This is a genomic window from Pseudomonas citronellolis, from assembly GCF_029335315.1.
GTDB lineage: Bacteria > Pseudomonadota > Gammaproteobacteria > Pseudomonadales > Pseudomonadaceae > Pseudomonas > Pseudomonas citronellolis_A.
This window is the reverse complement of sequence record NZ_JARJLT010000407.1, coordinates 1-40644: the sequence shown is the minus strand read 5'-3', so window position 1 is coordinate 40644 and position 40644 is coordinate 1. Positions and strand designations below refer to the sequence as shown.

Sequence of the window (40644 nt, the reverse complement as noted above, 5' to 3'; positions counted from 1 at the left end):
TTGGGTGCGACGCTGAGGCCGAAGTACTTGTTCGACAGCGCCTTGTAGTCGTCGCTGGCCACCAGCTTGGCGATGGCCACGTCCAGCTTGGCCTTGAGCGCGGTGTCGTCCTTGCGCAGGCCGGCGCCGACGCCACGGCCGAACAGCGGGTCGTAGGGCACCTCGCCCTTGCTGACGATGCCCGCCGCCTTGGCGTCCGGCGAGTCGAGGAAGGACTTCACGGCGACGCCGTCGGCCATCATCAGGTCGATGCGCCCGGCCACCAGGTCGGCGTTCACCGAATCCTGGGTGTCGTAGTAGCGCACGTCGGCGATCTTCTCGTAGTACTTCTTCAGGTAGTTGGAGCTGACGGTGGAGATCTGCACGCCGATCACCTTGCCCTTGAGGCCCTCGGGGCTGATGTTGACCTCGGTGCCGGACGGCGCCGCCACGGCCACCGGAGTGTCGTAGTAGGGCACGCTGAAGGCGATCTGCTTCTCACGCTCGTCGGTGATGGACAGGGAGTTGAAGATCACGTCGACCTTCTTCGCCAGCAGCGCCGGGATGATGCCGTCCCAGGCCACCTCGTCGATCTCGCACTGCGCCTTCATCTCGGCGCAGACCTTGTGGATCAGGTCCGGCTCGAAGCCGGTCCATTGGCCGTCCGGCTGCTTCACCGAGAACGGCGGGTAGGGCTCCGCCGCCATCGCGAAGCGCAATGTCTCCGCCTGCGCGCTGGCCACGCCCGCCACCAGCAATGCCGCACCCGTCAACCAACCGCAAAGACCCTTGTTGTTCATGATGACCCTCTGCTTTCTTGTCGTTTGTTGTGCATCGAGACCCGCGAAACGGCCGCGCTGCGGACCGCTCAGCGATTCTGGTGGGCGTTGACGAACTGCCGGCAGCGCTCGCTGCGCGGCCGCGCGAAGACCTCATCGGGAGTGCCCTCCTCCTCGATCAGGCCCTGGTGCAGGAATGCCACGTGGCTGGAGACGTCGCGGGCGAAGGCCATCTCGTGGGTCACCAGGATCATGGTGCGGCCCTCCTCGGCCAGCGAGCGGATCACCCGCAACACCTCGCCGACCAGCTCGGGGTCGAGCGCCGAGGTGGGCTCGTCGAACAGCATCACCTTCGGCCGCACGGCCAGCGCGCGGGCGATGGCCACGCGCTGCTGCTGGCCGCCGGAAAGGAACGCCGGGTATTCGTTGCGCTTCTCCGCCAGGCCCACCCGCGCCAGTAGCGCCTCGGCGCGCTCGCGGGCCTCAGCCTTGGTTTCGTGGAGGACGAAGGTCGGCGCCTCCATCAGGTTTTCCAGCACCGTGCGGTGCGGCCACAGGTTGAAGTTCTGGAACACCATGCCCAGCCGCGAACGAATCCGCGTGAGTTGCTTCTGGTCGGCCACCCGCGGCTCGCCGTGGCGGTCCTGGTCGAGGCGGATGATCTCGCCGTCGACACTGACGCTGCCGGCATTGGGCACTTCGAGCATGTTGATGCAGCGCAGCAGCGTACTCTTGCCGGATCCGCTGGCGCCGATCAGCGACACCACGCCGCCTTCGCGGGCCGACAGCGAGACGCCCTTGAGCACCTCGAACTGGCCAAAGCGCTTGTGCAGGTCGAGGACTTCGATCACCGGCTTTCCGGCGGGCTTGTCCTGTGGCTGCGGGACCTGCACGCGATTCGCGTGATCGCGGGCATGGCCCGCTCCTGCGCGGGCGGGTTCAGGCAGGGCTTCGGCGAAGGCCAGCAGGCGTTCGCAGGCCTCGGCCAGGGTCTCGTCGGCAAGGGTGAAGGACAGCCGCACGAAGCCGTCGGCCTGGGGCCCGAAGGCGGCGGCGTCGAGCACCGACACGCCGCGCGCGCGGAACAGTTGCCAGGCGAAGTCCAGGGAGCTCAGGCCAGTGCCGCGCACGTCGACCATCACGAACATGCCGGCTTCGGGGCTCAGGACTTTCAGCCGCGTGCTGCGCGCCAGGCGCTGCAGCACCAGGTCGCGGCGACGGCGGTAGACCTCGCGCATGCCGGCGGCCACCTCGTCGTGCCGGCGCACCGCCACCAGCGCGGCCTCCTGCACGAAGCCGGGCAGGCCGTAGAGCATGTTCAGCGCGAGGTTCTCGATGTGCGTCACCAGGGTCAGATCGGCGACGATCCAGCCGGCGCGCCAGCCGGTCATGGCGTGGGACTTGGACAGGCTGCCCAGGCTCAGGGTGCGCGCGGCCATGCCCGGCAGCGCGGCGAAGCTCTGGTGCGGCTGCTCGAAGGTCAGCGCCTCGTAGACCTCGTCGACCACCACCCAGAGGTCGTGGCGCTCGGCGATGGCGGCGATGGCGCGCAGCTCGTCGGGGCGCATGACCACGCCGGTGGGGTTGTTCGGGTTGGCGAAGAAGATCGCCCGGGTGCGCGGGGTGATGGCCGCTTCCAGGGCCGCCGGGTCGAGGCGGAAGCCGTTGTCGGCGGGGGTCGGCACCGCCACCAGCCTGGCCCCGGTGGCCTTCAGGGTGGCCTCGTAGGTGACGTAGACCGGGTCGAAGACGATGACCTCGTCGCCGGCCTCCAGCAGGCACAGCGCGGCGGCGAACAGGGCGTTCTGCGCGCCGGCCAGGACGATCACGTTGTCCGCGCCCACCGCCAGGTCGAAGCGGCGTCGGTACAGGTCGGCGATCGCCTGGCGCAACTCGGGGCGCCCGGCCACGTCGCTGTAATGGGTGTCGCCGGCCTGCAGCGAAGCCACCGCCGCGTCGGTGATGAAGCCCGGCGTGGCGAAGTCCGGGTCGCCGACGCTGAGGACGATCACGTCCTCGCCCGCGCGCTGCGCAGCCACGGCGGCGTAGTGGATATCCCAGGCGGCTGCGCCTGGCCCGACCATCCTGTCCACAAGCGACGAATAACGCATGCACGGACCTCACCCGAATGACGGAGAACCCGAGGGTCGGAACGGGGTCCGGCCGGCGGGGCGTGGCATCACCATAACCACGAATGAACGAGTGTTCAACAGTGTTTTCCGGCCATTTCGAGCGATCGTTCAATTCGCCCCGGAATAGAGCGGCCGCGCCCCGCGAGCCCCGTTTCGGCGCCCTTCGCGCAAGGCTCCGGCGAGCCTGCCGGAGCGTCGGGGCGGGAGCCCTTTCGGGCGCTTATATCGCCTCGTGACGGTGCACACCACCGATCCAACATTTTCCGAACATGCTCATAACGGGTTCTTAACGATTGCTCGGCGAGCATTGGCTATCCCAATCGCCACCGACTCGTGAAGTGCATGGATAACGCATTCCTCCCCTTCTCCCGGCCCAGCATCGGCGCCGAGGAAATCCAGGCCGTCACCGAAGTGCTCGGTTCCGGCTGGATCACCACCGGCCCGAAGAACCAGGCCCTGGAACAGCGCTTCGCCGAATACGTGGGTTGCAAGCACGCGGTGGCCGTGGCCTCCGCCACCGGCGGCATGCACATCGCCCTGCTCGCGCTGGGCATCGGCCCGGGCGACGAGGTGATCACCCCGTCGCAGACCTGGGTGTCCACCGCCAACATGATCTGCCTGCTGGGCGCCACCCCGGTGTTCGTCGATGTCGACCGCGACACCCTGATGACCGACGCCGCGCGCATCGAGGCGGCGATCACCCCACGGACCCGCGCGATCATCCCGGTGCACTACGCCGGCGCCGCCTTCGACCTCGACCCGCTCTACGCCCTGGCGCAGAAGCACGGCATCGCCGTGATCGAGGACGCCGCCCACGCCGCCGGTACCCGTTACCGCGGCCGTCACGTCGGTGCGCGCGGCACGGCGATCTTCTCCTTCCACGCGATCAAGAACATGACCTGCGCCGAAGGCGGGATGTTCGTCACCGACGACGAAGCCCTGGCCAACCGCGTGCGCACCCTGAAGTTCCACGGCCTGGGCGTGGACGCCTACGACCGCCTGACCCACGGCCGCAAGCCGCAGGCGCAGGTGGTGGAGCCGGGCTTCAAGTACAACCTGACCGACATCAACGCGGCCATCGCGCTGGTCCAGCTGGACCGCCTGGACGCCATCAACGCGCGCCGCAGCGAACTGGCCCTGGCCTACCGCGAGCGCCTGGCACACCTGCCGGTACGCCCGCTGGCGCTGCCGGAATACCCGCAACAGCACGCCTGGCACCTGTTCATCGTGCGCATCGACGAGCAGGCCTGCGGCATGCATCGCGACGCCTTCATGCAGGCCCTGCAGCAACACAACATCGGCAGCGGCATCCACTTCGTCGCCACCCACCTGCACGCCTGGTACCGCCAGCGCTTCCCCGGCGTCAGCCTCCCGGACACCGAATGGAACTCGGCGCGCCTGTGCTCCATCCCGCTGTTCCCCGACATGACCGACGCCGACCTGGATCGCGTGGTCGGGGCCTTCGAAACCATTCTTCGGTGACTCCCGTGAAACCCTATGCCATCGACTGCGTCTCCGTGGTCATCCCGGTCTACAACGAGGAAGCCAGCCTTCCCGAACTGCTGCGCCGCACCGACGCCGCGTGCCGCCAGCTCGGCCGCGACTTCGAGATAGTGCTGGTCGACGACGGCAGCCGCGACAGCTCCGCCGACCTGCTCCAGGAGGCCGCGGCGGCTCCCGACAGCCACGTACTGGCGGTCATCCTCAACCGCAACTACGGCCAGCACGCAGCGATCATGGCCGGCTTCGAGCAGTGCCGCGGCGATTTGGTCATCACCCTCGACGCCGACCTGCAGAACCCGCCGGAAGAGATCCCGCGCCTGGTCGAGCAGGCCGCCAAGGGCTACGACGTGGTCGGCAGCGTGCGTGGCAACCGCCAGGACTCGGCGCTGCGCCGCTGGCCGTCGCGGCTGATCAACCTGGCCGTGCAACGCTCCACCGGCGTGGCCATGAGCGACTACGGCTGCATGCTGCGCGCCTACCGCCGCGGCATCGTCAAGGCGATGCTGGCGTGCCGCGAGCGCAGCACCTTCATCCCGATCCTGGCCAACAGCTTCGCCCGCCACACCACCGAGATCGTCGTCGGCCACGCCGAGCGCGAGCACGGCGAGTCGAAGTACGACTTCCTGCGCCTGATCAACCTGATGTTCGACCTGGTCACCTGCATGACCACCAGCCCGCTGCGCCTGCTCAGCCTGATCGGCGGCGGCCTGGCCGTGGCCGGCGTGGCCTTCGGCATGCTGCTGCTGGTGCTGCGCCTGCTGTTCGGCGCGGCCTGGGCCGGCGACGGCCTGTTCGTACTGTTCGCCATCCTGTTCATCTTCACCGGCGCCCAGCTGGTCGGCATGGGCCTGCTCGGCGAATACCTGGGCCGCATGTACAACGACGTGCGCGCCCGTCCGCGCTTCTTCATCGAGCGCGTGGCGCGCGGCGCGGCCCTGCCCACCGCCAGCACCGCCTCGATCGTTCCCTCCTCCCCTGCTGTCGAGTCCTACGTAAAATGACCGCCAAGACTATCGTTTTCGCCTATCACGACATTGGTTGCGCCGGCATCGAGGCCCTGCTGGCCGCCGGCTACCAGATCGACGCGGTCTTCACCCACGCCGACGACCCGCGCGAAAACCGCTTCTTCGGTTCGGTGGCGCAGCTCTGCGCCCTGCGCGGCATCCCGGTGCACGCGCCGGAAGACGTCAACCACCCGCTGTGGATCGCGCGCATTCGCGAACTGCAGCCGCAGTTCATCTTCTCCTTCTACTACCGCAACCTGCTCAACGAAGAGCTGCTCGCCTGCGCCAGCCACGGCGCCTTCAACCTGCACGGCTCGCTGCTGCCGCGCTACCGCGGCCGCGCCCCGGCGAACTGGGTGCTGGTCAACGGCGAGAGCGAGACCGGCGTGACCCTGCACCGCATGGTCAAGCGCCCGGACGCCGGCGCCATCGTCGCCCAGCAACGCGTCGCCATCGCCGAACTGGACACCGCCCTGACCCTGCACGGCAAGCTGCGCGAAGCCGCCCGCGAGCTGCTCGGCCAGGCCCTGCCGGCGCTGCTGGCCGGCGACGTCGTCGAGCGTGCCCAGGACGAGAGCCAGGCCAGTTACTTCGGCCGCCGCACCCCCGCCGACGGCCAGCTCGACTGGCGCCGCCCGGCCCGCGAACTGCACAACCTGGTGCGCGCGGTGACCCAGCCGTACCCCGGCGCCTTCGCCCCGGTGGGCGAGCGCAAGCTGATCGTCTGGAGCTCGAAGGTGGTCGCCGGCAACCAGGGCCACCCGGCCGGCAGCGTGCTGAGCATCGACCCGCTGCGCATCGCCTGCGGTGAAGACAGCCTGGAAATCCTCGCCGGCCAGCAAGGCGACGCCGGCCTGTTCCTCGCCGGCCCGCAACTGGCCCGCGAGATGGGCCTGGTGGAAGGCTCGCGGCTGTATGCGGTGAGCAAGCCCAAGCGCAAGACCCGGGTGCTGATCCTCGGCGTCAACGGTTTCATCGGCAACCACCTGTCCGAGCGCCTGCTGCGCGACGGCAACTACGAGGTCTACGGCCTGGACATCGGCTCCGACGCCATCGAGCGGCTGAAGAGCAACCCGGACTTCCACTTCGTCGAAGGCGACATCAGCATCCACACCGAGTGGATCGAGTACCACATCAAGAAGTGCGACGTGGTCCTGCCGCTGGTGGCCATCGCCACCCCGATCGAATACACCCGCAACCCGCTGCGCGTGTTCGAGCTGGACTTCGAGGAGAACCTCAAGCTGGTCCGTCACTGCGTGAAGTACAACAAGCGCGTGATCTTCCCCTCGACCTCCGAGGTGTACGGCATGTGCAGCGACCCGAACTTCGACGAGGACACCTCGAACCTGGTGGTCGGACCGATCAACAAGCAACGCTGGATCTACTCGGTCTCCAAGCAGTTGCTCGACCGCGTGATCTGGGCCTACGGCCAGAAGGGCCTGAGCTTCACCCTGTTCCGTCCGTTCAACTGGATGGGCCCGCGCCTGGACCGCCTGGACTCCGCGCGCATCGGTTCCTCGCGCGCCATCACCCAGCTGATCCTGCACCTCGTCGAAGGCACCCCGATCCGCCTGTTCGACGGCGGCGCGCAGAAGCGCTGCTTCACCGATGTGGAAGATGGCATCGAAGCGCTGGCGCGCATCGTCGACAACGAGGGCGGTCGCTGCGACGGGCAGATCGTCAACATCGGCAACCCGGACAACGAAGCGAGCATCCGCGAGTTGGGCGAAGAGCTGCTGCGCCAGTTCGAAGCCCACCCGCTGCGCAGCAACTTCCCGCCCTTCGCCGGCTTCCGCGAAGTGGAAAGCCGCAGCTTCTACGGCGACGGCTACCAGGACGTGGCGCACCGCAAGCCGAGCATCGAGAACGCTCGCCGCCTGTTGAACTGGGAACCGACCGTGCACATGCGCGAAACCATCGCCAAGACCCTGGACTTCTTCCTCCGCGAAGCCATCGTCGAACAGCAACAGGCTGCGGCCGCGAGGGTCGCCAACTGATGCAGGCGGGTCTGCGCATCGACGTCGACACCTACCGTGGCACCCGTGATGGCGTGCCACGGCTGCTCGATCTGCTCGACGAGGCCGGGGTCAAGGCCAGCTTCTTCTTCAGCGTCGGCCCGGACAACATGGGCCGCCACCTGTGGCGCCTGGCACGGCCGCAGTTCCTCTGGAAGATGCTGCGCTCCAAGGCGGCCAGCCTGTACGGCTGGGACATCCTGCTGGCCGGCACCGCCTGGCCCGGCAAGCCGATCGGCCGCGACCTCGGCCACCTGATGCGACGTACCCTGGAGGCCGGCCACGAGGTCGGCCTGCACGCCTGGGACCACCACGGCTGGCAGGCCAACGCCGGCACCTGGGGCGCCGAACAGCTGCACCGGCAGATCGCCCTGGGCGTGGCCACGCTCGGCGACATCCTCGGCCAGCGCGTGGACTGCTCGGCGGTGGCCGGCTGGCGCGCCGACGAGCGTACCGTGCAGGCCAAGGAAGCCTTCGGTTTCCGCTACAACAGCGACTGCCGCGGCAACTCGCTGTTCCGCCCGCGCCTGGCCGATGGCAGCCCCGGCACCCCGCAGGTGCCGGTGGACCTGCCGACTTTCGACGAGGTGGTGGGCCCGAACCTGCCCGCCGAGTCGTTCAACGATTTCATCATGCGCCGCTTCCGCCCGCAGGCGCTGAACGTCTACACGGTGCACGCCGAAGTGGAAGGCATCCTCATGGCCAACGCCTTCCGCCAGTTGCTGGCCGACACGCGCCAGGGCGGCATCCACTTCCGCCCGCTCGGCCAGCTGCTGCCGGCCGACCCGGCGACGCTGCCGTTGGGCGACCTGCGCCGCGGCACCCTGGAAGGCCGCGAAGGCTGGCTGGGAGTGCAGCGATGAGCCAGCGCCATGGGCTGCTCGCGGCAGCCGTCATCCTGCTGTTCTTCCTCGTTCCGCTGGGCCTGCACGGCCTGTGGATACCCGACGAGGCGCGCTACGCGCAGATCGCCCAGGAAATGCTGCAGCGCGGCGACTGGGTGGCGCCGCACTTCCTCGGCCTGCGCTACTTCGAGAAGCCCATCGCCGGTTACTGGCTGGTGGCGCTCGGCCAGGCGCTGTTCGGCCAGAACCTGTTCGGCGTGCGCTTCGCCTCGGTGCTGGTCAGCGCTTCCAGCACCCTGCTGGTGTGGCTGCTGGGCCGGCGCCTGTGGCCGGAGCCGGCCAAGGCCGGCACCGCCGCGCTGCTCTATGCCAGTTTCGCGCTGATCGCCGGGCAGGCCGGCTACGCCAACCTCGACCCGCAGTTCACCCTGTGGGTGAACCTCAGCCTGTTCGCCCTCTGGTTCGCCTTCGAGGCGCCCGAGCGCGGCACCCGCACCGGCGCCTGGGTGCTGCTCGGCGCGGCCTGCGCCATGGGCTTCATGACCAAGGGTTTCCTCGCCGGACTGCTGCCGGTGCTGGTGGCCCTGCCCTATGCGCTGTGGCGCCGGCGCGTCGTCGGCCTGCTCGCCTGGGGCCCGCTGGCGGTGCTGGTGGCCCTGCTGGTCAGCCTGCCCTGGGTGCTGGCCGTGCACCTGCGCGAGCCGGACTTCTGGAACTTCTTCTTCTGGCACGAGCACGTGCGCCGCTTCGCCGGCGACGACGCCCAGCACGCGCGGCCGTTCTGGTTCTTCGTGCCGCTGCTGTTCGCCAGCGCCCTGCCCTGGGCGCTGCTGATTCCGTCGGGCTTGCGCCAGGGCTGGGCGCAGCGCCGCGAACCGCGCGCGATGTTCCTGCTGCTGTGGTTCGCCATGCCCTTCCTGTTCTTCAGCCTGGCCAAGGGCAAGCTGCCGACCTACATCATGCCCTGCTTCGCGCCACTGGCCCTGCTGATGGCCGACGCCCTGGTAGGCGCCCTGTCCCGTGGCCGCCTGCTGGGGCTGCGCCTGAACGGCGCGCTGAACCTGCTGCTGGGCCTGGTCGGCCTGGCCGCGCTGGTGTTCCTGCAGGTGAAGAAATCGCTGTACCACCAGCAACTGCCGAGCCTGCTGCTGCTCGGCCTGGTCTGTGGCGTCTGGGCGCTGTGCGGCGCCCTGCAATGGCTGCGCCCGCAACAACTGTGGGCGGCCCCGGCGCTGGCCGCCTGGCTGCTGGTGGCGGCGGCGCCGGCGGCGCTGCCCGCGCGCATGGTCAACAGCAAGATGCCCGACCAGTTCATCGCCCAGCACCTGGAACAACTGGCCAGCGCCCATACCCTGCTGAGCAACGATCTTGGCGCGGCCTCGGCGCTGGCCTGGCGCACCGGGCGCAGCGAAGTGTTCCTGCTCAACACCGAAGGCGAACTCAAGTACGGCCTCGGCTACCCCGACGCCCAGGGCCGCTCGCTGAGCCTGGAGGGCTTCCCCGCCTGGCTCGCCGAGGCGCGCCGGCAGGGCCCGGTGGGCGTCATCCTGCGGGTCAACAGCGCCGGCGACGAAGCCGAACTGGCGCTGATGCCCAAGGACATCACCAGCTATCGGGAAAACCACCTGGTGTTCCTGCTGATCCCGCAGGCCGCGCCATGACCGCCCTCCTGCTCGCCGCCGTCTGCCTGCTCACCTGCCTCGGACAGATCGCCCAGAAGCTCGCCGTGGCGGGCTGGGAAGCGCGCCCGCAGACCCGCGCACTGGGCAAGCTGCTGTCGCCCTGGCTGCTGCTGGCCATGGCCTGCATGGGCTTCGGCCTGCTGCTCTGGCTGCTGGTGCTGCAACGCCTGCCGGTGGGCATCGCCTACCCGATGCTGAGCCTGAACTTCGTGCTGGTCACCCTGGCCGCGCGGCAACTGTTCGACGAGCCGGTGGACGCGCGCCACTGGCTGGGCATCGCGCTGATCGGCGCCGGCGTGGCGCTGCTGGGGTTGCAGGCATGAGCCGCGCACGTGGGTTCACCCTGGCCCTGGGCAGCGTCGCGCTGGTCAGCGGCGCCCAGCTGGGCATGCGCTGGGCCATGACCCGGCTGCCGGCGCCAGCCCTCTGGCTGGACGAACTGAGCACCTATCACCTGCCACTGCTCGGCGTGCTCGGCGCCGCCGTGCTGGCCTACGCCCTGTCGCTGCTGTGCTGGCTGGGCGCCCTGAAATACCTGCCGCTGGGGCGCGCGTATTCGTTGCTGAGCATCAGCTACGCGCTGGTCTACCTCGGCGCCGCCGCGCTACCCTGTTTCGATGAGGCGATTAGCCCACTTGGAACGCTGGGCGTGATTCTGGTTATTGCCGGAGTCATGACGATCAACGCGCCGCGCGGCAATGGATCAACCGTAACGAAGCACCGGCAAGCTGCGCCCGATGGCGGCGAAACCCGGCCGGTGCGCGCGGATCACTCGTAAGGCTTTGGGACACTCAGTATGAAAATCAGCGTATTCGGAATCGGTTACGTCGGCCTGGTACAGGCCGCGGTGATGGCCGAAGTGGGCCATGACGTAGTCTGCATGGACATCGACCAGGACAAGATCGCCAAGCTCCAGCGCGGCCAGGTCAGTATCTACGAACCCGGCCTTTCCGAGTTGGTGAAGGAAAACCTGGAGGCCGGCCGCCTGCGCTTCACCAGCGAGGTGCAGGTCGCCGCCGCCCACGGCCTGGTGCAGTTCATCGCCGTCGGCACGCCGCCCAGCACCGATGGCTCGGCCGACCTCAGCGCGGTGTTCGCGGTGGCCGAGAGCATCGCCCTGCACCGCAAGGCACCGGTCGTCATCGTGGAGAAATCCACCGTGCCGGTGGGCACCGGCGACCTGGTCAAGGCGCACATCCAGAAAGTGCTCGCCGAAAGTGGCCGCAGCCTGGATTTCGATATCGTCTCCAACCCGGAATTCCTCAAGGAAGGCTCGGCGCTGGCCGACTGCCGCCGCCCCGACCGCATCGTCATCGGCTGCGAGCGCGCCGAGGTGATGGACGTGATGCGCGAGATCTACGAGCCGTTCAACCGCAACCACGACCGCATCCTCAGCATGAACCTGCGTAGCGCCGAGCTGACCAAGTACGCCGCCAACTGCATGCTCGCCACCAAGATCAGCTTCATCAACCAGATCGCCGAACTGGCCGAACACCTGGGCGCCGACATCGAGTCGGTGCGCCAGGGCATGGGTGCCGACCCGCGCATTGGCTACCACTTCATCTACCCCGGCTGCGGCTACGGCGGCTCGTGCTTCCCGAAGGACGTCCAGGCCCTGATCCACAGCGCCGAGGACGCACACTGCTCGAACGACCTGCTGCGCGCCGTGGAAGCCATCAACCAGCGGCAGAAGCACAAGCTGTTCGAACGGGTCAGCAGCTACTTCGGCGGCAAACTCGAAGGCCGCACCTTCGCCCTCTGGGGGCTGTCGTTCAAACCCAACACCGACGACATGCGCGATGCGCCCAGCCGCACCCTGATGGAAGCCCTGTGGGCCGCCGGGGCCAAGGTCCGCGCCTTCGACCCGGAAGCCATGACCGAAGCCCAGCGCCTGTACGGCCACGACGAGCGCCTGACCCTGATGGGCACCCCGGAAGCCGCCCTGGGCGGCGCCGACGCGCTGATCATCTGCACCGAATGGCAACAGTTCAAGGCGCCGGACTTCGAGCTGCTGGCCAGCCGCCTGAAATCCCCGGTGATCTTCGACGGGCGCAACCTGTACGACCCGGAGCGCATGGCCCGCTACGGCTTCGAGTACTTCGCCATGGGCCGCGGCGACTCCCATCGCCTGCCGGTGCCGGTGCAACAGCAGGCGCAGCCGTTGCAGCGCAGCGCCTGACAGCCCTTCGTAGGACGAGTTGGGTAAAACGCCCCGCCGGCAACCCCATCCGTAGGGCGCATAACGCCTACAGCGTTATCCGCCATCGCTCCCGGGGCAGGGTGTTCGGGCCAACGGCGGATAACCGCGAACGGTTATCCGCCCTACGGGCTAGGCCCGCCCCGGCACGCCCACCATCCCCGCCGCCTCGCCGCGCTTGAGCAGCGCGTAGAGCACACCGGTCACCACACTGCCCGCCGCGATCGCCAGCAGGTACATCAGCGCGTGGTTCATCGCGTTGGGAATCAGCAGCACGAACAGCCCGCCGTGGGGCGCCAGCAGTTGGCAGCCGAACAGCATCGACAGCGCGCCGGTCAAGGCGCCACCGGCGACGCTGGCCGGCAGCACCCGCAACGGGTCCTTGGCGGCGAACGGGATGGCGCCCTCGGAGATGAAGCACAGCCCCAGCACCAGCGCGGCCTTGCCCGCCTCGCGCTCGCTCTGGGCGAACTTGCGCCGGGCGAGGAAGGTGGCGATGCCCATGCCGATCGGCGGCACCATGCCGGCGGCCATGGTCGCCGCCATGGGTGCGGCGCTCTGCGAGGCCAGCAGCCCCACGGAAAACGCGTAGGCGGCCTTGTTGATCGGCCCGCCCAGGTCGACACACATCATCCCGCCGAGCAGCAGCCCGAGCAGCACCGCGTTGGCCGTGCCCATCCCGGCGAGGAAGTCGGTCAGCGCGCGCATCAGCCCGGCCACCGGCTGACCGACCACATAGACCATCACCAGCCCGGTGAACAGGCTGCACAGCAGCGGGATCAGCAGGATCGGCTTGAGCGCCTCGAGGCTCTGCGGCAGCTTCAGCCAGCGGCTGACCGCGCGCGCCGAATAGCCGGCCAGCAAACCGGCGACGATGCCGCCGAGGAAGCCGGCGCCCAGGCTGCTGGCCAGCAGGCCGCCGATCATCCCCGGCGCCAGGCCCGGGCGGTCGGCGATGGACCAGGCGATGTAGCCGGCGAGCATCGGCACCATCAGCCGGAAGGCATTGTCGCCGACCAGCTTCAGCGCGGCGGCCAGGCTGCCTTCCGGCGGGTTCAGGCCGAACACGAAGGACAGTGCGATCAGCAGACCGCCGGCCACCACCATCGGCAACATGAAGGACACGCCAGTCAGCAGGTGCTTGTACAAGCCACGCGCCTCGCCCTTGGCCGGCGCAGCCTGGGCCGCGCCGGCGGGGCTTTCCTCGGCGCCCTCCTGCACGGCCTTGCGCAACGTCGCCTCGGGCTGCTTCAGCGCCACGCCGGTGCCGCAACGGAAGATGCGCTTGCCGGCGAAACGCTCGGTGTTCACCTCGATATCGGCGGCCAGCAGCACCACCTCGGCGGCGGCGATGTCTTCGCCGCTCAACGGGTTGCGCGCGCCGACCGAGCCCTGGGTCTCCACCCGCAGGTCCCAGCCCAGGCGCTCGGCGGCCTGCTGCAGCGCCTCGGCGGCCATGAAGGTGTGCGCCACGCCGGTCGGGCAGGCGGTCACCGCCACCAGCCGAACCACCTTTCCCGGCACAGCGTCCGGCACTTCGACGCAGCCCTGCCAGGGCTGCGCCTCGGCCGCCGCACGCTGGAGGAAGGCGGCGGGCTCGGCCAGGGCCTCGGCCGGGCGCGCCTGGGCCAGGCGCTTGCCGGCGAAGCGCGACAGCTCCAGCGGCCGGCTGCTGACCACCAGCACCAGGTCGGCGGCGGCGATCTGCTCGGCGCTCAAACGCAGCTCGGGGCGCTGCGGGTCGTTGCTCTCGACGCACACCGACCAGCCCAGGCGCTCCGCGGCGGCGCGCAGCAGGCGCGCGCAGAGCAGGCTGGTGACCTGGCCGTTGGGGCAGGCGGTGATCAGGGCAAGGTTCATCGTCGTACCTCTTGTTCTGTGGCCGACCGGCGCCGCCGGCGGCCGAATCAATCCAGCGCGCGCACCGCGACCTGTTCTTCCAGGCGGGCCAGGCGCTCGCCGTCGGGGATGCCGAAGTCGAACTGGGTGACCGCCAGGGCCGCCACGGCGGTGGCGTGGCGCAGCACCCAGGCCGGCGGCCAGCCGCTGAGCAGGCCGTGGACCATGGCGGCCAGCAGCGAATCGCCGGCGCCCACGGTGCTGGCCACCTCGACTTTCGGCGGCGTGGCCTGCCACAGCCCTTCCGGGCCATACCAGCGCACCCCCTCGGCGCCTTCGGAAAGCACCAGGTGCTTGATGCCCGACGCGCGCAGCGCACGGACCTGGGCATCGACCCCACCCGCACCCGCCGGCCCACAGGCCTCGGCCAGTTCCTCGGCGTTCGGCTTGACCAGCCAGGGCGACGCCGCCAGCCCCTGGCGCAGCGCCTCGCCGCTGCTGTCCAGGGCCACGCGCAGGCCCCGGCGCTGCAAGCGCAGCACCAGCTCGCGCAGCCATTGCGGATCGACCCCGCGCGGCAGGCTGCCGGCCAGCACCACCAGGTCCTGACCGGCGGCCAGGCGCTCCAGGCCATCGAGCAGGCGCTGCTGGGCGCCCTCGTCGACGTCCAGGCCGGGGCCATTGAGATCGGTGACGCGCCCGCCGCGCTCGGCCAGCTTGATATTGCTGCGAGTCTCGCCCGGCACGCGAACGAAGGCGTCGCGGAAGCCCCGGCGGCGGAACAGCGCTTCGAAGGCTTCGGCGTTGTCGGCGCCGAGGAAGCCACCGACGCTCAGCTCATGGCCGAGGTCGGCCAGCACCTGGGCGACGTTCAGGCCCTTGCCAGCGGCCTGCACCAACACCGCCTCGCTGCGGTTGACCTCGCCCAGCGCCAGCGCGCGCAGGCGCACGGTGAGGTCCAGCGCCGGGTTCAGGGTCAGCGTGAGAATCCGGGCCATCAGCGCGCCTCCCCCAGCGCCCGCGCCACCAGGGCGCGGACCTCGCCGGCCGAGGCCAGGCCGAGGGCCTCGCGCGCCAGCTCGCGAGCCTGCTCCCGGTGCAATTCGCGCACGCCCTGCTTCACCAGCGGGATGCTCCGCACGGACACGCTCAGCTCGTCCACCGCCAGCCCGAGCAGGATCGGCAGGGCCTGGGCGTCGGCCGCCAGTTCGCCACACACGCCGACCCACTTGCCGTGGGCATGGGCGGCGCGCACCGTCAGGTCGATCAGTTGCAGCACCGCCGGGTGCAGGCCGTCGGCCTGGGCGGAAAGCGTCGGGTGGCCGCGGTCGATGGCCAGGGTGTATTGGGTGAGGTCGTTGGTGCCGATGCTGAAGAAGTCCACCTCGCGCGCCAGCACCGGCGCCAGCAGCGCCGCCGAGGGCACCTCGACCATGATCCCCAGCTGCAGGTCGGCGCAGTCGTACTCCTCGCGCAATGCCAGGGCCAGGTCGCGCGCCTGGCGCCATTCCTCCACCAGCCCGACCATTGGGAACATGATCCGCAGGGCTCGGCCAGCGGCGGCGCGTAGCAGCGCGCGCAGCTGGGTCTCGAAGATCTGCGGGCGTTGCAGGGTCAGGCGCACGCCGCGCACGCCCAGGTAGGGGTTGGCCTCGGCCGGGATCGGCCAGTACGGCAGCGGCTTGTCGCCGCCGACGTCGAGGGTGCGCACCACCAGCGGGCGCCCGTCGAGAACGTCGAGCACGCGCCGGTACTCGGCCTCCTGCGCGGCCAGGTCGGGCGCGCGCGGGCTGTCGAGGAAAACGAACTCGCTGCGCAGCAGGCCCACGCCTTCGGCGCCCATCTCCACGGCGGCGACCGCACCGGCGCTGTCGCCGAGGTTCGCGCAGATTTCCACGGCGTGGCCGTCGCGGGTATGCGCCGGCTCATGCCGCCGCGCCTCGGCCTGCGCCTGGCGACGGTTCTGTTCCTCGCGCTGGCGCAAGGCCTGGCCGAGCACCTCGGCCGCCGGGTCGAGCATGAAGCGCCCACGCTCGCCGTCCAGCAGCACTGGCAGGCCCGGGCGCAGCGCCAGCAGCCCGGCGCCGGCGCCGACCAGCGCCGGAATGCCCAGGGCGCGGGCGATGATCGCGCTGTGCGAAGTGGCGCCGCCGCGCGCGGTGAGGATGCCGGCGACCCGCGCCGGCTCCAGGCGTGCCACGTCGGACGGACCGACCTCGTCCATGACCAGGATGAACGGCTGCTCCGGCTCACTGGCCAGGCGCACCCCGCACAGGCACGCCAACACGCGCCGGCCGAGGTCGCGCAGGTCCGCCGCGCGCTCGGCCAGCAGCGCGTCGCCGAGGGCTTCCTGGGCGCTGGCCGCACGTTCGATCACTACCTGCCAGGCGGCCTCGGCGCTGGCGCCACGGGCCAGGTGCTCGGCCACCTCGGCGTTCAGCTCGGGATCGTCGAGCAGCGCCTGGTGCGTGGCGAAGATGTCACGCACCGCCTTGCTCCGGCTGCCACGCACCAGGCCGTCGATTTCCGCGGCGATGGCCGAGCGGGCTTCGGCCAGGCGCAGCGTCTCGGCCTCGGCCGACTGACCGCGCGCGGCGAACTCGAAGCGCGGCTCCACCTGGAGATGCGCGGGACCGGCGGCGATGCCGGGCGCGGCCGCGATGGCGGTCAGCCATTCGCCATGAGCCAGCGCGAGCGACGGTGCCTCGGGCTCGGGCGCCGCCTCGACCGGCAGAGGGATTTCCGGCAGCGGCAGGACGTCCTCGCCCAACCCCTGCTCCACCGCTTCGCGCAGGGCCGCCAACGCCACTTCGGCGATCGCCGGCTCGGCGAAGAATTCCAGCACCTGGCCACGCCGCGCGCCGAGGCTGAGCAACTTGCTCAGGCTGCGGATCGACACGGGGGCGGCTTCGCTGTCGGCAATGCGCACGCGCACTTCGCCGGCGAAGTCGCGGGCCATCTGCATCAGTACCTGGGATGGCCGCGCGTGCAGGCCATGGGGGTTGGCGAGCGGCACGCGCAGGCTCGGCCAGTCCACCGGCAGTTCGCCGCCCAGCGCTTCGAGCACCTGGCGCACCGACGCGCCACGGGTCAGCTCGGCGCCACGGCCGTCGATCAGCAGATCGCAGAGCCGGTCCAGCGCGCCACGCGCGGCGTCGCCCCGTTCGGCCAGGCAGAACAGGCCGCGCAACGGTTGCCCGGCGTATTGCAGTTCGCGCTGCGCAGTGATGAAGGCGAGGCCGGGGCGCACCACCTTGCCCGTACCGCCCAGCCACCAGAGCCCATCGCCCAGCGGCAGCGCCTCGCCCTGCTGCAGGCCGGCGAGGAAGCCGGCCTCCACGCAGCCGGCGGCCTTCAGCCGGCGCGCGGCGAGCAGCAGCAGTTCATCGAAGTCTTCGGCGGCCTGCGCCAGGCCGACCAGTTGCGCGTCCAGCGCCAACCCCTGCGGCGCGCCGCGCAACGCGCGCAGCAGTTGCTCGGCGTCGCGCGCCTCGCGCAGCACGGCGCCAGTGTCGCCTTCGCCGAGGGCGCGGGTCAGCAGTTGCAGCAGGTTCAGGTGCTCGTCGGACTGCGCGGCGATGCCGACGGCCAGGTAGACGACCTGCCCGTCGCCCCAGTCGACGCCCTCGGGGAAGTGCATCAGGCGCACGCCGGTGCGTCGCACCAGGGCGCGGGTCTGCGGCGTGCCGTGTGGGATGGCGATACCTTGGCCGAGGTAGGTGGAACCCTGCGCCTCGCGGGCGCGCAGCCCGGCGAGGTAGCCGGGGCCGACCAGGCCGTCGGCCTCCAGCGCGGCGCAGAGCAGTTCGAGGGCGGCCGGCTTGTCCGCGGCGCGCTGTTGCATGCGGATCTGCTGCGCGGTCAGTTCGAGCACATGGTTCTCCTCGGCGGCCGCCGGGCCTGCCGCGATGGGGCGGTTATCCGCTTGTTGGGGTGAACAGCGACGGCCATCCCCCGGTGACCAGCATAGGCGGTCGCAGGCAGGGGGGAGGTTTTTGCTGAATCGTTTCACCTATTGAGACTGGCACGTTACTCGATAATGCGTGATCCTTGGAAGCCTCCAGTGGTCGGTTCGCAGTTCCGGGGTACAGGGTGAAACTCAGTGATATCGCTCGCCTGGCCGGGGTCTCGGTGACCACCGCCAGCTACGTCATCAACGGCAAGGCCGTGCAGCGGCGCATCAGCGCGGCGACGGTGGAGCGCGTGCGCGCGGTGATCGACGAGCACGGCTACCACCCCGACCAGCAGGCCGCCAGCCTGCGCCGCGGGCAGACGCGGACCCTCGGCTTCATCCTCCCGGACCTGGAAAACCCCAGCTACGCGCGCATCGCCAAGCTGCTCGAACAGGGCGCCCGCGCACGCGGCTACCAACTGCTGATCGCCTGCTCCGACGACGAACCGGAAAGCGAGCGCCAGGCCCTGAACCTGTTCCGCGCGCGGCGCTGCGACGCCCTGGTGGTCGCCAGTTGCCTGCCGGCCGACGACGACAGCCACCGACATTTGCTGGACAAGGGCGTGCCGGTGATCGCCATCGACCGCCAGCTCGACCCGCAGACTTTCTGCTCGGTGGTCAGCGACGACCGCGACGCCGCCCAGCGCCTCACCGTCAGCCTGCTGCAACCGGCGCCACGGCATGTCGCCCTGCTCGGCGCGCGCCCCGAGCTGATCATCAGCCAGGAACGCGCCGCCGGCTTCGAGCAGGCCCTGCGCGGTTTCCGCGGCGAGCGCTTCATCGAGCACGGCGCCAGCTTCAGCCGCGAGTGCGGCCGCCAGTTGATGGATAGCCTTCTGCAACGCCTGGGCTACCTGCCGGACGCGCTGGTGACCACCTCCTACGTGCTCCTCGAAGGGGTGTTCGACGTGTTCCAGGCGCTACCCGGCGGCTGGCCCCAGGGGCCGCGCCTGGCCACCTTCGGCGACACCCAGCTGCTCGACTTCGTGCCGCTGAAGGTCAATGCCATCTCCCAGCAGCACGCGCTGATCGCCGCCCGCGCCCTCGAACTGGCGCTGGAGGCGGTGGAGAACAGCAGCTACCACCCCGGCGTACACCCCATCCCACGGACGCTCAAGCTGCGCGCCGAGTGACCCCATGCGCCTGATCGACACCCACAACCACCTCGACTTCCCCGACTTCGACGCCGACCGCGCGGCCATGCTGCAACGCTGCCAGGCGCTGGGTGTGGAACGCCAGGTGCTGCTGGGGGTGTTCCGCGAGAACTGGGAGCGGGTGCTGGAGCTGGCCGAGCGCAACGACGCGCTCTACGCCGCCCTGGGCCTGCACCCGATCTTCCTGGCGCGGCACCGCCCGGAGCACCTGCGCGACCTGCGCGAACAGCTGCAGCGCCTGGCCGGGCACCCGAAGCTGTGCGCGGTCGGCGAGATCGGCCTGGACTACTACGTCGAGACGCTGGACCGCGAGGCGCAGCAGGCGCTGTTCGAAGAGCAGCTGCGCATCGCCGTCGATTGCCAGCTGCCGGTGCTGCTGCACGTGCGCCGCTCCCACGCGGCGGTGATCGCCACCCTGAAGCGCTTCCGCCCGCCGCGCCGGGGCATCGTCCACGCCTTCGCCGGCAGCCGCGAGGAGGCCCGCGAGTACCTCAAGCTGGGCTTCCGCCTGGGCCTGGGCGGCGCCCCCACCTGGCCGCAGGCCAACCGCCTGCGCAAGACCGTGGCCGAGCTGCCGCTGGAGTCGATCGTGCTGGAAACCGACGCTCCGGACATGGCCCCGGCCATGTTCCCCGGCCAGCGCAACAGCCCGGAACACCTGCCGGCGATCTGCGCGGCCCTCGCCGAATTGCGCGGCATCAGCGCGGAAGAGCTGGCAGCGGCGAGCACCCGCAACGCGATGGAAGTGTTCGGCTGGACGGGCGTATAACGCCGGTCGTATCGGCGCGGAGGGTTATGGCGGATAACGCTTGGGGCGTTATCCGCCCTGCGCGCAGGCCAAGCGCTTGGTTCACCGACAACCCGGCACCCGCGAGACGGGGATGCATCCTTGCTTTCACACGGATGCCGGGCTGCTGGTGAAAACCCCTTAGACCCTGAACGCGCCGATCAGCCGTTTCAGCTCGACCACCTGGCCGGACAGCTCGCGACTGGCGCGCTCGGCCTCGTTGGCGCCCAGCGCGGTGCGTTCGCCGGCCTGGTTGATCTGCACGATGTTCTGGTCGATGTCGTGGGCCACGGTGGTCTGCTGCTCGGCGGCGGCGGCGATCTGCTGGTTCTGGTCGACGATCATGCCCACCGCGCCAAGGATGTTGTCCAGCGCCTGCTGCACCTGCGCCGACTGGCTCACGGTACCGTCGGCGGTCTGGTGGCTGCTGCCCATGGCCTTCACCGCCGCGCCCACGCCGTTCTGCAGGCGCGAGATCATCTGTTCGATTTCCTCGGTGGACTGCTGGGTGCGCTTGGCCAGGGTGCGCACCTCGTCGGCCACCACCGCGAAGCCACGGCCCTGCTCGCCGGCCCGCGCAGCTTCGATGGCGGCGTTGAGGGCCAGCAGGTTGGTCTGCTCGGCGATGCCCTTGATCACGTCCAGCACGCGGCTGATGGAGGCGCTGTCGGCGGCCAGTTGGTTGATCACCGCCACCGACTCGTCGATCTCCCCGGCCAGGCGCTGGATGCTGCCCACCTGGGACTCCACCAGGTCGCGGCCGCTGACCGTCTCCTGGTTCACGCTCTGCGCGCTGCCCACCGCGGCGGCGGCGCTGCGCGCCACTTCCTGGGCGGTCGCGGCCATCTGGTTCATCGCCGTGGCCACCTGCTCGATCTGGTTGCGCTGGCCGGCCACCGCCTGGTTGCTCTGCGCCGACACCACCTCGACGCGCCCGGTCTGCCGCTCGACCTCGGCGACGGTGCGGCCGACCTGCTCGATCAGGTCGTGCACCCGGCGCACCGTCTCGTTGAAGGCCTGGCCCAGCTCGCCGAGTTCGTCGCGGCTCTGCGCCTGGTAGTTGACCGTCATGTCGCCGGCGGCAACGCGCTCCATCATCGCGCCCAGGCTCTTCAGCGTGGAACGGGTGGACACGTAGAAGCCGCCGTACAGGTAGACGATGGAAAGGAACACCACGAGCAGCGCCACCACCAGCAGGACCATCTGCGTCTGCTTGCCGGTCAGGCGTTCCTGCAGCTGGCCACCGAGGTAGCCGAGGACCTGGTCGTTGAGCTGGTAGGTCTTGTCCATGCCCTGGCTGACCTGGTCGTAGAACTGGCCCCAGGGCAGGTCGAGGGAGTCGGCCATGACCACCTTGTCCTCGATCAGCTTGCCCAGCGACTTCAGGGTCTCGGCGCTGGCCTGCGCCCCGCCGCCCAGCGCCTGCTGCGCCGCGGGGCTGGCGCCGAGCGCTTCCTGCAGCTTCAGGGCGTACTCGGCGTGGAGCTTTTCCAGGTCCTGCAGCAGGTCGTCAAGCTTGCTGCTGTTGGAGGAATTGAGGAAACCCTGGCCCAGCGCCGAGGTGCCCAGCACCCGGCCCCGGCTGATGGTTTCGGTGACGCCGGGGGTGACGCTGCTGATCAGCTCGGCCATCTGCCGCACTTCCGGGCTGTCGTCCTGGCTCAGGCCGGACTGCGAGGTCAGCAGCTTGTTGAACAGCTGCACGCTGCTCAGCAGGCGCCCGGCCATGCCCGCCTTGCTCTGCAGCGAACCCTCGGCCACCACGGCCTTGAATCCGGCGAGCAGCTCGTCGCGCTTGGCGTTGAAGACTTCGACCTGCTCGGCGTCCCGCGCCACCGGCTGCAGGCCGGCGAGCTCCGCGTCCAGGCGCTGCTGCAGCTGGACGATGCGGGTCTCCAGCTCCTCGGTGCGCTTGGACTGGCCCAGGCCGATATTGATCTGCAGGAGGTCGTTGTAGGCCTCGAGGTCGCGGCGGATCTGCATGCCCGAAGCGATCAGCTGCAGGCTCTGCATTTCGGCGCGGGTATTCACGAACTGGCGGTAGGAATCACGCACCAGGTAGAAGTTGGTCACCAGCATCGGCAGGAAGAAAAGCACGCTGATGAGGCTGAACTTCATGCCGAAGCTCAGGCGGTTCATCAGGGCGATGGCTGGATAGAGCACTGTCTTCACTCAGACGTCTCCTGTTCCCGTTGTTGTTCTTGTGTGGGATCGGCTGCATGGGCTTGGAGCCCGCGCAACGCAGGCTCCTGTGTACCCGATATCGGCGGGACGTTCTGTAACTTAAGGTTAAAAGGCCATCAGTGGCGACGTGCGGTATTCAAAGGAACAGTGCGCCCAGGGCGAACAGCGCGTACCAGAGCAGCGCAGCGCGAACCAGCAACTGCCACAACGAATCCAGGCTGGCGACGCCGACGGCGCCGGGGCTGCCGTCGCTGAGGTCCTCGCCGGCGCAGGCGGCCCGTGCCAGCAGCCCGGCGGCGGGGGTTTCCCAGGCCAGCAGGTGGTGCAGCAGCTGCCGCGCCACCGCGAGGAAGTTGCCGACCAGGGCGAAGCTCAGCGCCAGCGCCCGCGCCGGCAACCAGTCGAAGGCGTGGCGCAGCAGCGCGGCGCGCTCGCCGAGTGGCTCATCCTCGCGATGTACCTCGGTCAGCGACAGCAGGCGGTAGGCCAGCGCCGCCGCCGGGCCGAGCAGCGCGTACCAGAAGATCACCGCGAAGAAGCCCTGGAAGGCCTGCCAGACCAGCATGCCCTGGACCTGGGCGAACAGCTCGGCGTCGCTGTCGGCCTGCACCCCGAGGTCGCGCTCGGCGACGTGGTAGGCGGCCTGCAGGTCCTCGCGGCGCCAGGCGTCGCGGAACGGCCCGATGGCCTGGTGGACATCGCCACGGCCCAGGCTCCAGATCAGCACCAGCAGGTGCACCGGCAACGCCAGCAGGCCATAGGCCAGCGGCTGCAGCAGGGTCAACAGCAGTGCCAGCAGCAACAGCGGGCCCAGCAGCGACACCAGCAGCGCCAGCCAGGGCCGCGTCGCCACGCCCGGCAGCCCAGCCGCCAGGCCCATCCAGGCATGCCAGGGGCGATCGTCCTGCAGGCGCGCGCGCCAGCCGGAGAACTTCTCCACCAGCAGCGCCAGCAGCAGTACCAGGAAACTCATGTCGACTCCTTGGTGGCGCCCAACCCGGCGCGGAAACGGGACCAGTCGAAGGCCGGCCCGGGATCGGTCTTGCGCCCTGGCGCAATGTCGCTGTGCCCCTGGACGCGCTCCGGCGTGATGTCCGGGTAGGCCCGCAGCAGCTGCCTGGCCAGGGCCGTCAGCACGCGGTACTGGGCGTCGCTGTAGGGCTCGTCGTCGGTGCCCTCCAGCTCGATGCCGATGGAGAAATCGTTGCAGTTCTCGCGCCCATCGAAGCGCGACACGCCGGCGTGCCAGGCGCGCTCGTTGCACGACACGAACTGGAACAGGCTGCCATCACGCTCGATGAGGAAATGCGCGGACACGGTCATCTGCGCGATGCCGGCGAAGTACGGATGCTCGTCCGCGTCCAGCTGGTTCTGGAAGAAGCACTGCACCTTGCCGGTGCCGAACTGCCCGGGCGGCAGGCTGATGTTGTGGATCACCAGCAGGGAGACGCGCTCGCCCTCGGGGCGGGCGTTGAAATTCGGCGAGGGGCAGTGGCTGGCGTCGAGGCACCAGCCGCTGAGGGGATCGAACCGCATAGGGACTCCTTGAATGAGTCCACTCTAAAGCAGCTGCGGATAGAAAAGAACCGCGCCGCTCGCGGCGAAGACAGTAACCCGCTGGCGCGTAGGGCGAATAACGCGAAGCGTTATCCGCCGTTTGCGAATCCTGGCGAGATACCATCGCCGCGGGGATCGCGGACGGAGTCCGCTCCTACGACGAGGATTGGGTTACCGGACTCAGGCGTTCTTCAGGCGCCGCAGGTTGCCGATCACCGACTCCAGCGCGCGGTCGAACAGCAGCGCGTCGTCGAGCAGGCGCACGGCGTTGCGGCGGAACTCCACCGCCAGGCCCATGCGCGTCTTCTCCAGCACCTTCATGCCGGTGCGGTTGACGAAGATGTAGCGCCCGCTCGGCTTGATCACCGCGGCCAGCTTGCAGCGCAGCTTGTGCTCGGCGTCTTCCTGGATTTCCACCCAGCTGCCGACGCGCAGCTCGTCGACCTTGCGCAGCGACTCGTCGTCGTCCGCCAGCAACGTCTCGGGCTCGGCCACCGGCGCAGCTTCCGGGGAGGCCAGGACGATCTCCTCGACCACCTCGACCATGGCCGGCTGGGCCGCGGCGACCGGCGCCTCGACGGCCTCGTCGAGCAGCGGGATGCCATCGAGCAGGTTCACCGCGTCGTCCTGCGGGGCCGGTTCCGGCGCCTGCTTGAAGCGCTGGAAGGCCTGCACGTGCAGGTCCTCCAGGCGGCTGAAGAATTCGCCGGTGGAGAAGGGATCGAACGCCGCGCTGGCCAGGCCTTCGCGCAGCGACTTGAGCAGTTGCGGGACCATTTCCAGCAGGCGTGCGCGGGACTCCGGGTCCTCGTGGGGCTCGACGCTCCAGACCAGGTCGTCCATGGTCGCCAGGGCGTCGCTCCAGGCCTGCGAGTCGCTGCCGTGCTTCAGGCAGGTCAGCAGCAGCACCTTGCTCCAGGCCTCGCGCAGCAGGCGCACCACCACCTCGGGCAGGGTGCGGCCGTACAGGCGCTGGTTGAGCACCAGCTCGACCTCGCGCCGGGCCATGTCGGCGCGCGCGCGGCCTTCCTCGGCGTCGCGGGTGCGCTGCTCCAGCAGGTCGCTGCGGCGGCGCTCGTCGCCGCTGAAGGCAATGAAGTCCTCCAGCATCTCGGCGAAGATCGCCGTGTCGTCGACGAAGTCGTTGAGCAGGCGCATCACCACCTGCTCGATCTTCTGGTACAGGCTGTCGCGCTGCAGGTCGCTCTGCTCGGCCCAGCCGAGGGCGGCCGAGGCGATCTCGTTGAGCAGGCGACGGGCCGGGTGGTTGCCGCGGCTGAAGAACGTCTTGTCGAGCACCGCGACCTTGAGCATCGGAATCTGCATGCGGCCGATCAGGGCCTTGAGCGAATCCGGCAGGTTGCGGTCATCGAGGATGAATTCGAAGAGCATCGAGACGAGGTTGATGACGTCCTCGTCGACCTGGCCGACCACCCGCGAACGCCCGCTCTTGTGGCTGACGCGGCTGAGCAGGTGGTCGAGGTGATGGCGGACGTCGACCTCTTCCATGCCCTGGGTCGGCAGGTGCTCCTGCAGGTGCGAGAGCAGGCGCATCAGGTCGTTGCTGGAAATCGGCACCGCGTCGGCGGGCATCGGCCGGCGTGGAGCGACGCTGCCGCGTACCTGCGACAGCAACTCCTGCAGCACGCCGAAACCCTCCTGGACCTCGGCCTCGGTATAACCGCCCTGCCCGGCCTGCGCCTGGTCGGCGGCGTAGCCCTGCGCGGCCGGCGCCGGCGCGCTGCGCTGCGGCTGGCGGCGCAGGGGCGCGGACTTGAGTTCCGGCAACACGCCCTGGGCCACGAGGATTTCGTTGGCCTCGGCGTAGAGTTGTTCGAGCTCGGTGAGGACGTACTTCTCGAACAGCTTGAGGACGATCAGCTTGACCTTGATCTCCACCCCCAGGCCGCGACAGGCCTCGAGGAAGGCCTCGCACAGCGGGCGCGGGCCGAGCGGGTTGCTCTTGTCCTCGACCTTGTTGCTGACCAGGGTGTTCAGGCGCGTGGTGAGGTGGGTCAGGGCCACGCCATCGCGGCCGAGCACCTTGCCGACCATCGCGTCCAGCGCCACGGCCTCTTCCAGCTCGTCGTTCTGCACCAGCGCCAGGCTGTCGAACGACACGCTGTCCAGCTGCGGCGCCTTGCCGACCTGGTACTGATTGAGGTTGGTGAAGTTTTCGAAGAACTTCTGCACGAAGCCGCGCTCGATGCCCTTGCGCTTCAGGCGCAGGTCGCGCATGGCCTCGAAGAAGGCGCTCTGCTCGGCGTTGCTGGTGGCCCGATCGGCCATTTCGAACAGGGTGTCGTCGGCGTTGTCGAACAGCACCTGCAGGGCCTGGCGCAGCTGCATCGAAGCCTTGTCACGGACGTTGACCAGCGCCGCGGGCAGGCGCCCGGGGATAGCAGTCGGCGACTGGCCCTGGGCCGCCTTGTTCAGCGGCACTACGTTCGCGTCGTTCTGCATCGCAAGTCTCCTGCCACTCGGCCGGCCCGAGGTGGCAACGATCGGGGGAGCGTTGTCCGTAACGTCAGATGATTGGCGTCAAAAGATGGGAAGATTCTGTCCCATTATAGAGAAGCCCTCATTACAACCAAGAGTATTAGTAGGCATTCTTGATGAAATTCACATAAGAACAGCCACCGTTCGTCCGACTCCCGCGAACCACGGCGGATGCACACGGCCGGCGCCGCGCCCCGTATAATCCCGCCACCGCGAATCAGGAGCCCCTCATGCCGAACCTCACCCTCGCCGACCTCACCGGGGAAATCCAGGCCAACGTCCGCGCCGCCCTGGCCGAAGACATCGGCAGCGGCGACATCACCGCGCAACTGATCCCCGCCGAGCGCGAAGCCCGGGCGCGGATCATCACCCGCGAGGACGCCACCATCGCAGGCACCGCCTGGGTCGACGAAGTGTTCCGGCAGATCGATCCGCGCGTGCAGGTGCAATGGCAAGTGCGCGATGGCGAACGGGTCAGCGCCGACCAGACCCTGTTCAGCCTGCAAGGCCCGGCCCGCGCGCTGCTCAGCGGCGAGCGCAGCGCCCTGAACTTCCTCCAGCTGCTGTCCGGCACCGCCACCCGCGCCCGGCACTATGCCGACCTGGTGGCGGGCACCGCGGTCAAGCTGCTGGACACCCGCAAGACCCTGCCCGGCCTGCGCCTGGCGCAGAAGTACGCGGTCACCTGCGGCGGCTGCCACAACCACCGCATCGGCCTGTACGACGCCTTCCTGATCAAGGAAAACCACATCGCGGCCTGCGGCGGCGTCGCCCAGGCGGTGGCCGAGGCGCGGCGCATCGCCCCCGGCAAGCCGGTGGAAATCGAAGTGGAGGACCTCGACGAGCTGAACCAGGCGCTACAAGCCGGCGCCGACATCATCATGCTCGACGAACTGAGCCTGGACGACATGCGCACGGCGGTCGGCATCACAGCCGGCCGCGCCAAGCTGGAAGCTTCCGGCGGCATCAACGAGGCGACCCTGCGCGGCATCGCCGAAACCGGTGTCGACTACATCTCCATCGGCACCCTGACCAAGGACGTCAAGGCGCTCGACCTGTCGATGCGCCTGAGCCTGTAAGGCCAGCTAGGCGGGTTCCAGCTCGGCCGCCAGGACGATGCGGTCGCGCCCCCGCCCCTTGGCCTCGTACAAGGCCTGATCGGCCCGGCGCAACCACTCGGTGGCGTCGGGCAGCGTCGGATCGAAACCGGCGACGCCGATGCTCAGGCTGACCCGCAGCGCCGGCTCCCGCCCCCAGTCCTCCGTCGCCAGCTCGCGGGACAGGCGCCCCAGCACCTCCCGCGCCGCCTCCGGCTGCAACCCCGGCAGCAACACGCAGAACTCGTCGCCGCCATAACGCCCGGCCAGGTCCTCCGCGCGCAGATGGTCGCGAATGAACTCACTGAGCCGGCGCAGCACCAGGTCGCCCACCACATGCCCGTGGCGGTCGTTGGTGACCTTGAAGTGATCGACATCGATCAGCGCCAGCGAGGCAGCCTGGTGCGTCTGCTGGCAGTGCTCGAACGCCTGCTGCAAGCGCTCCTTCCAGTAGCCGCGATTGAACAGTTGGGTGAGGCTGTCGGTGCGACTCAGCTCACGCAGCGCCTTCTTGTGGCGGGACAGCTGGATGGCCAGGCGATAAAGCACCAGGCCGATGGTCATCGGGTGGATGACCAGCATGGGAATGCAGGCGTAGAGCTCGGTTTGGGACGTCTCGGGCGAGAAGCCGAAACCCAGCAGCACGGCGGAAAGCAGCACTCCGAGCAGCTGCATCGCGAAGCCCTGGGCGACGAAACGCGCGCCGCCCGCCGCCGTGTTGTTCATGGCCAGCATGGACAACATCATCACCGACGGCAGCACGTTGAACTCAATGGTGGCGATCCAGAACCCGCCCATCAGCGAGTCGAACAGCACGAAGCGTCGCTCCAGTTCCCTGGGCCGCCGCGAACGGGAAGTGATCTGGTAGGCCATCAGCGGCCACAGGTAGCAGAACCAGACGAGCAAAGCCCACAGCCATAGAGGATGCCCCTTGCCCCAGAGCACCCCGGCGACACAGAAGAACCCCACGGCCAACCCGACGGCTCGCGGCAGCAGCACACGCCGCGCAAAGGAACGGCTGAACCTGGCGGACTCACTCGACTGCTTCACGAACCGCTCCCTTTCCTACGGAAAGCTCCCTGGGCAGCGGCAGTATAGTCCGGCGGCTGATGGCAAATCGACAGCGGCGAACGCCGCAAACGCAAAGCAAAAGGCCCCGCCGAAGCGGGGCCTTTGCCAGAACTGGTGCCGGTAAGAGGAATCGAACCCCCGACCTTCTCATTACGAATGAGCTGCTCTACCGACTGAGCTACACCGGCGGCGGGCCGCACGATAGCACCAAGCGCCCGAAAGAGGCAACAGAGGTCGCCTTAGTTGGCAAACTTATAGAGCGCCTTAATTACTTCCCAATTTGGTCTTTCCTTTACCGTTCGGGAATTCGCAAGAAACACCAGCACAGATCCATCCTGGAATATCCCCAAAAAGGATGTTACTCCCGGCAAACTTCCATCATGGAAGAACATGCGATTCCCCGAACTTCCCTGATACAAGTAAAAGACCCTCCCATGACAGCCATAGAGCACCTTCGGCTCACAATCCGAATCACCCTGGCCCAACTGCCCCGTGATGAATCGACTCAGATAATCACGATAGATAAACTTGCCGACGTCCCTCAGATCTGCAGCATTCCCCAGCCATCCCCCCACTGATACCAAGGAGGCGTAATCGACATCCCTGAGTGGATCGATACGCTCGGCCGCATCCGGATACAAGCTGACTTCTCCCTCCAGATACCCGCCTCGCCGAACCATATCAATCGAGCGTGCTCCACCTGGCACAGTCCGCAACCACCCGCCAATCAACTCGCGCTCGGGTTCATGCGTCACTTTCGCCAGCGCGCGACCCAGCAAACAATATCCAAGGTTCGAATATGCAAACTGTTGGTGGGGCGGGTAATCGAGACGCATATATTGCAGACCATCCGGAGCGCGGGGACACCAGGGATCGGAAACGAGCATAGGGTCATGCTCCCACCTGGCGAACCCGGCACGATGACGCAGAAGATCACCCAAGGTTATCAGCCCTACACGTGCATCCAGAAGCTTGCCATGCAAGCCCAAGGCTTCCACGAGCTTGGTGTCTTCGGCAATAGTGCCATCCGCGACAAGCGCCCGAGCTACCATGGCCGTAAATACCTTGGAGACACTGGCATAGCGGAAACGGCTATGCAGGCTTACCGGCTCCGGCGGAAACTCCCGTCTTCCCCATCCCACCGCGCAATCAAATCCCAGTCCTGCAGTGGAATAGGAAACCTGAAAGCCTTGGTAACCCTGACTTTGCAGCCTCTCGATCAATTCCAGACCGGCAGCGCCAGGGGCGCCTGCGCATTGCAGGGGGTGGTAAGGGAGATAGTCCGACAGATAGATATCTCGCCAGTCAAGGGACGAGACCAACAACCATGAGCAGGACGCCAGAAGTACGGCCAGCAAAAATCTACGCCGAGACAAACCGTAGCCCAACCCTGCGCAACCGCCCCAACAATCCATCGCGAGCAATTCGCTCGCAGTATTCCGCGTATTCGGGATATCGAGAAAGATGCCTTTCCTCGGTTTTCGCCCTCAGGTAATAAACGAGCGAAACGAATGACAGTGCCAGAAAGTTCCTCAGCATATCCAGCCCGAAGGCTACGCCAATAAAGGGAACCGTATTGAACCACCAGTAGACATTCTTGAAGAAATACGCGGGATGCTTCATCAGAGCGTAAGGCCCGCCATCCACCAAGCCGCGCCAGCAGAGGTTGGAAAATCTCAGGCCGAAGCAAGCGTTGGAAACCCAGTACATGATCCAGGTAAGCGCGATAACGCATGCCCACACCCAGAACAACAACGAGTCCGGAGAAAGCCACTGAGACCAGATGACATTGTCCACCTGCTGGCTGACCATGCGATACAGAATCAGCAATGGCGAATAGCAGATAATGCAGACCAGCCAGCCATCCCAACTATCGTCGACACCAATTACCGATGTCCCGAGGAACGGGCTGGCCAGCATATAGCCCAAAGTGCCTATCAACAGGTCGAACGCCAGGCCGAAGGCAAACATTCCAGCCAGAATGCTGACCGGGTTCGCCTGAGCCTCGAGCGTCAGAAGGTATCCAACGCTCTCCATGAAGCCGGTGTACATGATTGGGAGGAAGAAAATCTTCACCGCCCAGGGCAACAGGAACTTGCTGCATTCCTGCCAGCGGCAACCGGACTTGCCCAGCAGTAAGGCTCCGAACTTCAGGTATTCGCCATCCGCAGGCGTCTCGTAGCCGTCAGCCCACCATTGATAGGCCAGCAGTATTGCCAGCAACAGCGGGAACAAGAGGAGGAAATCGAAGACGAATTCGTCTGCCACGCCGGTGTCGATGCGGCAAATCACGGCGGCGTATATCAGCATGCCCACACTGCAGAAAAGCACGCCAACCGTCTTGGCCTTGGTACGAGAGAAATCCCTCTCCCTACGCGTCCGACTTTCCTCTCGCGCCCTGCGGAAAAATACCGGCACGACCAGGAGAAGGCATATCAGCAGGACGCAGCGGGCGGGCCAGCGACCGGACACCCACCCCCAGGACATGGCGACCTTGGTCAGCAGCAGAGCCAGCAAAAAGGAACAAAACAGCAACAACGCGTCGCGCATAGCCCTGCCCCGAAATGAAGAAGGCGCCATCAAGGCGCCTTCCTAGCACAGAAGTGCGAGAGCGATTAGCCGCCAGTGCTACCGCCCGAGGAGCCACCACCGCCGACGGTGCAGCCTTTGATTGCCTTGGCGCCGGAACCACTCAGGACACATGCCCAGGAAATCTGGCCCGGAACTGCGGTGGTGTTAGGGGTGAGAGTGGCGGTGATGCCATCGTAGGTGTACGACAGTTCGCCGTTGTTGTTGCAGTTCGGGATAGCAACGTTGTCAGTATCGGTGCAGCCCAGCGATTGATTCTCGCTGAAAGCCAAAGCAACTTTCATTTTCTGACCATCCAGCGTACCTACGGCGTTGGAAGCCTTGGCCTTGGCGGTGTAGTCCTGGTAAGCCGGCAGCGCAATGGCGGCCAGGATGCCGATGATCGCAACCACGATCATCAGTTCGATCAGGGTGAAGCCCTTCTGAGCCTTCATACTCAATTCTCCATAAATAGGGACGAGGTCTTTTGACCTGACAGAATCCGAGCAGAAAGCGTGCCAGAATTTTCTCAAGCCAAATCCTAGGCCAATTCCACTGCATACGACTGACAGCAGGATTTAGCTGTAAGCAACAACAGGCAGGAAGTGACAAAATTCGACACCGACCACCCCATTATTTGGCTCTTCCCCGGCGGTAGGTTATAAGTCGCGAACACTCATCTTCCGATCGCCATCATGAATGACCAAGTCGTGCTTTCCGGGCTTGCCCGCCAGTTGGTAATTGCCGAACTGCTGGACGAGAAGAGCGCCCAGCAGGCGCAGTTGCAGGCGCAACGCAACAAGCTGTCGCTGGTGACCTACCTGGTGCAGAACAAGCTGGTCAAAAGCCGACCTCTGACCGAGTTGGCAGCCGACCAGTTCGGCATCGCCTTCTTTGACCTGGGAGCGATAGACCGGGAAAGCATGCCCAGGGAGCTGATCAGCGAAAAGCTGGTGCGCCAGCACCGAGTCATTCCGCTCTGGCGACGCGGTAACAAGCTGTTCGTTGGCCTTTCCGACCCGACCAACCATCAGGCCATCACCGATGTCCAGTTCAGTACCGGGCTGACTACCGAGGCCATCCTGGTCGAGGACGACAAGCTCGGCGACGCCATCGAGAAGCTGTTCGAGAGCGCCACCGGCGGCCTGGACGACCTTGGTGATGTCGACCTCGAAGGCCTGGATATCGAGAGCGGTGACGCCGAGCGCAAGGAAGAGGCCATCGGTGGCGACGCCGATGACGCCCCGGTGGTGCGCTTCGTCAACAAGATGCTGCTGGACGCCATCAAGGGCGGCTCATCCGACCTGCACTTCGAACCGTACGAAAAGATCTACCGGGTTCGCTTCCGTACCGACGGCATGCTGCATGAAGTGGCCAAGCCGCCGATCCAGCTGGCCAGCCGCATTTCCGCGCGCCTGAAGGTAATGGCCGGCCTGGATATTTCCGAACGCCGCAAACCCCAGGACGGCCGCATCAAGATGCGGGTATCCAAGACCAAGTCCATCGATTTCCGCGTCAACACCCTGCCTACGCTGTGGGGCGAGAAGATCGTGATGCGGATCCTCGACTCCGCCAGCGCGCAAATGGGCATCGATGCCCTGGGCTATGAGGATGCGCAGAAGCAGCTTTACCTCGAGGCCTTGAAGCAACCTCAAGGCATGATCCTGGTAACCGGCCCGACCGGCTCGGGCAAGACTGTATCGCTATATACCGGCCTGAACATTCTCAACACCCCGGACATCAACATTTCCACTGCGGAAGACCCAGTGGAAATCAACCTCGAAGGCATCAACCAGGTCAACGTCAATCCCAAGCAGGGAATGGATTTCGCCCAGGCGCTGCGCGCCTTCCTGCGCCAGGACCCGGACGTGATCATGGTCGGTGAGATCCGAGACCTGGAAACCGCCGAAATCGCCATCAAGGCAGCGCAGACCGGGCACATGGTGATGTCCACCCTGCACACCAACAGCGCAGCGGAAACTCTCACCCGCCTGCTGAACATGGGTGTGGCGTCCTTCAACCTGGCCACCTCCACCAACCTGATCATCGCCCAGCGCCTGGCGCGCAAACTTTGTCCGAACTGCAAAAAGGAACACGACATTCCCCGGGAGGCCCTACTTCACGAAGGATTCCCCGAGGAGCGGATCGGCACCTTCAAGCTCTACGCGCCGGTAGGGTGTGAAAATTGCAAGCACGGCTACAAGGGCCGCGTGGGTATTTATGAAGTGGTTAAAATCACGCCCGCGCTGCAGCGGATTATCATGGAGGAAGGCAACTCCATTCAGATCGCGGAGCAGGCCCGCAAGGAAGGCTTCAATGACCTGCGCACCTCGGGCCTGGTCAAGGCCATGCAAGGCATTACCAGCCTCGAGGAAGTCAACCGCGTGACCAAGGATTAATCCATGGCGGAAAAAGCGTTGAAAACCAGTGTCTTCATGTTCGAAGGCATTGATCGCAAAGGCGGCAAGATCAAGGGCGAGCTGTCCGGCATGAACGCCGCCTTGGTCAAGGCGCAACTGCGCAAACAGGGGGTCAACCCCACAAAAGTGCGCAAGAAAGGAATGTCCCTGCTGTCCAAGGGCAAGAAGATCAAGCCCATGGACATCGCCCTCTTCACTCGCCAGATGGCGACCATGATGGGCTCCGGTGTGCCGCTGCTGCAGTCGTTCGATATCATTTCCGAAGGCTTCGAAAACCCGAACATGCGCAAGCTGGTCGAGGAGATCAAGCAGGAAGTGGCCTCGGGCAACAGCCTGGCTAACTCGCTGAGAAAGAAACCACAGTACTTCGACGACCTGTACTGCAACCTGGTGGATGCCGGCGAACAATCCGGTGCACTGGAAACCCTGCTCGATCGCGTCGCGACCTACAAGGAAAAGACCGAATCGCTGAAGGCCAAGATCAAGAAGGCAATGACTTACCCGATCGCGGTAGTCGTAGTAGCCGTAATCGTGTCGGCAATCCTGCTCATCAAGGTGGTTCCGCAGTTCCAGTCGATCTTCAAGAGTTTCGGCGCCGACCTGCCCGCCTTCACCAAGATGGTTATCGGTATATCCGAGATGCTCCAGGCCTGGTGGTTCGTTGTCCTTGCTGCAATGTTCGCCGCGGCATTCGCTTTCAAGGAATTCCATAAGCGCTCGGAGAAGTTCCGTGACTCGGTGGACCGTACCGCGCTGAAGATTCCGGTGGTCGGTATGATCATCTACAAGTCTTCCGTAGCCCGTTACGCCCGTACCTTGTCGACCACTTTCGCCGCTGGCGTTCCACTGGTCGAGGCGCTGGACTCGGTAGCCGGCGCCACCGGCAACGTGGTGTTCCGCAATGCAGTCTACAAGATCAAGCAAGATGTCTCGTCCGGCACTCAACTGAACTTCTCCATGCGCACCACGGCGGTGTTTCCCAGCATGGCAGTGCAGATGACCGCCATCGGCGAGGAGTCCGGCTCCCTGGACGCCATGCTGGACAAGGTGGCGAGTTTCTACGAAGAAGAAGTCGACAATGCGGTCGACAACCTGACGACCCTGATGGAGCCGATGATCATGGTCGTCCTGGGCGTTCTGGTCGGCGGCCTCATCATCGCCATGTACCTGCCTATTTTCCAACTCGGCAACGTCGTCTAAATGCCCATTCTCGACTTCCTGGCCAGCCACGCGCTGGCCTTTGTTTTATGCGTCGCGCTGCTCGGCCTGCTGGTCGGCAGCTTCCTCAACGTGGTTATCCACCGCCTGCCGAAGATGCTCGAGCTGGAATGGCAGCAGCAGGCGCGCGACACCCTGGCGCTGCCGCAGCCTGAGCAGCGCGCCACCTACAACCTGGTGCTGCCCAACTCGCAATGCCCGCACTGCGGCCATGAGATTCGCGCCTGGGAGAACATCCCGGTAGTGAGCTACCTGGCGCTGCGCGGCAAGTGTTCGGCGTGCAAGGCGCCGATCAGCGCGCGCTACCCGCTGATCGAGGTGGCCACCGCGCTGCTTTCGGCGTTCGTCGCCTGGCATTTCGGCTGTACCTGGCAGGCCGGCGGCATGCTGCTGCTGACCTGGGGCCTGCTGGCCATGAGCATGATCGACGTCGATCACCAGCTGTTGCCGGATGCCCTGGTGCTGCCGCTGCTCTGGCTGGGGCTGATCGCCAACCACTTCGGGCTCTTCACCTCCCTGGGCGACGCGCTCTGGGGAGCGGTGTTCGGTTACCTGAGTCTGTGGTCGGTGTTCTGGTTGTTCAAGCTGGTCACCGGCAAGGAAGGCATGGGCTACGGCGACTTCAAGCTGCTGGCCATGCTCGGCGCCTGGGGTGGCTGGCAGGTCTTGCCGCTGACCATCCTGCTCTCCTCCCTGGTCGGCGCCGTGCTGGGCGTTATCATGCTGCGCCTGCGCAACGCCGACAGCGGCACGCCCATCCCCTTCGGGCCCTATCTGGCCATCGCCGGCTGGATTGCGCTGCTCTGGGGTGATCAAATAACCGCTACCTATCTGCAGTTCGCCGGCTTCCGGTGATTCCCGCCATGCGTCTCGCGCTGACGGGAACGCCCGGCTCGGCGCGAGGAGCACGATGAAACCCTGGATCCTAGGCCTCACCGGCGGCATCGGCAGCGGCAAGAGCGCCGCCGCCGCCCACTTCACCAGCCTCGGCGTGCACATGGTCGATGCCGACCACGCCGCGCGCTGGGTGGTCGAGCCCGGCCGGCCAGCGCTGGCGAACATCGTCGAGCGCTTCGGCGAAGCCATGCTGCTTCCCGACGGCACGCTCAACCGCGCCGCCCTGCGCGAACGCATCTTCCAGTCCGCCGAGGAGCGCCGCTGGCTGGAGCAACTGCTGCATCCGCTGATCGGCCAGGAGATCGCCGCGCACCTGGCGCGCGCCGAATCGCCCTACGCCATTCTCGTATCGCCGTTGCTGGTGGAGTCCGGGCAGAGCCGCATGACCCAGCGCGTGCTGGTGGTGGACACCCCGGAACACCTGCAACTGGAGCGCACCGTGCGTCGGGACAGCGTCCCCGAAGAGCAGGTGCGCGCCATTCTCAAGGTCCAGGCGCAACGCGAGGAGCGCCTGAAACACGCCGATGACGTTCTGCTCAATGACAGCGACCTCGGTCACCTGCAGCGCGAAGTGGAGCGCCTGCACGACTTCTATCTCAAGCTGCGCGGAGGACGCCCATGAGCCAGCCCCTTACCGTTGAATGCCCGACCTGCGGCGCCCCCGTGGAATGGAGCGCCGAAAGCCCCAACCGGCCCTTCTGCTCCGAGCGCTGCAAGCTGATCGACCTGGGCGCCTGGGCCGCCGAGGAGCACGCGATTCCCGGCAACGACCTGGAGGACGACGTGTTCTCCGCCGAGCTGGATGCGCCGCCGCTGCGCGGGCATTGAAGGGGGTTACCTGCATCGGGCCATGGTGATGGGTATCGCTTCGCTCAACCCTTCCTACAAAAGCGCCCCGGTCAGGGGCGCATGAATGCGTAGTCCCGTTCTTCGTCGAGATTATCGGCGAGAAAGTGCAGCTCATGCGCCAGGTCCGATTCCGTGCGGACCTGGGCGTTGGCCCGCACCACCGAGCTGAGCAAGGCGCGCAGCAGCAGTTGCGTATCCATGCCCGCCGCCTCGGCTTCCACCAGCAGTTCGTGCAAGCGCTGCTCAGCCCAACTGTGAATGCTCATGCCGTTCTCCATCGCTGTGGGGATGCAAAGTGTCCCGGCGCAGGGCGAGTGATGAACTGACGTGGATCAATCCGAGGAAAGGGATGACGGCTACGAATCGGCCGTCATCACTGCGGGTCATCCCCATCGTCCTTCCGGCTTTCGTCCTTCCAGGGCGCCTGCAGGTAGCGGGTGCGGTTGAAGGTTTCCAGCCAGTCCGGGTAGAACACCACCAACCCGGTGACCAGCATGCCGTTGATGAACGCCTCGGGAAACATCACCAGCCACAGGTAGCCGATGAAGTCTTCCAGCCACGGTGGCATCGGGAAGATGCCGTCGAACCAGAGCACGCCCAGCCCCAGCAGCACACTGCACACGGCCGACAGGGCCGCCGGGAAGAAGCCCGAGCAGAAGATGTAGACGAACAGGTTGCGCGGCTGCCGGCGCTCCACCAGCAGCGCCGCCACTTCGGTGATGAACACCGGTACCAGCACCAGCAGCACGCCGTTGACGCCCATCGCCAGCCAGTCCTGGCGGCCCAGCAGGCACAGGCCGATCTGCGCGACCACGCCCACCAGCAGCGCCAGCGGCCAGTCCAGCAGCAGGGTCACGGCGGTCATGCCGATGAAGTGGAAGGACAGCCCGGAGACGAAGTCGCGGCGCACCAGCCACAGCAGGAAGAGCGCGAGCATGGTGCCGAACACCAGGTGCTGGCGGCGGAAGTCGCTGACCAGCTCGACCCAGGGCGCGCGCCAGGCGGCCAGCAGCAAGGCCGGCGCGTAGATCGCCCAGCCGATCGCCAGGCTTTGCGTCGACAGCAGCTGGGCGGCTATCACCGCGCGGCGCGCTCCAGCGCCTCGCGCAGGGTCGTCGCCGAGTCATAGGCCTGGCTGGCGACCACCCTGCCCTGCTGCAGGCTTATCCACAGCACGCTGTTTTCCGGCACCTGGAAGTGGCTGGCCACTCGCGGGTCGCGGTCGAGCAGCACGCGGTAGTTGTAGTCACGCATGGCGGGCACGGCGAACAGCTTCGAGATCAGCGATGGCATGCGGCTGATGTCCGCCACGAAAACCGCGTGGCGTTGCTCCAGGTAGTCCTGTGGCTGCCCCTCCAGCGCCGCCTTGAGCAGTTTGCCGCCGGCCATGTCGCGCGCCACCAGCAGGACCTTGAGCTCGGCGTTCTCGGTGTAGGGCTTGTCGTACTGGTCGAGCAGGGTCCAGCCCGCCGGGACGCCCTGCCCCTGCTCGGCGAACCCGAGCAACGGGACCAGGGACAACAGGAGGGCGACACAGGTTTTCTTCATCTTCAGGCTCCAGCGGAATAAACCAGGATATCGTCGCGCCGCCCCCACCCCGCCTGGCCCTCCCAGTAGGCCAGCGCCTCGGGCGCATCGCGCAGCACGAACACGTGGGACTTGCCGATGCCCAGGCGCGCGAGGCGGGCCAGGGCTTCATCCAGCAATTGCCGGGAAAGCCCGCGACCGCGATAGGCCGCCTCCACCACCAGGTGCTGCAGGTAGCCGCGGCGGCCGTCGTGGCCGACCATCAGGCTGCCGACCAACCGCCCATCGGCTTCCAGCACCAGGCTCAGTTCGGGGTTGCGCGCCAGGTACGCGGCGAAGGGTTCGTAGTCGTCGTCGCGGCGCAACTGGATGCCCGGCGTGCGCGCCCAGAGGGCATGAAGGCGCGGATGATCGGCGGGCGTGGCGCTGCGCAGCAACATGGAGGTGGGCTCCGGAAATGGATCGTCACAGTGTACACAGAGCGCGCCTGGCGCCAGTGTTTTCGGCTGAGGCGCCATGTCGCAGCGGGCCCGATCCGTCATCTGCGGCTAAGCTGTTGCAATGAATGAATCCGACTACCTGTACCTGCTCAGGCGCCAGGCCGAACTGGCCAACGAGTTTCTCTCCAACGCGCGCAAGTGGGACCGGGAGTGCTGGGCCTGCCAGCGGCTGTTGCAGACACTCAAGGTGCCCTTTCGCCAGGAGGAGTTCATCGCCCCGGAGCAGCAGCCCCCGGACGTACTGTTCCGCGACGCCTGCTTCGAGGTGTTCTTCGTGCTCGACGAAGGCCGCCGGCTCAACGAGGAATGGCGCGAGGAATTGCAGCGCCGACGCCTGGCACAGAGCCTGCGGCAGCTGATCCGCCGCGAGCAGAAACCCCGGCGGATCAACTGCAGCGAGCTGCAGCGGCGCCTCGCTCCGACCCTGCGCAAGAAGGCGCACAACTACAGCGAACGCGGCATCGACCCCGGCGAGCTGGACCTGCTCGCCTTCGTCAGCCTCAAGCGCGAGACGCCGGACTTCAACACGCCCTTCCCGCCGCCCACCGAGTTCCTGCGCCAGGGCTGGCGCTCGCTGTCGCTGGTCGGGCCGAACTTCGCCCGGGTGATCTTCGCCCACCAGGACGCCCCGGAGTTCCTGCGCAGCCAGCTCGGCCGCGTGGTGCTGCTCGACAATGGCGTCGCACTCTGACCGACGGGTCGGATTGAGCGGCGCGCGACGCCCGACTAGAATGCTCCTCATTAGAAACGGAGGCCGCCCATGCCCAGTCGCTTGAGCCCCGAAGACCAGCAGAAGGTCGAGCAGTACCTCAGCTCGCCCGTTCACCAAGTCGCGCGTGCACCCTTCAAGCCCTGGCTGATGATGGCCGGGCTCACTCTCGTGGTCATCGCCCTGGGACTGCTCAGCCGCCTCCTGGCCTATCTGGCGCACTGACGCGCCGCCGGCCCGCACAGGATTCCCTAGCTATGAGAACGTCCCATGTCCCATCGTATCGTGATCGTCGGCGGCGGCGCCGGCGGGCTGGAGCTCGCGACCCGTCTCGGCCGCACCCTGGGTAAGAAAGGCCGCGCCCAGGTCACCCTGGTCGACGCCAACCTGACCCACATCTGGAAACCCCTGCTGCACGAAGTGGCCGCCGGCTCGCTCAACTCCTCGGAGGATGAGCTGAACTACGTCGCCCAGGCGAAATGGAACCACTTCCAGTTCCAGCTCGGCCGTCTCAGCGGTCTGGACCGTGCGACTAAACGCATCCAGCTCGCCGCCACCCTCGACGAGGATGGCCGTGAGCTGCTGCCGGCGCGCACCCTGGACTACGACACCCTGGTCCTGGCCATCGGCAGCACCACCAACGACTTCGGCACCGCCGGGGCCGCGCAGCACTGCATCTTCCTCGACACCCGCGAGCAGGCCGAGCGCTTCCACAAGCAGCTGCTCACCCACTACCTGCGCGCCCACGCGCGCCAGGGCGAGGACGACGAGATCAGCGTGGCCATCGTCGGCGCCGGCGCCACCGGCGTCGAGCTGTCGGCCGAGCTGCACCACGCCGCCCAGGAGCTGGCCGCCTACGGGCTGAACGGCATCCAGCCGGAGAACATGCGCATCACCCTGATCGAGGCCGGCCCGCGCGTGCTGCCGGCGCTGCCCGAGCGCATCAGCCAGCCGGTGCACAGCACCCTGGAGAAACTCGGCGTGCGCGTGCTGATCGGTTCGCCGGTCAGCGAGGTGAGCGCCGAAGGCCTGAAGACCGCCAGCGGCGAGTTCATTCCCGCCAGCCTCAAGGTCTGGGCCGCCGGCATCCGCGCCTCCAGCCTGCTCAAGGACCTGGACGGCCTGGAGAGCAACCGCATCAACCAGCTGGTGGTGCGCTCGACCCTGCAGACCACCCGCGACGAGAACATCTTCGCCTTCGGCGACTGCGCGGCCTGCCCGCTCGGCGACGGCAGCGAACGCACCGTGCCGCCGCGCGCCCAGGCCGCGCACCAGCAGGCTTCGCTGCTGGCCAAGGCACTGCTCGCGCGCCTGGACGGCAAGCCGCTGCCGGAGTACCGCTACACCGACTACGGCTCGCTGATCTCGCTGTCGCGCTTCAGCGCGGTGGGCAACCTGATGGGCAACCTGATGGGCAGCGTGAAGCTCGAAGGCTGGCTGGCGCGGATGTTCTACGTGTCGCTGTACCGCATGCACCAGATGGCGCTGTACGGCTTCACCCGCACGGCGTTGATGATGATCGGCGACCGCATCGGGCGCAGTACCGAGCCGCGGCTGAAGCTGCACTGACGCAAGAGGGCGACCTCAGCCTGCAGGGACGTAGGGCGCATAACGCCTCGGGCGTTATCCGCCGTAATCCTGCACCGGCTGCGGCGCCGATTGACGGCGGATAACCGCGAA

36 protein-coding genes and 1 tRNA gene are annotated in these 40644 nt (G+C 67.2%); 19 read left to right on the top strand and 18 right to left on the bottom strand.

The features are described 5' to 3' along the window. Both P3W75_RS31090 and P3W75_RS31085 read right to left on the bottom strand, forming a co-directional pair. Window positions 1-779 (bottom strand): transporter substrate-binding domain-containing protein (locus P3W75_RS31090; protein ID WP_276231174.1); only part of this gene is annotated, 779 nt, incomplete at its 3' end. Between the two features lie 68 nt (window positions 780-847). Next, on the bottom strand, window positions 848-2869 hold the full coding sequence (locus tag P3W75_RS31085; protein ID WP_276231173.1) for an aminotransferase class I/II-fold pyridoxal phosphate-dependent enzyme: 2022 nt from the start codon (window positions 2867-2869) through the stop codon (window positions 848-850). 363 nt (window positions 2870-3232) lie between these two features. On the opposite strand from P3W75_RS31085, the gene arnB reads away from it, so the two are divergent. The 8 genes from arnB to P3W75_RS31045 are packed head-to-tail and all read left to right on the top strand — an operon-like array spanning window position 3233 to window position 12118. Next, a complete protein-coding gene (gene arnB / locus P3W75_RS31080) occupies window positions 3233-4372 on the top strand; it encodes a UDP-4-amino-4-deoxy-L-arabinose aminotransferase (RefSeq protein ID WP_276231172.1) in 1140 nt (379 codons plus the stop codon). Window positions 4373-4377: 5 nt separating this feature from the next. Continuing rightward, a complete protein-coding gene (arnC, locus tag P3W75_RS31075) occupies window positions 4378-5394 on the top strand; it encodes an undecaprenyl-phosphate 4-deoxy-4-formamido-L-arabinose transferase (RefSeq protein ID WP_276231171.1) in 1017 nt (338 codons plus the stop codon). Then, a complete protein-coding gene (arnA, locus tag P3W75_RS31070) occupies window positions 5391-7394 on the top strand; it encodes a bifunctional UDP-4-amino-4-deoxy-L-arabinose formyltransferase/UDP-glucuronic acid oxidase ArnA (protein WP_276231170.1) in 2004 nt (667 codons plus the stop codon). The genes arnC and arnA overlap by 4 nt, the downstream gene beginning before the upstream one ends. Then, window positions 7394-8275, top strand: a complete 882-nt coding sequence (gene arnD / locus P3W75_RS31065; protein WP_276231169.1) for a 4-deoxy-4-formamido-L-arabinose-phosphoundecaprenol deformylase — start codon at window positions 7394-7396, stop codon at window positions 8273-8275. Before arnA ends, arnD begins: the two co-directional genes overlap by 1 nt. Continuing rightward, on the top strand, window positions 8272-9918 hold the full coding sequence (arnT, locus tag P3W75_RS31060) for a lipid IV(A) 4-amino-4-deoxy-L-arabinosyltransferase (protein WP_276231168.1): 1647 nt from the start codon (window positions 8272-8274) through the stop codon (window positions 9916-9918). The genes arnD and arnT overlap by 4 nt, the downstream gene beginning before the upstream one ends. Further along, window positions 9915-10262: a 4-amino-4-deoxy-L-arabinose-phosphoundecaprenol flippase subunit ArnE gene (gene arnE / locus P3W75_RS31055; protein WP_276231167.1), complete on the top strand. Its 348-nt coding sequence runs from the start codon at window positions 9915-9917 to the stop codon at window positions 10260-10262. The genes arnT and arnE overlap by 4 nt, the downstream gene beginning before the upstream one ends. Next, complete coding sequence (arnF, locus tag P3W75_RS31050) at window positions 10259-10717, top strand: 4-amino-4-deoxy-L-arabinose-phosphoundecaprenol flippase subunit ArnF (RefSeq protein ID WP_276231166.1); 459 nt, start codon at window positions 10259-10261, stop codon at window positions 10715-10717. Before arnE ends, arnF begins: the two co-directional genes overlap by 4 nt. An 18-nt stretch (window positions 10718-10735) precedes the next feature. Beyond that, complete coding sequence (locus P3W75_RS31045; RefSeq protein WP_276231165.1) at window positions 10736-12118, top strand: UDP-glucose dehydrogenase family protein; 1383 nt, start codon at window positions 10736-10738, stop codon at window positions 12116-12118. 150 nt (window positions 12119-12268) lie between these two features. On the opposite strand, the gene P3W75_RS31040 is transcribed toward P3W75_RS31045, so the two are convergent. From P3W75_RS31040 to ptsP, 3 genes are read right to left on the bottom strand one after another with little or no spacing between them, the layout of a single operon-like run. Further along, window positions 12269-13996: a PTS fructose-like transporter subunit IIB gene (locus tag P3W75_RS31040; protein WP_276231164.1), complete on the bottom strand. Its 1728-nt coding sequence runs from the start codon at window positions 13994-13996 to the stop codon at window positions 12269-12271. 47 nt (window positions 13997-14043) lie between these two features. After that, the gene (gene pfkB / locus P3W75_RS31035) at window positions 14044-14973 is read right to left on the bottom strand and encodes a 1-phosphofructokinase (RefSeq protein ID WP_276231163.1); all 930 of its coding nucleotides are present in this window, start codon (window positions 14971-14973) and stop codon (window positions 14044-14046) included. Further along, a complete protein-coding gene (ptsP, locus tag P3W75_RS31030; protein WP_276231162.1) occupies window positions 14973-17849 on the bottom strand; it encodes a phosphoenolpyruvate--protein phosphotransferase in 2877 nt (958 codons plus the stop codon). The genes pfkB and ptsP overlap by 1 nt, the downstream gene beginning before the upstream one ends. A gap of 218 nt (window positions 17850-18067) precedes the next feature. Between ptsP and cra the strand changes: the two genes are divergently transcribed. After that, window positions 18068-19060: a catabolite repressor/activator gene (cra, locus tag P3W75_RS31025; RefSeq protein ID WP_276231161.1), complete on the top strand. Its 993-nt coding sequence runs from the start codon at window positions 18068-18070 to the stop codon at window positions 19058-19060. Window positions 19061-19064: 4 nt separating this feature from the next. Beyond that, a complete protein-coding gene (locus P3W75_RS31020; protein WP_276231160.1) occupies window positions 19065-19850 on the top strand; it encodes a TatD family hydrolase in 786 nt (261 codons plus the stop codon). A 159-nt stretch (window positions 19851-20009) separates the two neighbouring features. Here the strand turns inward: P3W75_RS31020 and P3W75_RS32020 are convergent, their stop codons facing one another. From P3W75_RS32020 to P3W75_RS31000, 4 genes are all read right to left on the bottom strand, one after another. Beyond that, window positions 20010-20714 (bottom strand): methyl-accepting chemotaxis protein, encoded by a 705-nt coding sequence (locus P3W75_RS32020; protein WP_430765430.1) that lies wholly within the window; start codon window positions 20712-20714, stop codon window positions 20010-20012. Between the two features lie 1474 nt (window positions 20715-22188). Then, window positions 22189-23025: a regulatory signaling modulator protein AmpE gene (gene ampE / locus P3W75_RS31010; RefSeq protein ID WP_276231158.1), complete on the bottom strand. Its 837-nt coding sequence runs from the start codon at window positions 23023-23025 to the stop codon at window positions 22189-22191. After that, window positions 23022-23588, bottom strand: coding sequence for a 1,6-anhydro-N-acetylmuramyl-L-alanine amidase AmpD (gene ampD / locus P3W75_RS31005; RefSeq protein WP_276231157.1), 567 nt, complete (start codon window positions 23586-23588; stop codon window positions 23022-23024). Before ampD ends, ampE begins: the two co-directional genes overlap by 4 nt. Window positions 23589-23789: 201 nt before the next feature. Then, window positions 23790-26072 carry a DUF1631 domain-containing protein gene (locus P3W75_RS31000; RefSeq protein ID WP_276231156.1) on the bottom strand — a complete coding sequence of 761 codons (2283 nt, stop codon included), beginning with the start codon at window positions 26070-26072 and terminating at the stop codon, window positions 23790-23792. Between the two features lie 266 nt (window positions 26073-26338). Here P3W75_RS31000 and nadC point away from each other — a divergent pair, with 266 nt between their 5' ends. Further along, window positions 26339-27187, top strand: a complete 849-nt coding sequence (nadC, locus tag P3W75_RS30995) for a carboxylating nicotinate-nucleotide diphosphorylase (RefSeq protein ID WP_276231155.1) — start codon at window positions 26339-26341, stop codon at window positions 27185-27187. 6 nt (window positions 27188-27193) lie between these two features. On the opposite strand, the gene P3W75_RS30990 is transcribed toward nadC, so the two are convergent. From P3W75_RS30990 to P3W75_RS30970, 5 genes are all read right to left on the bottom strand, one after another. Continuing rightward, window positions 27194-28255, bottom strand: a complete 1062-nt coding sequence (locus P3W75_RS30990) for a diguanylate cyclase (protein WP_276231154.1) — start codon at window positions 28253-28255, stop codon at window positions 27194-27196. Window positions 28256-28388: 133 nt separating this feature from the next. Beyond that, window positions 28389-28464, bottom strand: a tRNA-Thr gene (locus tag P3W75_RS30985). 51 nt (window positions 28465-28515) lie between these two features. Continuing rightward, window positions 28516-29499: a serine hydrolase domain-containing protein gene (locus tag P3W75_RS30980; protein ID WP_276231153.1), complete on the bottom strand. Its 984-nt coding sequence runs from the start codon at window positions 29497-29499 to the stop codon at window positions 28516-28518. Window positions 29500-29638: 139 nt separating this feature from the next. Next, a complete protein-coding gene (locus P3W75_RS30975) occupies window positions 29639-30826 on the bottom strand; it encodes a methyltransferase family protein (protein ID WP_276231152.1) in 1188 nt (395 codons plus the stop codon). A gap of 65 nt (window positions 30827-30891) precedes the next feature. Further along, window positions 30892-31299, bottom strand: coding sequence for a pilin (locus tag P3W75_RS30970; RefSeq protein ID WP_276231151.1), 408 nt, complete (start codon window positions 31297-31299; stop codon window positions 30892-30894). A gap of 240 nt (window positions 31300-31539) precedes the next feature. On the opposite strand from P3W75_RS30970, the gene pilB reads away from it, so the two are divergent. The 5 genes from pilB to yacG are packed head-to-tail and all read left to right on the top strand — an operon-like array spanning window position 31540 to window position 36207. Next, on the top strand, window positions 31540-33243 hold the full coding sequence (pilB, locus tag P3W75_RS30965) for a type IV-A pilus assembly ATPase PilB (RefSeq protein ID WP_276231150.1): 1704 nt from the start codon (window positions 31540-31542) through the stop codon (window positions 33241-33243). 3 nt (window positions 33244-33246) lie between these two features. Continuing rightward, on the top strand, window positions 33247-34464 hold the full coding sequence (locus P3W75_RS30960) for a type II secretion system F family protein (RefSeq protein WP_276231149.1): 1218 nt from the start codon (window positions 33247-33249) through the stop codon (window positions 34462-34464). After that, window positions 34465-35337 carry a prepilin peptidase gene (locus P3W75_RS30955; RefSeq protein WP_276231148.1) on the top strand — a complete coding sequence of 291 codons (873 nt, stop codon included), beginning with the start codon at window positions 34465-34467 and terminating at the stop codon, window positions 35335-35337. A 55-nt stretch (window positions 35338-35392) separates the two neighbouring features. Next, complete coding sequence (coaE, locus tag P3W75_RS30950; RefSeq protein ID WP_276231147.1) at window positions 35393-36001, top strand: dephospho-CoA kinase; 609 nt, start codon at window positions 35393-35395, stop codon at window positions 35999-36001. Then, window positions 35998-36207 carry a DNA gyrase inhibitor YacG gene (gene yacG, locus P3W75_RS30945; RefSeq protein WP_276231146.1) on the top strand — a complete coding sequence of 70 codons (210 nt, stop codon included), beginning with the start codon at window positions 35998-36000 and terminating at the stop codon, window positions 36205-36207. The genes coaE and yacG overlap by 4 nt, the downstream gene beginning before the upstream one ends. A 71-nt stretch (window positions 36208-36278) precedes the next feature. Here the strand turns inward: yacG and P3W75_RS30940 are convergent, their stop codons facing one another. The 4 genes from P3W75_RS30940 to P3W75_RS30925 all read right to left on the bottom strand — a co-directional run bounded on the left by P3W75_RS30940 (window position 36279) and on the right by P3W75_RS30925 (window position 38195). Continuing rightward, window positions 36279-36494 carry a hypothetical protein gene (locus P3W75_RS30940; protein WP_276231145.1) on the bottom strand — a complete coding sequence of 72 codons (216 nt, stop codon included), beginning with the start codon at window positions 36492-36494 and terminating at the stop codon, window positions 36279-36281. Between the two features lie 107 nt (window positions 36495-36601). After that, on the bottom strand, window positions 36602-37309 hold the full coding sequence (locus P3W75_RS30935; protein ID WP_276231144.1) for an energy-coupling factor ABC transporter permease: 708 nt from the start codon (window positions 37307-37309) through the stop codon (window positions 36602-36604). Next, window positions 37306-37776, bottom strand: a complete 471-nt coding sequence (locus tag P3W75_RS30930; protein ID WP_276231143.1) for an FAD/FMN-containing dehydrogenase — start codon at window positions 37774-37776, stop codon at window positions 37306-37308. Before P3W75_RS30930 ends, P3W75_RS30935 begins: the two co-directional genes overlap by 4 nt. 2 nt (window positions 37777-37778) lie before the next feature. Next, window positions 37779-38195 (bottom strand): GNAT family N-acetyltransferase, encoded by a 417-nt coding sequence (locus P3W75_RS30925; protein WP_276231142.1) that lies wholly within the window; start codon window positions 38193-38195, stop codon window positions 37779-37781. A 121-nt stretch (window positions 38196-38316) separates the two neighbouring features. On the opposite strand from P3W75_RS30925, the gene P3W75_RS30920 reads away from it, so the two are divergent. From P3W75_RS30920 to P3W75_RS30910, 3 genes are all read left to right on the top strand, one after another. After that, complete coding sequence (locus tag P3W75_RS30920; RefSeq protein ID WP_276231141.1) at window positions 38317-38946, top strand: DUF1780 domain-containing protein; 630 nt, start codon at window positions 38317-38319, stop codon at window positions 38944-38946. Between the two features lie 69 nt (window positions 38947-39015). Further along, on the top strand, window positions 39016-39189 hold the full coding sequence (locus P3W75_RS30915) for a DUF3094 family protein (protein ID WP_276231140.1): 174 nt from the start codon (window positions 39016-39018) through the stop codon (window positions 39187-39189). 45 nt (window positions 39190-39234) lie between these two features. Then, complete coding sequence (locus P3W75_RS30910) at window positions 39235-40533, top strand: NAD(P)/FAD-dependent oxidoreductase (protein ID WP_276231139.1); 1299 nt, start codon at window positions 39235-39237, stop codon at window positions 40531-40533. Window positions 40534-40644: the final 111 nt, after the last annotated feature.

What these genes read in the sequence shown, in the direction of transcription:
- yacG (WP_276231146.1), top strand. Translation starts at nt 35,998, where the DNA reads ATGAGCCAGCCCCTTACCGTTGAATGCCCGACCTGCGGCGCCCCCGTG.
- P3W75_RS30920 (WP_276231141.1), top strand. Translation starts at nt 38,317, where the DNA reads ATGAATGAATCCGACTACCTGTACCTGCTCAGGCGCCAGGCCGAACTG.
- P3W75_RS31045 (WP_276231165.1), top strand. Translation starts at nt 10,736, where the DNA reads ATGAAAATCAGCGTATTCGGAATCGGTTACGTCGGCCTGGTACAGGCC.
- arnA (WP_276231170.1), top strand. Translation starts at nt 5,391, where the DNA reads ATGACCGCCAAGACTATCGTTTTCGCCTATCACGACATTGGTTGCGCC.
- ampD (WP_276231157.1), bottom strand. Translation starts at nt 23,588, where the DNA reads ATGCGGTTCGATCCCCTCAGCGGCTGGTGCCTCGACGCCAGCCACTGC.
- P3W75_RS30975 (WP_276231152.1), bottom strand. Translation starts at nt 30,826, where the DNA reads ATGCGCGACGCGTTGTTGCTGTTTTGTTCCTTTTTGCTGGCTCTGCTG.
- P3W75_RS32020 (WP_430765430.1), bottom strand. Translation starts at nt 20,714, where the DNA reads ATGGCCGCGACCGCCCAGGAAGTGGCGCGCAGCGCCGCCGCCGCGGTG.
- P3W75_RS30915 (WP_276231140.1), top strand. Translation starts at nt 39,016, where the DNA reads ATGCCCAGTCGCTTGAGCCCCGAAGACCAGCAGAAGGTCGAGCAGTAC.
- P3W75_RS31085 (WP_276231173.1), bottom strand. Translation starts at nt 2,869, where the DNA reads ATGCGTTATTCGTCGCTTGTGGACAGGATGGTCGGGCCAGGCGCAGCC.
- arnT (WP_276231168.1), top strand. Translation starts at nt 8,272, where the DNA reads ATGAGCCAGCGCCATGGGCTGCTCGCGGCAGCCGTCATCCTGCTGTTC.
- P3W75_RS30930 (WP_276231143.1), bottom strand. Translation starts at nt 37,776, where the DNA reads ATGAAGAAAACCTGTGTCGCCCTCCTGTTGTCCCTGGTCCCGTTGCTC.
- arnE (WP_276231167.1), top strand. Translation starts at nt 9,915, where the DNA reads ATGACCGCCCTCCTGCTCGCCGCCGTCTGCCTGCTCACCTGCCTCGGA.
- P3W75_RS30925 (WP_276231142.1), bottom strand. Translation starts at nt 38,195, where the DNA reads ATGTTGCTGCGCAGCGCCACGCCCGCCGATCATCCGCGCCTTCATGCC.
- ampE (WP_276231158.1), bottom strand. Translation starts at nt 23,025, where the DNA reads ATGAGTTTCCTGGTACTGCTGCTGGCGCTGCTGGTGGAGAAGTTCTCC.
- P3W75_RS31040 (WP_276231164.1), bottom strand. Translation starts at nt 13,996, where the DNA reads ATGAACCTTGCCCTGATCACCGCCTGCCCCAACGGCCAGGTCACCAGC.
- pilB (WP_276231150.1), top strand. Translation starts at nt 31,540, where the DNA reads ATGAATGACCAAGTCGTGCTTTCCGGGCTTGCCCGCCAGTTGGTAATT.
- P3W75_RS30940 (WP_276231145.1), bottom strand. Translation starts at nt 36,494, where the DNA reads ATGAGCATTCACAGTTGGGCTGAGCAGCGCTTGCACGAACTGCTGGTG.
- arnF (WP_276231166.1), top strand. Translation starts at nt 10,259, where the DNA reads ATGAGCCGCGCACGTGGGTTCACCCTGGCCCTGGGCAGCGTCGCGCTG.
- P3W75_RS30910 (WP_276231139.1), top strand. Translation starts at nt 39,235, where the DNA reads ATGTCCCATCGTATCGTGATCGTCGGCGGCGGCGCCGGCGGGCTGGAG.
- P3W75_RS30970 (WP_276231151.1), bottom strand. Translation starts at nt 31,299, where the DNA reads ATGAAGGCTCAGAAGGGCTTCACCCTGATCGAACTGATGATCGTGGTT.
- pfkB (WP_276231163.1), bottom strand. Translation starts at nt 14,973, where the DNA reads ATGGCCCGGATTCTCACGCTGACCCTGAACCCGGCGCTGGACCTCACC.
- P3W75_RS30955 (WP_276231148.1), top strand. Translation starts at nt 34,465, where the DNA reads ATGCCCATTCTCGACTTCCTGGCCAGCCACGCGCTGGCCTTTGTTTTA.
- P3W75_RS30960 (WP_276231149.1), top strand. Translation starts at nt 33,247, where the DNA reads ATGGCGGAAAAAGCGTTGAAAACCAGTGTCTTCATGTTCGAAGGCATT.
- P3W75_RS31000 (WP_276231156.1), bottom strand. Translation starts at nt 26,072, where the DNA reads ATGCAGAACGACGCGAACGTAGTGCCGCTGAACAAGGCGGCCCAGGGC.
- nadC (WP_276231155.1), top strand. Translation starts at nt 26,339, where the DNA reads ATGCCGAACCTCACCCTCGCCGACCTCACCGGGGAAATCCAGGCCAAC.
- arnD (WP_276231169.1), top strand. Translation starts at nt 7,394, where the DNA reads ATGCAGGCGGGTCTGCGCATCGACGTCGACACCTACCGTGGCACCCGT.
- coaE (WP_276231147.1), top strand. Translation starts at nt 35,393, where the DNA reads ATGAAACCCTGGATCCTAGGCCTCACCGGCGGCATCGGCAGCGGCAAG.
- arnB (WP_276231172.1), top strand. Translation starts at nt 3,233, where the DNA reads ATGGATAACGCATTCCTCCCCTTCTCCCGGCCCAGCATCGGCGCCGAG.
- P3W75_RS31020 (WP_276231160.1), top strand. Translation starts at nt 19,065, where the DNA reads ATGCGCCTGATCGACACCCACAACCACCTCGACTTCCCCGACTTCGAC.